Raw genomic sequence first — 57,671 nt, 5'->3', positions numbered from 1 at the left:
CTGGTGGAATGTAACGGCAAACCGGTGGCGAAGTTATCTGACAGCCCGGGTAAAACCATCTGCCACGATAAAGCATTTGTTCGTGCACTGCGCAAAGCCTTCGATCTCCCGCATATCAAAAAAGCCAGTTAAGCCTTCCAGGGAGCCATTTTGGCTCCCTTTTTCGCGTTTATTTCCGAAATCTTTCACTCCAGCTACGAATTCTGCTTGTCTGATTGCAGATGCCAGGTAACATAGGTATCCCCCCATTACGGGTGGACATGTGTTTATATATCCGACTATTAACAGAGAGAATATTATGAGCGTTGTGCCTGTAGCCGACGTACTCCAGGGCCGCGTAGCCGTTGACAGCGAAGTCACCGTGCGCGGATGGGTGCGTACCCGCCGAGATTCAAAAGCTGGCATCTCCTTCCTCGCCGTTTATGACGGTTCCTGCTTTGATCCTGTACAGGCCGTCATCAATAATTCTCTGCCCAATTACAATCAGGACGTACTGCGCCTGACGACGGGTTGTTCAGTTATCGTAACGGGTAAAGTCGTTGCATCTCCTGGACAAGGACAGAGCTTTGAAATTCAGGCCACTGAGGTTGAAGTAACGGGCTGGGTTGAAGATCCTGACACTTACCCAATGGCAGCTAAGCGTCACAGCATTGAGTATCTGCGTGAAGTGGCGCATATGCGTCCGCGTACCAACATGATTGGTGCGGTAGCGCGTGTACGTCATACGCTGGCACAAGCTCTGCATCGTTTCTTCCACGAGCAGGGTTTCTTTTGGGTATCTACTCCGTTGATCACCGCTTCCGATACGGAAGGTGCCGGTGAAATGTTCCGTGTTTCTACGCTGGATCTGGAAAACCTGCCGCGTAACGATCAGGGTAAAGTCGATTTCGATAAAGACTTCTTTGGTAAAGAAGCCTTCCTGACCGTTTCCGGTCAGCTGAACGGTGAAACCTACGCCTGCGCCCTGTCTAAAATTTATACTTTTGGCCCGACATTCCGTGCAGAAAACTCTAACACCAGTCGTCACCTGGCAGAGTTCTGGATGCTGGAACCAGAAGTGGCTTTTGCTGACCTGAATGATGTTGCAGGCCTGGCTGAAGCGATGCTGAAGTACGCGTTTAAAGCCGTACTGGCAGAGCGTGCGGATGATATGAAATTCTTCGCTGAACGTGTCGACAAGGACGCGATTTCACGCCTGGAACGTTTCATTGACGCTGACTTCGCGCAGGTGGATTACACCGACGCGGTAAGCATTCTGGAAAAATGCGGTAAACAGTTCGAAAACCCTGTTTACTGGGGTGTGGATCTGTCTTCTGAGCATGAACGTTACCTTGCTGAAGAGCACTTTAAAGCGCCGGTGGTAGTGAAAAACTACCCGAAAGATATCAAAGCGTTTTATATGCGCCTTAACGAAGACGGTAAAACCGTTGCTGCAATGGACGTACTGGCCCCGGGAATCGGTGAAATCATCGGTGGTTCTCAGCGTGAAGAGCGCCTGGACGTGCTGGATGCCCGTATGCTGGAAATGGGTCTGAACAAAGAGGATTACTGGTGGTATCGCGACCTGCGTCGCTACGGTACCGTTCCGCATTCCGGCTTCGGATTGGGCTTCGAGCGTCTGATCGCTTACGTCACCGGCGTACAGAACGTCCGTGATGTTATTCCGTTCCCGCGTACTCCACGTAACGCCACCTTCTAACGTGCGTTATTGTTTCAAAGGCCAGCATTGCTGGCCTTTTTTATACCCTTTTCGTGTTATCTGGATACCCATCTCACGTTAAACACAACCTTTCAATCCCCTCCACCTGTTACGTAATATTTCATCGCAATACATTTGCACAAAAAATAATCAGCAATTTTATTGTGGATTAGCATTTTCTGATTAAATAGTACATTTTTTAGCCTCTCGCACGGCACTCCAGACGTCCAAAAATCGTTACCTGTAAAATCCGAACTTTCCGGCATAACGGATAAAAAACGACCTTAGCAAAATTAAACATAAGAAAATCATATAAATAGAAATAAAAACGAGAATTTTAAGCGCAGGGGCATCCGAAGTTTGACGCTGTTCACAAAGTTGCACAAAAATAACATCTTGTTACATATTTTTTCTTTTTGAAACCAAATCTTTATATTTGTAGCACTTTGACGGTAGCGAAACGGTAGTTTGAATGGAAAGATGCCTGTCAGACACATAAAGACACCAAACTCTCATCAATAGTTCCGTAAATTTTGATTGACGGAATTTATTGGCGGCAGTGGCAGGTGTCATATAAAAACCGATGAGGGTAATAAATAATGATGAAGCGCAATATTCTGGCAGTGGTTATCCCTGCTCTGCTGGTAGCCGGGGCAGCTAACGCTGCAGAAGTTTATAACAAAGATGGCAACAAGCTGGATGTATACGGTAAAACCGTAGGTCTGCACTATTTTTCTGATAACGCTGGCAACGATGGCGATCAGACTTATGCCCGTCTTGGTTTCAAAGGGGAAACTCAGATTAATTCCGATCTGTCCGGTTACGGTCAGTGGGAATACAACTTTGCCGGTAATAACTCTGAAGGCGGCAGCGACGCTCAGAACGGCAACAAAACCCGTCTGGCATTTGCTGGTCTGAAATATGCCGATCTGGGCTCTTTCGACTACGGTCGTAACTACGGTATCGTTTACGATGCACTGGGTTACACCGATATGCTGCCAGAATTTGGTGGTGATACCGCATACAGCGACAACTTCTTCGTTGGCCGTGTGGGTGGTGTTGCAACCTACCGTAACTCTAACTTCTTCGGTCTGGTTGACGGCCTGAACTTCGGTATCCAGTATCTGGGTAAAAACGAGCGTGATGGCAATACCGGTCGTTCTAACGGTGACGGCGTTGGCGGTTCTGTAAGCTACGAAATGGATGGCTTCGGTATCGTCGGTGCATACGGTGCAGCTGACCGTACCAACGCGCAGGAAAACTCTTTCTACGCTAACGGCGGCAAAAAAGCTGAGCAGTGGGCAACTGGCGTTAAATACGATGCTAACAACATCTACCTGGCAGCGAACTACGGTGAAACCCGTAACGCAACTCGCATCTCAGGTGCCGGAAACAGTGGCTTCGCCAACAAAACTGAAGATTTCTTTGTTGTCGCTCAGTACCAGTTCGATTTCGGTCTGCGTCCATCCCTCTCCTACAACAAATCTAAAGCGAAAGACGTAGAAGGCGTGGGTAACGAAGATCTGGTTGACTACATTGAAGTAGGCGCTACCTACTACTTCAACAAAAACATGTCCACCTATGTTGACTACCAGATCAACCAGATCGACTCTGATAACAAACTGGGCGTGAACTCTGACGACACCGTAGCAGTCGGTATCGTTTACCAGTTCTAATAGCAGACCTCTTTGTTAAATGCCTATAAAACAGGACTTCGGTCCTGTTTTTTTATATCTGCTAGCGAATTCTTGCGTCTTAAAAAAACACCTCAGCTTTTCGTCAGTAACGGTTGGCATTTTGTAAATCTACCGTTAACCTGATAGCGGACTTCCCTTCTGTAATCACTATGGAACCTCGTCATGTTTGAGAACATTACCGCCGCTCCTGCCGACCCCATTTTGGGTCTGGCTGATTTGTTTCGTGCCGATGACCGCCCTGGAAAAATAAACCTCGGGATCGGTGTATATAAAGATGAGACAGGCAAAACGCCGGTGCTGACCAGCGTTAAAAAAGCCGAGCAATATATACTGGAAAATGAAACCACCAAAAATTACCTTGGCATTGACGGTATTCCAGAGTTTGGTCGCTGCACTCAGGAATTACTGTTTGGTAAAGAAAGTTCGCTGATCAACGATAAGCGTGCACGTACCGCACAGACCCCTGGCGGCACTGGTGCACTGCGTGTGGCAGCTGATTTTCTGGCAAAAAATACGTCGGCTAAACGCGTATGGGTGAGCAATCCAAGCTGGCCGAACCATAAGAGCGTCTTTAACTCTGCAGGCCTGGAAGTTTGTGAATACAACTATTACGATGCAGCAAACCACTCGTTAGATTTTGATGCGCTGCTGGCAAGCCTCAGCGAAGCGCAGGCTGGCGACGTGGTGCTATTCCACGGCTGCTGCCATAACCCTACCGGCATCGATCCTACGCTGGAACAGTGGCAAACGCTGGCTCAGATGTCTGTCGAAAAAGGTTGGTTACCGCTGTTCGACTTCGCATACCAGGGTTTTGCCCGTGGCCTGGAAGAAGATGCAGAAGGTCTGCGCGCATTTGCGGCTCTGCACAAAGAGCTGATCGTTGCCAGCTCCTACTCCAAGAACTTTGGACTGTACAATGAGCGTGTAGGCGCCTGTACGCTGGTTGCTGCCGATACTGAAACCGTTGACCGTGCGTTCAGCCAGATGAAATCAGCCATTCGCGCTAACTATTCCAACCCACCAGCACACGGTGCATCCGTAGTGGCCACGATTCTGAGCAACGACGCGCTGCGTGCTATCTGGGAACAGGAACTGACTGATATGCGCCAGCGCATTCAGCGCATGCGTTTACTGTTTGTGAATACGTTGCAAGAGAAAGGTGCAAACCGCGACTTCAGCTTTATCATCAAACAGAACGGCATGTTCTCGTTTAGCGGCCTGACCAAAGAGCAGGTTCTGCGTCTGCGTGAAGAGTTTGGCGTCTATGCCGTCGCTTCCGGACGCGTAAACGTGGCAGGAATGACGCCAGATAATATGGCGCCGCTGTGCGAAGCGATTGTCGCAGTACTGTAATCTATCGCGCACAAAAAAGGCCGCAATAGCGGCCTTTTGTTTATCTGAGATATTACCAGACAGGCATTTCATCCTGCAGGAACGGGTTATGTAGCCGTTCGTTACCCAGCGTAGAAAGTGGTCCATGACCCGGAATAAACGTCACATCATCGCCCAACGGCAAAAGTTTACGTTTAATCGAATCGATCAGTTGGCTATGATCTCCGCGCGGGAAATCGCTGCGCCCTACGCCGCCTTTGAAAATCACATCACCAGAAATCAGTAATTTTGATTGCTCATCAAAGAAGACCACATGTCCCGGTGTATGACCCGGACAATGCAGAACCTGTAACGTCACGTTGCCAACGCTTATCCGGTCACCTTCATTCAACCAGCGATCGGGCGTCAGCGGCTCACAATCTCCCAAGCCAAACATGCGGCTCTGAGCAGGGAGTCCCTGTAACCAGAACTCATCTTCTTTTTCCGGGCCAATAACCGGTACACCATAATGCTGTGCCAGTTCAGCCGCCGCTCCAACATGGTCAAGATGACCGTGAGTAAGCAGGATCTGCATTAGCGTCAGACCGCTGGCATCCACTTCCTGTTTGATTTTCTCGGCATCGCCGCCGGGATCGACCAGCGCGGCCAGACGAGTCTGCTCACACCAGATTAGCGAGCAGTTCTGGGCGAAGGCAGTGACCGGAATAATACGATAGTTCATACAGCTCCTGTTTCATTAAGCTTATGGATCACCAGTGCCGTGCAGGGCCGGTGTCAATATGCACAAAGTTACTGCTGGGGTAGTATCCTACACCACCTGCGCGCATAGATAACGCAGCTTTGCGAATATTACTTAATGCAATGCCTTCAATATGGAAATCCATGGCCTGACCTTTAGTGTGGTAGCTTTTCTTGGCCACACCACGGCTACGTGCACGGAGTTCATTATTGGTATCGATAGAGCGATAGCCTGAGATCAGCTGTACGGGTTTACGCGTGCCCAGCAGGCCCTGCAGACGGAAGAGTTGATCAAACAGTCCCGGGTCAATGGATTTCACTTTATTGGCCCGAAAATCACGGAAAAAGTGGTTAAGTTTTGCTAATTCGTCCTGAATATAGCCCCTGCCATCAAAAAACTCTGCTTTTATTGACTCACCGGTATGCAGGTTATTCAGAGTCAATATACGCGGACGTGGGGTAGAGAGTGTTGCAAATGCAGGCGTAGGCAAGATGGCAGCGCCGAGGGCAATACCACCAAGCGCCAGCAGTTTGCGGCGATTAGCGTCAAATTTGTCCATGGTATTAAGGTCTACAAGGTCAATGTTATCGTATGTATGCTCTAGCGCACGCGGGAAACCTTATCTGGCTAAGTAGTCCACGTCAAGGCTCCCAACCCCAGGAAATACGGGGCTCACAGCCATTTTGCCCCGTTTCCAGCATAACTTACGACAATCATTTTCCTCGAACTGCTTCATTTATCTGATTAATTGCTCGGCTTTTGACACAATTTGTGCGCTGGATCGCGCTGTCAGATCGTAATTGTAAATATCTGTACGATACTGCGTGCGCCCATCAGGGCCGACAAATGCGGTCAGATAGTAGAGGTTGACCGGAATATTCTGGCGAATATTCACATACCGCGTATCCCCTTGCTTCAGGGCATCCGAGATGCGTGAATCATTCCAACCCGCGTCCTGTAGCAGCATATTCGCCAGCTCAGATGCCTTGTTCACACGCACGCATCCGGAGCTTAACGCCCGCGTATCTTTCTGGAACAGATTGTGGTTCGGCGTATCGTGCAGATAAATAGCGTCCGAACTCGGCATATTGAATTTATAGCGTCCGAGCGAGTTACGTGCACCCGGAGCCTGCTGAAAGCGGAACGGCAGATTGGACGCAGTGATGGTCGCCCAGTCAACCTGCCACGGATCTATCGTCTCTTTACTGTTCCAGCCGCGCATTACGGTATAGCCGTGACGTTCAAGATATCCCGGATCATTCCATAACTTAGGCAGAATATCTTTACGTGCCAGCGTCGGCGGAACGTTCCACGGTGGGTTAACGACCACGTTATTTAGCGCACTGCTCATCATCGGCGTTTTACGATCGGGACGCCCGACAATAACGCGCGAGGCCAGCACCTGATTGCCATTCTGATAATAAACCAGCGAATAGGCAGGAATGTTCACCATGATACCGGTAGACAGCTCACTCGGCAGCAGGCGCAAGCGCTGAATATTTAACGCCAGCACGCCCGCACGCTGAGCAGGCGTCACGTTCAGCCAGTCACGCGTCGCAGGGCCAATCGCGCCATCTGCGCCAAGTCCCTGCCACGTCTGAAAACGCTTTACCGCATCAACCAATTCACGATCGTAGGTACCACGCCCTTCTTTGCCAGACGTACTGACGGCAGGCTCCAGCATCCCGGTTCGACGCAAAATTTCACGTAGCGCGGGGATGTCATTACTCCACTCCCCCGGACGCAGCGTTGCTGTACTGGTGAGCTGTGGCCAGGGACGTGTATCGCCCACCAGCTTGAGCAGTGATTCATGCATGGCTGCATACTGCGGATGTTGAGGCGCAAGGCTGGCCACAAATGAAGTCAGTTGACCGTTATCCAGTGCGACCTGCCACTGGTTGATGACGGAAATCGGCGGCGTCGTTAGCGCATAGGGCTTATCGCTGTAAAGCCAGCGATTACCTTTGACAGGGATGTTAGCGATAAAGTGCAGATACCCCATCATCGCATCAGAGAGCACGATGTCTCTCGCCTGACCGGTTACTGCCGGGTCAGTCAGAAGTGCAACCCAGGTAGTGAACTGCGGCTGAAAGCCGGCAATTGCGACCTCGGCTAACTGTTGCTGAAATGCCTTTACCGCATCACGATTTTCCCACATCGGCTTCATTTCGCGTGCGGCATACAGCAGTTCCAGCTGGCTCATGTAAACCGGCGTATAACCTGCTGGCAGCTGAGAGTGTATTTCGGCGCGGGCTTTATCGACAGACACGCCTTCTGGCAGCGGTTGAATACCCGCCATGATGGCCGTCGCAGAAGATTGAACCTGCGGCTGCGATAACGCTGTTGGCTGTTCACTGACGGTCGCAGAGCTATCGCCAGGGATCATTTCAGGCTCATCGGCCTGAGCATTGAACAGTGGAGCGAATGTTACGGCCAGGCACAAACTGATTGCCGATAGCCGACGACCACACATTTTATTAAGCAACATCCCTTGCCCCCTGTTTTCTTTATCATACTCTGAATAGCCAGGCCGTCTGTATTCCTCTTTATTCTGACGAGGGTCGGACCTGTAAAACGCCAATACAAACTGAAGTATGACGAGCAAGCCTGTGATGCGTTAGGCTCACCTTTAGTATATAAACATCAAAAACTTTTTGCCTAACCTAATGTAAAGAAGTCTAAAGAAATTACACCAGGCATGAAGTCTTTTCGGAAAAAAATAAGGCGGCCATGTAGCCGTAATGCCAGTCAGTTAGCGCCTCAGTTTCAGTAAACTGGCGGAGGTAAAGAACATGCTATCTCGGAAATAGAGTTCCGTTCACCTCATGCTCATTGTTTCTCTGAAACACGGATTCCCGTGAACGTGTAAAGGGCGTTCTCCGCCACGCCCTTTACAATCCCGGCTCCCGGCGGGAAAATTGTTGCTACGCAATACCCTCCGCTTATTCCTCCTGGCTACCGGGCCGGGCGCGAGGAAGCGTCCCTGCAAAGCGCGCCCTGAGCCAGCATCCATGCTGGCTCTCCCGGCCTTACGGAAACACGTCGGCAATTTTCAGCCGGACCAGCCCACACCTGACCATCTGCGTTTTTGTTTAAACAGCAAAACAGCTTTTACTGAAAGTCAGGGCATTGAAGCGATGACCCCTGTCCGGCTGAAAATCGATGAGGCGTTGACGTCTGCCCGGGACTGCCCGCAGGGATGCGGGCAGAGGGGATGGCCTGCATGGATGCAGGCTCGGCCCCGACCCGACAGGCAGACGGCATAAGACGAATAACTCGCGCAGCGACGATTTTCCCGCCGGGAGCCTGGGTTGCAAGGGAGGTGGCGGTGAGCCTCCCTTGCACGTTCACAGGTATCTGCGCTTCAGAGAAATGACACCACTGAGGTGAACGGAACCCTGAGCAAGAATCACATGTTCATCATACATGCTTAACTGATGAGCATTAGCCATGTAGCCGCCTTTTTGCTTAGCTTGCCTGCGAGGAGGCATCTTCAGTCCCCGGCAGTGGTTCCGGTAACTGAGGCGCAAATCCGCGCAGCCCCACCACGTGAACGTGTTCGGTGTTCTGGAAGACTTTACGCACCAGTTTGTAGGTGGTGCCTTTCTCTGGGCTGATGTTTTCCGGCGCAGCGATAATCAGCTGCATCTGCAAACGCTCACACAGCTCAAACAAGGTCGCAATAGAACGCGCATCGAGTCGTGCAGCTTCATCAAGGAACAGCAGGCGGCAAGGAGATATATCTTTCCCGCGCAATCTGCGGCCTTCATCTTCCCAGCTTTGCACCACCATCACCAGAATAGACATCCCGGTCCCGATCGCTTCACCCGTTGACAACGCACCAGACTCAGCACGCAGCCAGCCGTCAGAGCCACGGTTAACCTCAACTTCCATTTCCAGATAGTTACGGTAATCCAGCAGCTCTTCACCAATGGTTTGTGGCGTGCGTTGCCCCATGTCTATCTGCGGATTCAGACGCTGATACAGCTTCGCCAGCGCTTCTGAGAAGGTCAGGCGATTGCTGTTAAACAGATCCTGATGCTGTTCATGCTGCTCTGAAAGTACGTCCAGCAAGGTAGCATGTGTTTCACGCACATTGACGTTCAGGCGAACGCTGTTGACCTGGCCAAACGACACGCTTTGCAGCCCCTGGTTCAGCATGCGAATACGGTTCTGTTCACGCTGAATGGTCTTACGAATAATGTTCGCCACGCTGCGTGAGCTGATCGCCAGCTTCTGTTCGCGTGAGGTTAACTCTTCCGTCAGACGGCTCAGCTCAATCTCCATCTGTTCAATGGCTTCAACCGGATCATCGGTACGAATAATATCCTGGCGAATACGTTCACGCAGATGCTGGTAAACCGCGACGAAGAACTGAATTTTGCGCTCTGGACGTTTTGGATCTTCAGACAGACGCAACACATCGCGCAGGTGCTCGTTATCTGCAACCGCCAGACGTAGCGCACCGAGCGCCTTATCCGACATCGAACGCAGTTCGTCACCGGAAAGATAGGCCAACTCGCGACGGTGCAGACGCCGTTCCACACCGTTATCTTTCACCATCCGCATGACTGCACACCAGCCGGCTTTGGCGGTGACTACCTGCTCGCGCATTTCATGATAATCACGTTCCAGCTTGCGCAGTCTGCGGGTCAGGTTTTCCATCTCCGCTTCGCAGAAGGTCAGTGCTTTCTCAAGTTGGTTGCGGCGTGCACGGTTGTTGCTGAGTTGTGCATGCAGTTCGTCACGACGGATACGCGCGCGCTCTTCGGCACCGCTGTCCGCACGAACGCCAATATCCTGCAGTTCACGTTGTAAATCGTTCAGCAGCTCTTTTTTGGTGTCATAAGAGCTTTTCAGCGATGCCATGACCTGGTTGTACTGGCTTAACTGTGCGGCGTGGCTGCGCAGCGCTTCGCGAGCGCGGGTACGTTCGGCTTCCGCCTGTTCCAGGCGTTCACGCAATTTTTCGTTCAGATCGCTATTGCCGCTCAGCATTTCGGCTGAGTCGGAATAACTAAAGTGCGCCCGACGCTGTACAACTTCGGTCAGCGCAAAAGCCTGCTGACGCGCATCGCGCTGCATCTGCTGGGAATACGCATAGTCTTCCTTCAGCTGTTCAAACTGCTCAGGGTCATTTTGCAGAACCGAAACGATAGGTTCCAGTTTCGCCAACTGATTGCCATGTTGCTGTACAAAACGCGCGGCTTCCTGAGCTTCATCCAGACGCTCGCGAATTTCGTCTACGCGATCGGCTAGCGTATCATCTGCCAGCAGATTCAAGCGCGGCAGCAGGCGGTTCAGCGCAGAGACGCCCTCTTTCGCCTGTTCAAACTGCATACGGCTTTGCTGGTTATCATTTTCATGATTGGTCAGCGCACGTTCCAGTTCAACGCGACGGCTATTCAGTTGGCGAATTTCCGCTTCTGGATCGGCTTCAAACGCCACCGACAGATGGCTGCCGATAAAGCGACTGAACGCCTGATGCAGACGTTGGGTTTTCTGGACGTCAAAGGAGAGCGTGGCGAAACGTTCAGACAGCCCTTCACGCTCGGCATGCAGGGTTTCGATACGGCTTTCACGTGCTGCACGCCCAAAAATAGGCACCGTCGGGAAGCGAGAATAACGCCACTGACGCTCGGCAGTTTTCACCACCACCGCATTTTCCAGTTCATCAACGCTGAAGACGCTGTCATCAAACGACTGCGGATCCCCTTCGATGAAATAGAGATCTTCCGGGCAATCCGTCAGCCCTTCAAGCTGTTCGGTAATCAGCGACAGATCCGGTACCACAATGGCATGACGCGAAGGACCGTATAGCGCAGAGAAGTACGGTGCATCTTCAAGGCTAACGTCATCATAAATTTCTGACAGCAGTACGCCGCCAAAGCGTTCAGCCAGCGCGTTCAGACGCTGATCTTCCGCCCCGCCCGGCTGACTTAAACGTTCAATCTCTTCATCAACTGCATTTTTACGTGCGCCGACTTCATCACGCTCAACAATGGCCTCACGCTCGCGCTCCAGCAATTGTTGCAGATACTCGGTCACGTCCTGGCTGGAGGTAAACTCTTCACCACACTGCTCGCTAAGCTGATTCAGGCTATTTTGCGCAGCCAGCCAGACAGGTGCCCGCTTCATCAAATGCTGAATACGGGATTGCAGCTGTTCCTGCTCCTGACGCAGCGTCATACGCTGTTCGCTGGCAGACGAGACGCTGTCCGACAAGGCGGCGATGCGTGCTTCCAGCTCCTGGTGCAGCGCTTCCAGCTCATCGATATCGAACTGTTTACCCTGACGCTTGCAGAATTCGGCCAGCAGACGCTCGGCATCCTGCTGTTCGCGCAGACGCTGCTCCAGTTCGCTCAGTCGCATACGCAACGGCTGAACCTGTTCTGCCAGGTGGCGCTGTTCCACGCCTTCGCGCAGCAGTTCACGCGCCACGCTCCAGGCTTCACCGCGCGCCAGCGGGCCGTTGATAGCCGCCACCAGCTGATAAGCCTGTTCAAACTGGCTATGCGCGGTTTGCGCCACGCTCATTTTTTGTTCTAACGTCAGCAGCTTTTCAGTGGCTTCCTGCTCTTTGGCCTGGAAAGTCTCCAGCCATTCGGCGGCGCTGTCGGCTGTCAGGTCCGGTAAGTGGCAGAGCTCTTTCGCCCGGTTTAGGGCCTGGATCGCCTGGGTATACTGGATGGCTCGCGTTTGCTGGACGTCCAGCGCTTGCTGGTAATCGGCAAGCTGGCTTTTCAGCTCATCCACTTCCAGCTCAGCGGCTTCTGCGCGGGCTTCGTTTTCATCCTGGCGGTCAACGGCTTCCGCGACCACCTCGTTTTGTTCTTCAAGACGGACCTGCAATTCTTCGAGATCCGCCTCGTAGCGTTCAATTTTTTCCTGCTGACGCAGCGCGGTTTGCACCAGATTCAGGTGATCGCTCGCGGCCTGGTAATCAGCTTCCAGATCGCCTTCCGCACCGTTGTGCTCACCCAGTTCACGCGCCATATCCACGTGTTTGTACTGCTCTGCCGCCAGCTGCTTGCGAGAGGTATACAGTTCACGACGATATTCCAGTGCTTTATCCAGATGGATACGACGTTCATTGGCGTGGCGCATATAATCTGCGGCCACATAGTTGGTCGCTTCACTGATTAAATGCTTAAACAGGTCGCGGTCAGACTGCGTTACGCGAATCGCTTCCAGCGTCATACGGTTTTCACGCAGCGCGGCTTCCATATCCTGGAACGCTTTACGTACGCCGCTGTTTTCCGGCAGCAGGTAGTCACGCAGTGAACGGGTAATGGCGCTGGAGATCCCGCCGTACAGCGAGGCTTCAATCAGACGGTAGAATTTACTACGATCGGACGCAGAGCGCAGACGACGGGCAATGATGCCCAGATCGAACATCAATGAGTGATAATCGGTTATTGAGTTGAACTGCTTAAACTGCACGCCTTCCATCTCATCAAGCTTCTCTTTCAGCTCAGGTAGAGACAGTACGCGCGCCTGGCGTTCGTTCAGCGTTTCCGTCACCAGTTGGGTTGGCTGTACCGACATCGGCAGCCCCTGAATGGCAAACGGTTTGATATCCACTTTGCGATCGCGACCAGCAACCTGTTGCAGACGCACCCCCACGACCACGCGCTGATGACGCGAGTTGAGGACGTCGAGCATTGAATAACAAACCCCTGCTTTCAGCTTACCGTGCAGGCCTTTATCACGTGAACCGCTGGTTGCACCGGCTTCGGTGGTGTTACGGAAATGCAGCAGGGTTAAGTCCGGAATGAGCGCCGTAACAAATGCCGCCATGGTGGTGGATTTACCCGCACCGTTACCACCGGACAGCGTGGTGACCAGCTCATCGAGATCAAACGTACGGGCAAAAAAACCATTCCAGTTAATCAGCGTAAGTGAGCGAAATTTACCGCGTTCAATCATTATTCTTCTTCTCCACTGTCCGGCTGATTCTCTTCGGGCTCATCGTTGAGCTGCAGACGGTTCTCGACCGCCATCGCTTCACCATCACGAATTAAGCGACGCTGTGCTTCACGCGGATCGTCACCGCTACGCACATCCGCACCAAAGCGGAAGACAGATTCCGTAATACGGAATTTGCTGCTGTCGTGGCCCAGAAACCACACCATGCCTAAGCGGCGCAAGCGGTTGAGCGAAGAACGCACTTTTTCCTGTAGCTTCTGGCGGTCAACGTCAGAACCGGTTGAACGGTTGTTCACCAGCTTCAGTAACTTCGCTTCATCTGCCAGCGTTAGCAGCTCGTCGTACAGCTCTTGCTGGGTAAAAATCCCTTCGTTCGCCAGGCGTTCCGGGCTGAGATAGAGATAGCAAAGAATTTTACCCACCATCATGTCCAGTTCAGACAGGACCGAACGCGGAATGAGCGTCGTTGAACGCGGACGAAGGTAGAAGAACCCTTCCGGCGCACGGATCAATTCCACGTTATAGCGGCTGTAAAACTCTTCAAAATATTCCTGAAAATCCATCAGGAAGGCATGATTATCCAGTTCATCCAGACCGATATGGCGGCCCGAACGTAAGGCACTATCCAGTGCCGGAAATAACGGATTCGCCAGCGCCTGCGCCAGCTTTACCGGCATCACTTGTTCAATATTTGTCAATGACATGCGCCTGTACCTTGGCTCCGTAATCATTAATCGGCTGCCATTTGGCTGGCAGTCCGGTGAAGTCTGCTTGCGCTACGCCAAGGCGTACCGCCTGATCGATAACAATACGCGCGACGTCGAAATGACGCGCACGTGGGTATTGCGCCAGATACTCGCGCACTACCAAGCCGAGATCCAGTGGTGTTTGTCTGGATTTGTAGATAGCCAGCTGTTCTTCGATGATCGCCGCCAGCTGCTCACGGATCTCGTTAAATTCTTCATATTCCAGGTCTTCCGGAAGTTCACCGGTGACCTCTTCGTCACGCAGCACCATCTCCTCGTCACGCATATCCAGCAGACGATCGGCGTTGGCATAGGTCAGCGCCCATGGGTCGTCAAAGTAGGTCTGCACGGACTGACGCAGACGCTGGGCGAAGACGCGGTTTTTATCCATGTCGATCGCGGTACGGATAAATTTATGCACGTGACGATCGTAGCCGATCCACAAGTCAATGGACTGCTGGCCCCAGCTAATAATGCGGTCGAGCTTGCTTTGTAAATCAAACACCAGCCGATCGACAAAATGCAAATCGTCATGCGTCATCGTGGCGTCCTGGATGCGTAACAGGTTAGCCTGCAGCTTATCCCCTGCCGCTTCCAGCGTATCTTGCAGCTCACGCAGCGTACCAGATGTTTCAGACAGCAGCATTTCACAGCTGGAAATCGCCGCCCGCCAGTCTTTGTTTAGCAACTGTGCGATGTCGTCTTTTACCTGCTGCTGCTGTTCATCCATGATGCGCTGGGTCAGATCGATACTGTCGAAAATCTCCGCCACCGAGTATTTCAATGGCGCATAGACGTTGCGATGCCAGTGGAACTCATCACCACCTTCCGCTGCCGCATCCGCCGCGCGCTTCAGTTCGCCTGCCACAATTGACAGCTGCATAGAAAGACGCAGCGTAGAGAATTCGCGCTGACGAATATAGTAATCTGTGATGCCAATCCCGAGCGGCGTTAAACGGTAAATGGCGTTGCCTTCAGCCTGCTCGCTGGTAAAGCGGTTCAGCAGACGTTGACGCACCATATCGTTGATCGCGTTGTTGGCGCGGACGCCGATGGTTTCGCTGGTTTGCTCAAACGCATCACTCACATGGCGGAACGCATCCACCAGTTCACCTTCACTCATCTCACCGTCAAGTCGCTCACCGTTTAGTGTGGCAACAGCCAGCAGGAACGAAAGTCTGTCTACCGGCAGAGAGATGGAGAAGTCATTTTTTCTGGCCCAGGCAACCAGTTCGGGGACTGTCTGGGAAAATTCACTCATAGGTTATCCTTGCATCTGCGGCTCGGGCCGGACGTTTAATCGCGGTGACATGAATATAGCGCCCAAGGCTGATATACGGTTCCTGGCGGCAATAACGTGTTTCTATTTCTGTTAAAGCATCAAAACAGTCATGCTGTTTTTGTTTATCACGCAGATAATCATGAAACACCCTCACGCCCGTTTTACCGGTTATCTCCCAGCCAATCTCCTCCAGCCAGCCATAGACCTGCTGAGGGTCGCGCGGAAAATCGGGAGACAACGTGCGCCGTTTCTTTTTATACATTCCCTGCTGTACATAGCCGAAATTACCGACCAACACATTACGCATCAACAGACCGTTTGCATTGTAGAACATCAGCGATAAAGCACCGCCCGGGCGTAACATCGACCACAATGTTTTTAAGACGGCTTGCGGATCGGCCACCCATTCCAGCACAGCATGAAACAATATCAGATCAACCTGAGAATCCAAATGCTGTGGGATGTCCTGAGCGGCACAATGTATAAAATGCATGTTGTCGCTCACACCTTGCTCTTCTGCCGCCCGTTGCGCTCGCGCCACCATCTCAGCAGAAAGATCGCACAAGGTGACGTGATGGCCCCGCTGCGCCATCAGAATGGCTGTCTGCCCTTCTCCGCCACCCGCATCAAGCACACGCAACGTTTGGCCCGCGTAGTCGGCAAGAAGTTTGTCCAGATCCTGCCAGAGGATCGTCTGACGAAGCTGACCTTTGGTGGTGCCGTAAATGTTACGGGAAAACTTCTCTGCAATGTCATCAAAATTGCGATCCCGCATCGGGCTCTCCACATGCTGGCTTTAGGGTGACTAAGTAAAACCGCTATTTTGTCACACCCACGCCGAGAATGAACCTTCCTGGTGTAATATCCCTGCTGATCCCCTGCTGTATGGTTAAAAAAGGAACCAAAAAGGATGTTTTTTACGCTGAAGAAAGTGATTGGCGGTATGATGCTGCCACTTCCGCTAATGCTCATTATCATGGGCATAGGCCTGGCGCTGCTCTGGTTTAGCCGCTTTCAAAAAACAGGGAAAGTGTGCATTAGCCTGAGTTGGCTGGCACTGTTACTTCTAAGCTTGCAGCCCGTCGCCGACAGTCTGCTGAAACCGATTGAGGATAGCTATCCAACCTGGCAGGATACACAAAAAGTGGAATACATTGTGGTGCTGGGCGGAGGGTATACCTGGAATCCACAGTGGGCGCCGAGTTCAAACCTGATCAGCAACAGTCTTCCGCGTCTGAATGAAGGTATTCGCCTCTGGCGTGCTAACCCGGGATCGAAGCTTATCTTTACCGGCGCTGCGGCAAAGAGCAATAACGTCAGTACTGCAGAAGCGGGCGCCCGCGTAGCGCAGTCACTGGGTGTGCCGCCCGGTGATATCATCACGCTGGATAAACCTAAAGACACCGAAGAAGAAGCAACAGCGGTTAAGCAGGCCATCGGCAGCGCGCCGTTCTTGCTGGTGACCTCCGCATCGCACTTACCGCGAGCAATGATTTTCTTCCAACAGGCCGGACTACATCCGTTGCCCGCGCCAGCCAACCAGTTAGCGATTGATTCACCGCTTAATCCGTGGGAGCGCGCGATCCCCTCTCCCGTCTGGTTGATGCATAGCGATCGTGTTGGTTACGAAACGTTGGGGCGAATCTGGCAGTGGCTAAAGGGATCGGAACATTGACAGGAATGTTGCCTGATGGCGACACTAACGCGTCTTATCAGGCCTACGTGTTCAGCGCAGAATTGTAGGCCGGATAAGGCGTTCACATGTTCATCAGGCGAGCCACGGCAGCAGTGATTTCGTGGCCAGGTCAAAGTTGGAGCGGTTAAAACGTCCGGTGTTGACCAGTTGCGCCACCTCATCCCATAACACATACAGCCAGCGCCGCCAGATGAAGGACTCCGCCACGGGCGCGCGTTGCAGGTATTGCCAAAGCAGACTTTCCGCCAGCGCATTATCCATTAAACGGAACAATTCATACTCTCTGGGCGCCCACAGCATCAATCCCGGTCCGACCATCGCCAGAAGCTGATCGCTACGGGCGTCTTTGAGCATGCTACGTAAACTAAAATTACCGTGGATCAGCACGCAGTTATCATTGAATCCTTCAAATAAAGCGGGCAAACACTCACGGGTACGAAACAGGATCCGCTTATCCTGCATCGTCAGCCCGGTATTGTTGAACTGATTTAACGTGGTCCACAACACTTCAACACGCTGACGATACCAGGATGGCCAGATATTCTCTTGCGTGTTATCCACCATTCCCACGCAGCCACGGCTATCCTGCCGATGCCATGACAGCAGACCTTCTACGATCTGATCTTTTAAATGTTCCCAGCGTTCGGGCGTTCGGGCTGGCGCTTCCACCGGCACACCGCGTAAACGCTCAAGCAGTAGCACATCGGGACCGGGATGCTCTTCGTGGGTTAAGACCCCGTAAATGACGGGCATTCGCACCGTACCACTGCGCGCCAACATGGAGGTTTTCCATGCCAGCTGCTGCGCCATACCTGGCGTGGTGAAACTTCTCGCCATCAGCGGCATCGGATTTCCCTGGCTGTCGTACAGTGACCACAGGGCCGTATCCACTTTTTCATTCACGCATTCTATGCGACTGAGTTTTTCGCCCAGCAGGTGGCTGAGTTCGGCACGCAACTGTTCCATTTCAGATTGCCCTCATAAATGCTACTGCTTTCATAATGAGCGTCGTGCAGACAGATGTCACCCGGATGAGATCAATTGATGAAAAGAAAAGTGGAGGGAAAGCGCAACGATACGACACTCCTCCCAAAAATACGCCTCAATATGGGGGGAGTGCCGTGAGAAAAACTAATGCATTTCGGCGCGAACGCGCTCAAGATCTTCGGCAGTGTCTACGCCGGTACCCGGGACTTCTTTTGCGACGGCAACGTGAATTTTTTCGCCGTACCACAGCACTCGCAGCTGCTCCAGCATTTCGATATGCTCAAGCGGGCTAGGCTGCCAGTTAACATAGCGGCGAATAAAACCGGCGCGATAGCCGTAAATGCCCAGATGGCGCAGGAAGGTGTCCCCCACCGTTTCCAGACTTTTGGCGAAACGATCGCGATCCCATGGGATGGTCGCGCGTGAAAAATAGAGAGCATATCCTTCAGCGTCCAACACGACTTTTACCGCATTCGGATTAAATGCCTCTTCCGCACTGTGAATCGGAGCCGCAAGAGTCGCCATACCGACCTGACGTTGCGCCAGATTCTCAGCCACCTGGCGAATAATGACCGCAGGAATCATCGGCTCATCACCCTGTACGTTCACAATAACGGTATCATCGCTAAAACCACATTTCTCGACGACTTCCGCCAGGCGCTCCGTACCAGACTGGTGATCGGCGCGAGTCATGCACACTTCGCCACCCACCGCTTCTACCGCGCGAGCGACATCCTCGTGATCGGTGGCAACGATGATACGTTCAGCGCCAGATTCACGCGCACGCTCCAGTACATGCACGATCATCGGTTTACCGTTGATATCCAGCAACGGCTTACCCGGCAGACGTGTGGACGCATAACGCGCAGGAATAATGACCACAAAACTCATGATTTACTCTCATCAGCAGTCAGAACGCGGGCCTCGGTTTCCAGTAACACGGGAATGCCATCACGCAGTGGGAAAGCAAGGTTATCCAGTTTACAAATCAGTTCCTGTTTTTCCTGGTTAAACCAGAGTTTGCCATTACATACCGGGCAGGCAATGATTTCAAGCAGACGATGATCCATAGTTCCTCCAGATGGACCGGATTGTGAATCCGTAAATATTAACATAATCGCTTAAAGGGCTGGGTCTATTTCCCAACCATGGTGTGCATCAGCAAATAAACCTTCAGGATAACGTCCCAGCGTCACGCGTGTTGCCTGTTGCCAGCGGGCAAAATCGTCAATCGCCTGAAACAATCCTTTTTGCAACGTCACTCCAGGCTTAACCCCATCCTGTAACCACAGCGAAATAACGTCCAGCACACCTGTTTTGCGGTGCATTTTGGCATCCATCCGCCCAACCAACTGTCCACGATGCAGCAACGGCAAGACAAAATAACCATACTGACGTTTCGGTGCTGGCGTGTAACACTCCAGCCGATAGCTAAAATCGAATAGCTGCTCTGCCCGTTTACGATCCCAGACCACCGGATCAAAAGGTGATAATACTGCACTGTGAGTCGCCGTTAATTTGCCCGCCAGCGCCTGTTCAAGCAGCGGCTGAAGGTGGCTATGCAGCCACAAAGTTCCCAGCCCTTCAACGTCGACAGGAATAATCTGCTGCTGTTCCGCCCGTTCGTTGCACCAGTTTTTTAGCGCCGGGCGCTTCAGGCGGTAGTAGTCTGCCAGCCATTGTTCGCGGAAAATCCCCAGACTGCGGGCGCTGTTATCCAGCATGACACTTTCCGCATCTTCCTGCGAAAGTGGGTCGCGTTCATCGTCCCAGTGCGGCATGACGCGATGGGTTAAATCATACACTCGCTGGAAATTACGCCGTTCCACGACCATCACTTTCCCGGCGGTGAACAACCCTTCAAGATGACGCTTCTGCGGTTTCCATTCCCACCAGCCGCTGGTCCCTTTGCGTGGATGCTCAAAATCAGCTGAGCGTACCGGCCCGTTATGCTGGATGTGCTGGAGCAGTTGCTCAATCTCATGCGCATGTTCTTTCATCCACGCCGCTTTATATTTCCAGCCCATATTCTCCGGGGCCAGCATGCGGTGACGTATCAGCATAAAATCGCTGCGCGGCAAAAAACAGGCCTCGTGCGCCCAGTATTCCATCAGTTCGCCCTGCTGTAACGAGTCGTCCAGCCATTGGGGGGAATAATCGCCTAAACGACTAAACAGCACCAGGTAAGGACTGCGCGCCACAATATTGATGGTGTCGATTTGCAGTAAAGACATGCGCGAAATGGTCGCGAGAATATCTGCCGGGGTTGCCCGGCGGCGTGTTTTTTTCAGCAGACCTTGAGCAGCAAGGTGAAGATGACGGGCATCCGTCAGAGAAAGGCGCGGCAACGACATTTATGGCCTCATAAATGATTCGCTGCCGCAGCGTGAATCAGTTAGCGAGTCAGCGAGATTAAGCTATTCAGCAATACATCAGGCCGATCGCCTGACAAATGTGCATCAACAGGTAAATACCACCAGTTTTCATCGGCAAATGCCCGGCACTTAACCGCATCTTTTTCCGTCATGACCAGCGTTTGCCCGGCCCCTACAAACGCACTGACGTCACTGTAGGTCAGAGACTGATGGTCTGCCAGCGCAATGCTTTTTTGCACGCTGGCACCACATGCTTTCAGCGTGGCAAAAAAACGCGGTGGATGACCAATGCCCGCCATGGCGACAATATTGGACAATTGCGCCACATCACGACGTTCACCTGTACGTAAATTAACGGCCAGCCCCGGTTCAAGTCGCATAGGGATTTCCCCTGGTTGCGCAACGCCACCGTTAACAATAGTCGCATCCACCGATTTAAGGCGACCAGCGCGTTCCCGCATTGGACCAGCGGGAAGCCACCAGCCGTTGCCAAACCGACGTTCGCCGTCAATGACTACGATTTCAACATCTCGCGCCAGACGATAGTGCTGTAGTCCATCGTCCGTCACAATAATCTGCACGTCGTGTTGGGCCAAAATGGCTTTTACCGCATCCGATCTTACCGGGGATACCGCTACCGGCACGCCGGTACGTTGGGCGATCAGCACAGGTTCATCGCCCGCTTCTGCGGTAGTAGTATCAGCGGTTAGCAACAGCGGGTAAGCAGTCGCTTTCCCGCCATAACCACGCGACACCACACCCACGCGAATCCCGCGTTGTCGCAGTTGTTCAACCAACCAAATCACCACCGGCGTTTTACCGTTTCCGCCCGCAGTAAGGTTTCCGACCACCACTACCGGGACTGGCGCGCGCCATGCGCGTTTAAGCCCCAACTTGTAGCATAAGCGGATCGCGCCACTCACCAGGCCATACAGCCAGGAGAGTGGAAGTAACAATCGCCACAGCGGCGATTCACCAGACCAGATACGTGCGATCATTGACCAAATTGCATTTTGTGTAATTGCGCATACACCCCGCGCTGCTCAATCAGCTCGCTATGGGTTCCGCGTTCGACAATCAGACCATCCTCCACCACGATGATTTCGTCGGCTTGTTCAATGGTTGAAAGACGGTGAGCAATGACCAGAGAAGTACGGTTTTTCTGTAGCTCATCCAGCGCAGACTGAATCGCGCGTTCAGATTCAGTATCAAGAGCCGATGTTGCTTCATCAAGGATCAGAATTGGGCTGTCACGCAACAAGGCACGGGCGATAGCGATACGCTGACGTTGTCCGCCGGAAAGCAGGACGCCGTTTTCACCAATCACCGTATCCAGGCCATTATCCATCTTGTTGATGAAATCCATGGCGTAGGCCATCTGTGCCGCTTTTTCGATCTGCTCACGGCTGTACATATCGGTACGAGCGTAGGCGATGTTGTTGGCAACCGTATCGTTAAACAAGTGCACATTCTGCGAAACCAACGCAACCTGATCGCGCAGTGATGCCAGGGTATATTCGCGCAGATCGTGTCCGTCCATCAGAATCTGCCCTTCATCAACATCGTAGAAGCGCGTAATCAGGCTGGCGAGAGTGGATTTCCCTGAGCCCGAACGGCCAACCAGAGCAACGGTTTTACCCGCTGGAATATTCAGGTTGATGTTACGCAGAGCCGGTACTTCACGTCCCGGATAAGTGAAAGTCACGTTGCGGAACTCGAGATCGCCGGTAGCACGCTCGATCACACGTTTACCTTCATCTTTCTCCTGTTCGCTATCCAGAATCGTAAATAAGGTCTGGCATGCCGCCATACCGCGCTGGAACTGCGCGTTGACGTTGGTCAGCGATTTCAACGGACGCATTAATGCGATCATTGAGGAGAAGACAACCGTAATTGTCCCTGCTGTCAGGTTTTCCATTACGCTTGGGAAGCTAGCCGCATATAACACGAAGGCCAGTGCCAAAGACGCAATCAGCTGGATGATAGGGTCGGAGATAGAAGAAGCGGAAACCATCTTCATACCCTGCAAACGCATCTTGTTGCTGACCTTATCAAAGCGCTTGGTTTCGACTTCCTGACCACCAAAAATCAGAACTTCTTTGTGGCCTTTCAGCATCTGCTCCGCACTGGTCGTAACCTGACCCATGGTGTTTTGCATGTTTTTACTGATGCTACGAAAGCGCTTGGAAACCACACGGATTGCCACTGACACAATTGGCGCCAGTACAATCAGGATCAGTGACAGCTGCCAGCTGTAATAGAACATCATGATAAACAGGCCAATAATTGAGGCCCCTTCACGTACCACGGTGATCAGCGCACCGGAGGACGATGACGCTACCTGCTCTGAATCATAGGTAATACGTGACAGCAACGTACCTGTTGACTGCTTATCAAAAAAGGATACTGGCATACCCATCATATGACCAAAAAGGCGGCGGCGCATGGTCATAACCACTTTGCCTGACACCCATGAAATACAGTAACTGGAGACATAGCTGGTTAAGCCACGAACTATCATCAGTCCAATGACCACCAGCGGCATCCACAGCAGCACCGAGCGATCCGTTTTACCAAAACCATCATCCAGTAATGGTTTAAGGAGCGATAACATGAAGGTATCGCTGGCCGCGTTAAGGACTAACGCTATACCCGCCACGATCAGACCCGATTTAAAAGGCGCTATGGTTGGCCATAGTCGGCGAAACGTCTGCCACGTAGAGAGATCTTTATCGTTATGCATTCAAAAAACCAGCATTTGTTAGAATAGCCGCATATTCTACCCGTTATCCTCCGACACGCCAAACCACTGATGATACCAACGAGGTAAAATCTGATCCCGCATGCTGCGTATGCGCCAGTTTTTTTGATAAAAATCCAGCGTAATCTGTCCCTGATGGGGGGTATCCAGCCATTGATAATTTTGTTGCCGATAACGTTGCTTCACTTTCCAGGACGGCAGACGCCAGGCGTTGTAACGGGATGCAGAGGCGAGTGCGACCTGCCCGTCAACCCGCTGAATGAGTGCCAGTGATGATGAAGTATTGCTGCCATGATGTGGAACCTGCATCACCGTCGACTGTAGGTGCTGCCAATAGTGACTTAGCATTTTTTGTTCAGCAGGAGATTCGATATCACCGGTCAGCAGAATACTCTGATATCCGTCATCGACCTTAACCACGCAGGAGTGGTTATTCCCCTGGTCTGTATTTCCACGCACAGGCCAGTGCGCACTGAAGGTTAACCCTTGCCATTGCCAATGCTCTCCGCGAAAACACGGGAGATGACCTTTCCAGCTCAGCGGACTTCTTACCCATAGCGACGGCCAGGCTTGTTGTAAGGAGTGCAACCCGCCGCGGTGATCCATGTGCTCATGGCTTAAAATAATTCCTTCTGGCTCCAGATTATGCCAACGCAACCAGGGAATAATCAGCTGTTGTGCGCTATCGCCTTCGGGCCATGCCAGACCGGTATCGTAAAGCAGCGCTTTCCCATTTCGCGCGATCACCATCGCCAGCCCCTGCCCGACATCCAGCATATGCACTTGCCACACATCAGTACGCGGTGCACGCCAAAGCGGCCCACTCAGCAAAAGGAGCACAGAGAAACAGAGCACCGGTAGCGTACGCAAGATATTTAGTCGCCATGCGATAATCATCATTCCGGGTAAAAATGCCAACCATTGCCAGCGAGCATCAATATTGATCCACCCTTGAGGCAGACTTCTGAGCCCCCAAAATAGCAGCGCCAGAGAACGATCCGCTAGATACCACAGGCTTGATTCAACCATCACCGTCCCGGCTAAATGCATGATCATGCCTGCTAATATCAAGGGTACGGAAACAAACGTGACCAAAGGGACGGCAAACAAATTAGCCAGAAACGAGGTCAGACTAAAACCGTGAAACATTGCGATTTGCACGGGAAAAAGCAGAAGCGTAATACCCAATTGCAGATGAGCCAGCGCCAGAAATTGACGTCCAGCACGCGACAGCGGCCAGTCCGGGAGCGGTACCCATTGGTACCAGAACAGCAGTGCCGCAACGGCGGATGCAGACAACCATAGGCTTTGCGAAAGAACAGCAACAGGATCCACCACCACGATGGCTGCCAGACAGCAGATCCAGACCGACCATCCACTCCACTGCCTGCCGCTAAGTCTCAGCGCCCCCCAGACTAGCAGCGCAACAACCGTTCGTAATGCCGGGGGTTGCAGCCCCGTCAGCCAGGCATAAAATGTGGCGCAGACAATCCCACCCACTAATGGCATCTGCCAGCAAATCCACCTTGTTGGCATAAAAAACTGTCCAGCACGAATCAATCCTGCGGCCAGTAATGCTGCAAACGCAATATGCAGCCCGGAGATAGCCATCAAATGAGCCGTGCCGGTATCACGCATAATCGTTTTCACCTCTTGTGACACAGACAAGCGCTCTCCCATTCCCAGACCCAGTATGACCTGCTGCCAGGGAAAGTCGGTGAGTGCCGTTTTCAGCGAGGCGAGATACCGCGAACGCAAACTACATTGTGGTGTGATTACCGAAGCCTGCAAGAATCGTCCCGTCAGCGGTTGATGCTGCGCCAATGCGTAACGCTGGCTATCAAATCCGCCTTCGTTTAATTGACCGTGTACAGCGCGGACTTTCAACGTCATCGCCCATGTCTGACCCGCACAAACATCACCGGGTAAATACTGCCCGTACAAGACGATTCCTTGCGCAGGAAAGATTCGTTTCCCCTGAAGGTGAGTGATCTGGCCGTAGTGCGTTGTCATATTGTCAGTTCCGGTTATCCGCACAATGGCTTGCTGGGTTTTCGCAGGCAGCGTATTACCGGCCCACATAGCCTCTTTCGCGGCCAGGATTCCCCAAAGAAAAAACAGCAGGGTTAGTCCGGCGGAACGCATATATTTGTAGGGGAGAAAACAGAGCAGACATGCCAGACAAAATACAATGCCGATACACAACATGCCTGGCAGCATAGGTAATAGCATGAGTGGGAGAATGCCGAGTAATGCGCAGGTACTCACCGTTGTTATTTTCATCAATCACCTCCCTGTTACAGGGAGTGTGCAGTACTCTTCGACGGTTGTCTGGCATCAATTTATCGTTATACGACCTGAGTTCCGCAGACATTTAGTGATGGTTGTAACGTACAAATTAACTGGGATGAGGATTCCAGGATAGGTGGACAGAAATGAAAAAAGCACCCATTTGGGTGCTTTTCTCGGCGTTAAGTCTCGCTAAAAACTTAACCGTAAATATTGGCGCGATCGCGCAGTTCTTTACCTGGTTTAAAGTGCGGAACGTATTTCCCTTCCAGATCCACTTTATCGCCGGTCTTCGGATTACGTCCGGTGCGTGGTGCGCGGTAATGCAAAGAGAAGCTGCCGAAACCGCGGATTTCAATACGCTCGCCCTGCGCAAGAGTCGAGGCCATATGTTCCAGCATCTCTTTAACTGCATCTTCAACCGCTTTCGCGGGAATATGAGGTTGCTGGGTTGCAAGTCTTTCAATCAATTCTGACTTGGTCATGATTCCTCCGGTTCCTTAAAGGCATAATTAGCTGCTGCATTGATTAAGGGCGGCCGTAGCCGCCCTTTGTCATTGATTACAGGACGAATCCTGTAATCTGTCAAGCTACTCGTCACCCTTTGTGCAGTTAACAGCACAAAGGATTTAGAGCACTCGATATTACTCGCCTTTAGCTGCTTTGAAAGCTTCAGCCATTGCGTTGTTAGAGAAGTTAGCATCTTCCTGTTTGTTAACAGTTGCGATTGCATCTTTCTCATCAGCTTCGTCTTTAGCACGAACAGACAGGCTGATTGCACGGTTCTTACGATCAACGCCGGTGAATTTAGCTTCAACGTCGTCGCCTACGCTCAGAACCAGAGTTGCATCTTCAACGCGGTCACGTGAAGCTTCAGAAGCGCGCAGGTAACCTTCAACGCCGTCAGCCAGTTCTACGGTTGCGCCTTTAGCGTCAACTGCAGTGACTTTACCGTTTACGATTGCGCCTTTCTTGTTCAGTGCAACCCAGTTGTTGAACGGATCTTCTGCGAGCTGTTTAACGCCCAGAGAGATACGCTCACGCTCTGCGTCAACCTGCAGAACAACTGCTGCGATTTCGTCGCCTTTTTTGTATTCACGAACTGCTTCTTCGCCTGCAACGTTCCAGGAGATGTCAGACAGGTGAACCAGGCCGTCGATGCCGCCGTCCAGGCCGATGAAGATACCGAAGTCAGTGATAGACTTGATTTTACCTTCAACACGGTCACCCTTGTTGTGGGTTTCCGCGAACTGCTGCCATGGGTTGTTTTTGCACTGCTTCAGACCCAGGGAGATACGACGACGTTCTTCGTCGATATCCAGAACCATAACTTCCACTACATCGCCAACGTTAACAACTTTGGACGGGTGGATGTTTTTGTTGGTCCAATCCATTTCGGAAACGTGAACCAGGCCTTCAACGCCTTCTTCGATTTCAACGAAGCAGCCGTAGTCGGTCAGGTTGGTCACGCGACCAGTCAGTTTGGTACCTTCCGGATAACGCTTAGCGATAGCTACCCATGGATCTTCGCCCAGCTGTTTCAGGCCCAGAGATACACGAGTACGCTCGCGGTCGAACTTCAGCACTTTAACAGTGATTTCGTCGCCAACGTTTACGATTTCGCTCGGATGCTTAACGCGTTTCCATGCCATGTCGGTGATGTGCAGCAGGCCGTCAACGCCACCCAGATCAACGAATGCACCGTAGTCAGTGAGGTTCTTAACGATACCTTTAACTTCCATGCCTTCCTGCAGGTTTTCCAGCAGCTGATCGCGTTCTGCGCTGTTTTCGGATTCGATAACGGCACGACGGGAAACAACAACGTTGTTACGCTTCTGATCCAGCTTGATTACTTTGAATTCAAGCTCTTTGCCTTCCAGGTGCAGCGTGTCGCGGACCGGACGAACGTCTACCAGGGAACCCGGCAGGAACGCGCGAATACCATTCAGCTCAACAGTGAAGCCACCCTTGACTTTGCCATTGATAACACCAGTAACGGTTGCAGCTTCTTCGTAAGCTTTTTCCAGCGTGATCCAAGCTTCGTGACGTTTAGCTTTTTCACGGGACAGCAGGGTTTCACCGAAGCCGTCTTCTACTGCATCCAGAGCAACGTCAACTTCGTCACCAACCTGGATTTCCAGCTCGCCCTGGGCGTTTTTGAACTGCTCTGCCGGAATGGCGGACTCAGATTTCAGACCAGCGTCAACCAGTACTACGTCTTTGTCGATAGCAACAACAACACCACGAACGATGGAACCCGGACGGGTTTCGATTTCTTTTAAGGATTCTTCAAACAGTTGAGCAAAAGATTCAGTCATGTTTAATCTTCAGGTTTCATATTTAACGTCCACCTGGCTCCATGCCGGATGGGGTTGTTTAACATACCCGCTGTCAATCCATTGCAACGGGGGTACTGCAAATTCGGTCGCACTTAAGCGAGAGCCAGTTTTTGGCGCGCGTATTGTAACGCTTTTTCAATCACTTGCTCAATGCTTAATCGGGTTGAATCCAAAACTAAAGCATCAGCAGCGGGAACCAGCGGCGCTACAGCACGATTACGATCGCGATAATCGCGTTCTTCGATCTCGGCCAAAAGGCGTTCAAAGTTAACACTAAAGCCCTTCTCCTGCAACTGTAGCATACGTCTATGCGCACGTTCTTGCGAGGAGGCGTCCAGAAAAATTTTCACCGGCGCATCCGGGAACACCACGGTGCCCATATCACGTCCATCAGCAATCAGACCTGGGGATTCGCGAAATGCGCGTTGACGACGTAATAACGCTTCACGCACGCGGGGAAACGCCGCAACCTGAGAGGCGGCATTCGCTACTTCCTGAGTACGTATTTCACCGCTGACATCTTCACCTTCAAGAATGACTTCCAGGTTGCCGTCTGTTGAGATAAAACGCACATCAAGGTGTGAGGCAAGCGGTACCAGAGCATCTTCAGATGTGACATCAACATGGTGATGTAACGCTGCGAGCGCCAGTACGCGGTAGATCGCGCCTGAATCTAACAGATGCCACTGCAATGCTTCCGCCATTGCCTTGCACAAGGTGCCTTTACCTGCACCACTTGGGCCATCAATGGTAATAACCGGGGCAATTGCCGTCATCTTTTTCTCCTTAAACGGGCGTACATTAACGTGAACGCCGCGCATTATACGCGCCAACGCCAACGATCGTTATCTTTGTGTGAAAAATGCAGAATCATTGAAGCTGAGTGTAGAATAAATAGGCAATCGGAGATGTCAGAATGTGCCGCACCCGAAAGTGCGGCAATAAAATCAGGCAGATGTACTAATACGAGCCAACTGTTCGAAATAATCCGGGAAGGTTTTGGCGGTACATTTTGGGTCAAGAATGGTCACCGGCGTGTCAGACAGCGCCACCAGCGAGAAACACATCGCCATGCGGTGATCGTTGTAGGTCGCGATGTCCGCAAATTGCAATGTTGCAGGCGGGGTGATGCGGATAAAGTCATGCCCCTCTTCCACTTCCGCGCCCACTTTGCGTAACTCCGTCGCCATCGCGAACAGACGATCGGTCTCCTTGACGCGCCAGTTGTAGATATTACGTAATGTCGTGGTGCCTTTAGCGAACAGCGCCGCCGTTGCAATGGTCATCGCCGCATCAGGAATATGGTTCATATCCATATCCACTGCGTTCAACTCGCCGTGAGTACAGGCAATAAAATCGTCGCCCCATGTAATGGTTGCGCCCATTTTCTCCAGTACATCGGCAAAACGAATATCACCCTGCATGCTGTTGCGGCCAATCCCGGTAACTTTTACCGTACCGCCTTTAATAGCACCTGCCGCGAGGAAATAGGAAGCGGAAGAAGCATCACCTTCAACCAGGTATGCACCCGGTGACTGATACTGCTGCTGCCCCTTCACGACAAAGCGCTGGTAGTTTTGATTTTCAATTTCAACACCAAACGTTTTCATCAGGTTCAGTGTGATATCAATGTAAGGTTTGGATACCAGGTCACCTTTAATTGCGATCGTCGTATCCTGCGGCGCCAGCGGCGCAGTCATCAGCAACGCAGTGAGGAACTGGCTGGAAACGCTACCGTCTACCTCAACCTGGCCTCCGGTAAAGCCACCACGCAGACGTAAAGGGGGATAGTTTTCCTGCTCCAGATAGTCAATTTTGGCTCCGCCCTGGCGCAGCGCATCAACCAGATGGCCAATCGGGCGCTCTTTCATGCGCGGTTCGCCCGTCAGCACGATGTCATTGCTGCCCAGACATAACGCTGCGGCCAGCGGGCGCATTGCGGTTCCGGCGTTGCCAAGGAACAGCTCAACTGCACCTTCTGCGTGCAACGCACCGCCATTGCCAACTATCTCGCAGCGGGTACGATCGGCAGAAAGGGTATAGCTAATCCCTAACGCATTCAGAGCATTGAGCATATGGCGAACATCATCGCTGTCCAGCAGATTGGTCAGGACAGTGGTGCCATTGGCTAATGCAGCCAGCAGCAAAGCGCGGTTAGAAACACTTTTGGATCCAGGCAGATTGATGGTGCCATCCACCCGCGCAATGGGTTGTAACGTCAGGGATTCCATGAAACTCGACTCTCAAAAAACAGACATAAAAACCCCACAGACGGGCTGTGGGGATGAAAAGTACAGCAGATTAGCCTCGGCGGCGTTCGAAATCGACCATGAAATCGGTCAGTGCTTTAACACCTTCAAGCGGCATGGCATTGTAGATGGACGCACGCATACCGCCGACCACACGATGCCCTTTCAGCGCGTGCAGGCCCGCAGCAAAAGACTCTTCCAGGAACAGTTTATCCAATGCGCTATCAGCCAGCTGGAACGGTACGTTCATGCGTGAACGGTTAGATTTCGCCACATCGTTACGGTAGAAATCGCTGTTATCGATTACGCCGTAGAGCAATTCCGCTTTTTGCTGGTTAATTTTATCCATCGCATTAACACCGCCCTGCTTTTTCAGCCATTTAAAGACCAGGCCAGACAGATACCAGGCAAAGGTTGGCGGCGTATTGAACATGGAATCGTTGTCATTCAGCACGGTATAGTCGAGGATTGACGGGCATGAGACATGAGCTTTACCCAGCAAATCTTCACGGACGATGACAATCGTCAGACCGGCCGGGCCGATATTTTTCTGTGCCCCGGCATAAATTACGCCATAACGACTAACGTCAAGCGGTGCGGAAAGAATGGTAGAGGACAGATCCGCCGTGACCACAACGTTGCTGGCAAAATTCGGCGTTTCATCGATCGCAATGCCATCGATGGTTTCGTTCGGGCAATAGTGCAGGTATGCCGCGTTATCAGAAAGTTGCCATTCACTCATCGGCTTAACAGCACGCAGGCCGTCCACGGTGACTTTGGCATCAATAACGTTTGGCGTGCAGTATTTTTTCGCTTCTTTAATTGCGCTGGCGGCCCAATAACCGGCATCGACGTAATCCGCGGTGGTTTTATCACCCAGAATATTTAAAGGGATACCCGCGAACTGCCCGCGACCACCGCCATGGCAGAACAACACTTTATAGTTGGAGGGGATGCTGAGAAGATCGCGAAAATCCTGCTCCGCTTCCTCTGCGACCTGGATGAATTCTTTGCCACGGTGGCTAATTTCCATCACTGACGTGCCAAGACCGTTCCAGTCACAAAGATCCTGTTGAGCCAGTTTAAGTACTTCTGCCGGTAACATTGCCGGACCTGAACTAAAATTGAAGACCTGAGCCATTTCCCCTCACCACGTTGTGTTGTTGTCCAATCAACATCCTGTCATTGACGATAATCCGGTGACAGACATTGGTATAAGTTATTCCTGTGGATATCGGTTTTATCATTCAGTGACACGCGCCGCAATGGGTAAAACTGGCAAGGGTAAAAATGTGTCATCGGTCACACAACAGAATCTATCGGATTGACGGGTAAAAACCGAGATTTTTGCTGTCAGGTAACCCGTTTTGCCCGACTGGCCTTCGACCATTCTGGATTTGCACAGCGCGGACATAATTGATGATCTCCGGCCTTCATTTGCACCACTTCGCTACAACGTATGCAGGCATAGTCCCCTGCTTCAGGTATTACTTTAAATCGTTGCGTACAACGTTTAGGCAGAATACTGAGCCCCGGCTTTACGTCTTCATCGGCAAAGAAGTAGACGCTGATTTGCCCATTCGTCTCCAGAATAGCCAGTTTCACTTGTCCCAATTGCTCCACGCCGTTCAAACGCAGTTCCATAAAGAATTCAAATTCCGTCATATTGGCGCTATTGAGCTTTGACCATGCCAGCTCGCCGTCTTCAATGATCACGACGGGTTTGCCCTCCAGCAGGTCCTCCATTTTTTCACTATGCGCCATTAGCCACATTACCAGCCGATACAGCACAGCAAGAGTAATAAAGACCACCAGCACCGGCAGCATCGGAACATCGTCATAAAACGCCACGTCTCCCGCGGCGGAACCCAGCGTAAGGATGATAAGGACTTCAAAAAGCGACATCTGCCTTACACCACGCCGCCCTGTAAGCTTTAAAAACAGAAAAACCAATATAAAGGTATAGAGACTGCGCAGCGCAACCTCACCAAGAAACTCCATTGGCACCTTATCCAGTGCCATACGCTGTAAATCGAATGCTTTCATTTTGTGCTCTTAACATTGTTGACTGTGTGAAAGCATAGCCAATAGTTTTATTTACGCTTGGGCTCCGGCAGCGATAGCGCCGTTCATTGAAAACCCGTATCATTGCGCGCTTTCCGTACGACAAAAGTGATTTTCATGACGCAAACATTTATTCCCGGCAAAGATGCCGCTCTGGAAGACTCCATCGCTCGCTTCCAGCAAAAATTACTCGACCTTGGTTTTCAAATTGAAGAAGCTTCGTGGTTGAATCCCGTCCCTAACGTCTGGTCTGTACATATTCGCGACAAAGAATGCGCGCTGTGCTTCACCAACGGTAAAGGTGCGACAAAAAAAGCGGCGCTGGCTTCTGCGCTGGGTGAATACTTTGAGCGTCTGTCGACTAACTACTTCTTTGCAGATTTCTGGCTGGGCGAAACTATCGCCAATGGCCCGTTCGTGCATTATCCGAACGAAAAATGGTTCCCGCTGACTGAAGACGACGATGTTCCAGAAGGTTTACTGGATGCACGTCTGCGTGCGTTTTACGATCCAGATAACGAACTGGCCGGCAGCATGCTTATCGATCTACAGTCTGGTAATGAAGAGCGTGGCGTCTGTGGCCTGCCGTTTACCCGCCAGTCTGATAACCAGACCGTCTACATTCCGATGAATATTATCGGCAACCTGTATGTTTCTAACGGCATGTCTGCGGGTAACACACCTAACGAAGCTCGCGTTCAGGGCCTGTCTGAAGTCTTTGAGCGCCATGTGAAGAACCGTATTATCGCCGAAAGCATCAGCCTGCCGGAAATCCCGGCCGAGGTGATGGCGCGCTATCCGGCAGTGGTGGAGTCCATCGCCACACTGGAAGCGGAAGGTTTCCCAATTTTTGCCTACGATGGCTCGCTGGGCGGCAAGTATCCGGTGATTTGCGTTGTCCTGTTCAACCCGGCCAACGGTACCTGCTTTGCCTCCTTCGGCGCACACCCGGATTTCGGCGTTGCGCTGGAGCGTACCGTGACTGAACTGCTGCAGGGCCGTGGTCTGAAGGATCTTGATGTCTTCACCCCACCGACCTTCGACGATGAGGAAGTGGCAGAACATACCAACCTTGAAACTCACTTCATCGATTCCAGCGGTCTGATCTCCTGGGATCTGTTCAAGCAGGATGCCGACTATCCGTTCGTTGACTGGAATTTCTCCGGCACCACGGAAGAAGAGTTCGCCACCCTGATGGCCATCTTCAATGCTGAAGATAAAGAAGTGTATATCGCTGACTATGAGCACCTGGGCGTTTACGCGTGCCGCATTATTGTTCCGGGAATGTCTGACATCTATCCGGCAGAAGATCTGTGGTTAGCCAACAACGCTATGGGCACCCATCTGCGTGACACCATTCTCTCTCTGCCAGGCAGTGAGTGGGATAAAGAAGACTACCTCAATCTGATTGAACAGTTGGATGAAGAAGGTTTTGACGACTTCACCCGCGTGCGCGAGCTGCTCGGTCTGGCGACCGGTGCGGATAACGGTTGGTACACCCTGCGTATTGGCGAGCTTAAAGTGATGCTGGCGCTGGCCGGTGGCGATCTGGAGCAGGCCCTGGTGTGGACCGAATGGACGATGGAATTTAACGCCTCCGTCTTTAGCGCGGAACGTGCAAACTACTATCGCTGCCTGCAAACATTGTTGCTGCTGTCTCAGGAAGAAGACCGTCAGCCGCTGCAGTATCTGAACGCATTCGTCCGCATGTACGGCGCTGAGGCGGTTGAAGCGGCAAGTGCGGCACTGAGTGGTGAAGCGCCGTTTTATGGACTTCAGCCAGTAGACAGCGATCTGCACGCATTCCCGGCACATCAGTCTCTGCTGAAAGCCTATGAGAAATTGCAACGCGCGAAAGCGGCACACTGGTCAAAATAGTGACAAACAACTTGCCTCGAGTAGGCTAAATGTATTGTCTGAGCTATATTACGGGGCGCTTAAAGCGCCCCGTTTTTTATTTTGGTCAAACCAAAAAATAAATGTAAAAGCAAGGTTAAATATTAGTAGTTGATATTAAAAAATTTAGCTTATTAATGTGGTTTTTTATCTCAATTACTCCATTTTAATTAACCGTCCCATAGGAGGCTGAAAGAAAAAATTCAACTCACTTTATAATTTTTAAAATTTATTTTTATATGGATAATCAACATGTTACACCGTAATCGCATAAAAACCATGCGTCTTACGGGCCTATAAGCCAGGCGAGATATGATCTATATCAAATTCTCATCTATAATGCTTTGTTAGTATCTCGTCGCCGACTTAATAAAGAGAGAGTTAGTGTGAAAGCTGACAACCCTTTTGATCTTATTCTACCTGCTGCAATGGCCAAAGTTGCCGAAGAAGCAGGCGTCTATAAAGCAACGAAACATCCGCTTAAGACGTTCTATCTGGCAATTACTGCCGGTGTATTCATTTCAATTGCCTTTGTTTTCTATATCACCGCCACAACCGGCACTGGTACTATGCCTTTCGGCATGGCGAAATTAGTAGGTGGTATCTGCTTTTCCCTGGGGCTGATCCTTTGTGTTGTCTGCGGTGCAGACCTCTTCACTTCAACCGTACTGATCGTCGTTGCTAAAGCCAGTGGTCGTATTACCTGGGGTCAGTTAGCGAAAAACTGGCTTAACGTTTATGTCGGCAACCTGATTGGCGCCCTGATCTTTGTGTTACTCATGTGGCTTTCTGGCGAGTATATGACCGCCAACGGCGCATGGGGGCTCAACGTTCTGCAAACAGCCGACCACAAAGTGCACCATACTTTTGTTGAGGCAGTGAGCCTTGGTATCCTGGCTAACCTGATGGTGTGTCTGGCCGTATGGATGAGCTACTCAGGCCGCAGCCTGATGGACAAAGCGTTTATCATGGTATTACCGGTCGCAATGTTTGTTGCCAGCGGTTTTGAGCACAGTATCGCAAACATGTTTATGATCCCTATGGGTATTGTAATACGCGATTTCGCCACCCCGGAATTCTGGACCGCAGTTGGGTCTTCTCCGGAGAATTTTTCTCACCTGACCGTGATGAATTTCATCACCGATAACCTGATTCCGGTTACGATCGGTAACATTATCGGCGGCGGTTTGTTGGTCGGGTTGACATACTGGGTCATTTATCTGCGTGGTAACGATCATCATTAATCTGTTGATGCCCATTACACGCAGTAAATAAAAAATCCACTTAAGAAGGTAGGTGTTACATGTCCGAGCTTAATGAAAAGTTAGCCACAGCCTGGGAAGGTTTTACCAAAGGTGATTGGCAGAATGAAGTAAACGTACGTGACTTCATTCAGAAAAACTACACTCCGTATGAGGGTGACGAGTCCTTCCTGGCTGGCGCAACTGATGCGACCACTGCACTGTGGGACAGCGTTATGGAAGGCGTTAAACAGGAAAACCGCACTCACGCGCCTGTTGACTTTGACACCTCCGTTGCTTCTACCATCACTTCTCACGACGCTGGCTACATCAACAAAGCGCTCGAGAAGATTGTTGGTCTGCAGACTGAAGCTCCGCTGAAACGTGCGATCATTCCGTTTGGCGGCATCAAAATGGTTGAAGGTTCCTGCAAAGCGTACAATCGCGAACTGGACCCGATGCTGAAAAAAATCTTCACCGAATACCGCAAAACCCACAACCAGGGCGTATTCGATGTTTACACCAAAGACATTCTGAACTGCCGTAAATCCGGTGTTCTGACTGGTCTGCCAGATGCGTATGGCCGTGGCCGTATCATCGGTGACTACCGTCGCGTTGCGCTGTACGGTATCGACTACCTGATGAAGGACAAATACGCTCAGTTCGTCTCTCTGCAGTCCGATCTGGAAAACGGCGTAAACCTGGAAGCAACTATCCGTCTGCGTGAAGAAATCGCTGAACAGCACCGCGCTCTGGGTCAGATCAAAGAAATGGCTGCTAAATATGGCTGCGATATCTCTGGTCCGGCTACCAACGCTCAGGAAGCTATCCAGTGGACTTACTTCGGCTACCTGGCCGCAGTTAAATCTCAGAACGGTGCAGCAATGTCCTTCGGTCGCGTATCCACCTTCCTGGATGCTTACATCGAACGTGACCTGAAAGCAGGCAAAATCACCGAGCAAGACGCACAGGAAATGATCGACCACCTGGTCATGAAACTGCGTATGGTTCGTTTCCTGCGTACTCCTGAATATGATGAACTGTTCTCCGGTGACCCGATTTGGGCAACTGAATCAATCGGTGGTATGGGCGTTGATGGCCGTACTCTGGTTACCAAAAACAGCTTCCGCTTCCTGAACACCCTGTACACCATGGGTCCTTCTCCGGAGCCGAACATCACTGTTCTGTGGTCTGAAAAACTGCCTCTGAACTTCAAGAAATTCGCCGCTAAAGTGTCCATCGACACCTCTTCTCTGCAGTACGAGAACGATGACCTGATGCGTCCGGACTTCAACAACGATGACTACGCTATCGCTTGCTGCGTAAGCCCGATGGTTGTTGGTAAACAAATGCAGTTCTTCGGTGCGCGTGCAAATCTGGCGAAAACCATGCTGTACGCAATCAACGGTGGCGTTGATGAAAAACTGAAAATGCAGGTTGGTCCTAAATCTGAACCGATCAAAGGCGACGTTCTGAACTTCGACGAAGTTATGGACCGCATGGATCACTTCATGGATTGGCTGGCTAAACAGTACGTCACCGCGCTGAACGTTATCCACTACATGCACGACAAGTACAGCTACGAAGCCTCTCTGATGGCGCTGCACGACCGTGACGTTATCCGCACCATGGCGTGTGGTATCGCTGGTCTGTCCGTTGCTGCTGACTCCCTGTCTGCAATCAAATATGCGAAAGTTAAACCGATTCGTGACGAAGACGGTCTGGCTATCGACTTCGAAATCGAAGGCGAATACCCGCAGTTTGGTAACAACGACTCTCGCGTTGATGACATGGCGGTTGACCTGGTAGAACGTTTCATGAAGAAAATTCAGAAACTGACTACTTATCGTAACGCTATCCCGACTCAGTCTGTTCTGACCATCACCTCTAACGTGGTTTATGGTAAGAAAACTGGTAACACCCCAGATGGTCGTCGTGCTGGCGCGCCGTTCGGACCGGGTGCTAACCCAATGCACGGTCGTGACCAGAAAGGTGCTGTTGCCTCTCTGACCTCCGTTGCTAAACTGCCGTTTGCTTACGCTAAAGATGGTATTTCTTACACCTTCTCTATCGTTCCGAACGCACTGGGTAAAGACGACGAAGTTCGTAAGACCAACCTGGCTGGTCTGATGGATGGTTACTTCCACCACGAAGCGTCCATCGAAGGTGGTCAGCACCTGAACGTGAACGTCATGAACCGCGAAATGCTGCTGGATGCGATGGAACATCCGGAAAAATATCCGCAGCTGACCATCCGCGTTTCTGGCTACGCAGTACGTTTTAACTCCCTGACTAAAGAACAGCAGCAGGACGTTATTACTCGTACCTTCACTCAGACCATGTAATTGGTTTTGACTGAAATCGTACTTTAAAAAGCGTACAATAAAGGCTCCACGTAAGTGGGGCCTTTTTAATAGCCTGCTTTGTCAGCTATCTATACTTATATACTCGATGGATTTCGAGTTGCATTGAGGCGGCAACGGAGTGAATCCCCTGGAGCATACAGAAGTACGTGACTGGGGTGAGCGAAGGAAGCTAACAAAGATGCAGCTTGAAAGACGAAAAGTATGGATAGCAGCCAAAACAGACTCGACACAGTTAATAACTGTGCACTAACACTGGCCCCGGATGGGCCACACCTGGAGAAACACCGCAATGTCAGTTATTGGTCGCATTCACTCCTTTGAATCCTGTGGCACTGTTGATGGCCCGGGCATCCGCTTTATTACCTTCTTTCAGGGCTGCCTGATGCGCTGCCTGTATTGCCATAACCGTGACACGTGGGATACACACGGCGGTAAAGAAGTCACCGTCGACGAATTAATGAAAGAGGTGGTGACCTATCGCCACTTTATGAACGCATCCGGCGGCGGCGTGACGGCGTCTGGCGGCGAAGCTATCCTGCAAGCTGAATTCGTACGTGACTGGTTCCGCGCTTGTAAAAAAGAAGGTATTCATACCTGTCTGGATACCAACGGTTTTGTTCGCCGCTACGATCCGGTGATCGATGAGCTGCTGGAAGTCACCGACCTGGTCATGCTCGATCTCAAACAGATGAACGATGAAATCCATCAGAATCTGGTCGGCGTATCTAACCATCGTACGCTGGAGTTCGCGCGTTACCTGTCAAACAAAGACATCAAAGTGTGGATCCGCTATGTTGTCGTACCTGGCTGGTCTGATGACGATGACTCCGCACACCGCCTCGGAGAATTTACTCGCGATATGGGTAACGTTGAAAAAATCGAGCTGCTGCCTTACCACGAGCTTGGCAAACACAAATGGGTAGCAATGGGCGAAGAGTACAAACTGGATGGCGTCAAACCACCGAAGAAAGAGACCATGGAGCGCGTGAAGGGCATTCTCGAGCAATATGGACATAAAGTGATGTATTGAGTTTTAGCCACCACGAAACGGCTGCCCTGAACGGCAGCCGTTTTGCTATCTAAGCGACAACCACTCGAATTAAAGGAAAGGACGCCATGCGGTTATTCATTTCTGGCATGTTGCTGTTATCTGTCCAATACGTAAATGCCGCCAGCAACTGTGATATCAACGCCATTGTGCAACATGCGTGGCCGGATGCAAAACCGACAGCGGAAGGCAAGCTACTCACACAACATAATCAGGTTATCGATATCACAGGTAACTCACCGCAAAGCGCAATTTGCCGTGTCTGGCCAGCACACCCGGAACTGACCCTAGCGGCGATTCCGCTGATGGCACAACAATATAGCGATTACGATCGCATTGGCGATCTGGAGCTTCTGGTACTGGATTCCACAAGCCTCGACGTAAAACAGCGGCTACACCTGCCCGAACGTATGAATGACGATGCCATTCAAATTACCGGTCTGGCGCTGGATACTGCGCGCTGGAAAGTTACCCCAGATCAGACCGCATTTGGCTTACGAGTCGCCCGCACCGGCAGTTCCCGTGTAAATCCTTTTAGTGAAGATGCGCTATCGCTGTTTGTTATTGAAAATAATCAACTACGGGCGGTATTAAACGCAATCGTACTTGAGAATAGCACCGGTGAATGGGACGGGAACTGTGTGGGAACATTCCACGATATTAAACGCACCCTTGCCCTTGCGCCTGATTCACATAATGGGTACATCGATATTCGGGTAAACGAGAAAAACGTGGAATCAACGGCCTATACAGACGCCAACGAGCAGTGCGCATCAAAGGATAAACCGGGGAAAGCCAGTTGGGTACTGCGTTATGATGGCAAACAGTATGCCATCCCAAAAGAACTGTCCCCGTTGTTTTGAGAAGCAAAGCAGGAGAGGAGATAGCATCACTATCACCTGCTCTTCTGCCACACTTGTCTTTAGCGTCCTCTTCTCGCCAGTAGCGGGAAAATCAATCCCAGTCCAACCAGCACAAATGGCGTCACGATATTCAGCGTGAGCTGGAATGTCCACTCAGGGGTAAAGGCTTCCATTTTCGGGAAAATCCCGGTCAGACAGGCAAATGCGGTAAAGGCAAAGCACCAGATCCCCACGGTCATCGCAAGCGAGCGGTTGCGAATAAAGACATATTCCGATTTATATTTTTGCGCCAGGCGAATAACGGCAATGAACGCCACAAACACCCATAAATAACGCAATGGCATCACGACAGAGTTAAGATTCAATAGCCATTTATACAGGTTGTTCATGTCGCCAATTCCCAGCGTTGGCAACATAATCAAAATCGCCACCAGCACCAGCGTCAGAATATAACCATTTACCGGCGTACCGGAAGCGTTGGTTTTACACAGGCTCTCGGGAATATATTTACGATCAGCATCACCCAGCAGAACTTTAAGCGGTGCATCAATAGAAAATACCAATGCCGCAATCTGTCCCAGCGTATTGGCAATCGCGTAAATAACCATCAGCGAATTACCCATACCATAATACTCACCCAATTTCTGGAAGGCGTAATATTGACCATTCGTCATCAGGTCATCTGGAATATGCCGGGAGTCAAACATCATTCCCATAGCCAGCGACCCGAGAATCGCGCATACCGCTACCATAACAGCCAGAACGAGCATCCCTTTTGGAAATTCTTTGCCCGGATTACGTGTCTGATTAACGTATGGCGAAATTTTCTCCGCACCGCCCACGGCAAAGACCAGCATGGAGATCGTGGTAATGTAGGTAAAATCAATGTGCGGGATAAACGATTCCCAGGTGATATTGGTTGTCGCTATTTGCACATCCGTAATTGCAGGCGCGGTTACCGCCATCACGACATACAAAATGGACATCACAAACATCGCGATGCCTGCAACTGACCCAACAATTTTCAGTGACTTCATGCCACGGGACGCAACCCACATGAAAAAGACAAACAGCGCCAGCGTCAGCCCCTGCAACGCCACGACGGTGTACTCTTTAATCAACGAACCATCGCCCTTCAGCGCCCATCCCAGCGCAATCAGAATAGCCTGCGGTTTTTGCGCCAGATAAGGTATATGAACAACCCAATAGGTCCAGGCAGCAAGATAGGCCAACCCTGGCCCCATGGTATGTTTAATCCAGGTACTGACGCCGCCTTTACCCTCTTTAAAGGTTGAGCCAAGCTGCCCGACGATCAACGCATAAGGAATAAAATAGAGCGCGAAAATAAATATCCAGGAGGAGACAACAACCAATCCCTGATTAGCATAGTTGTTGACGACGTTACCAAAACCCCAGACGGTAATAAATGACATTAATGCAATGTTGTACCATCGCAATTGTTTTTCCTGCACACCAGCCATACGCAATCCTTTGTGGAAGCTTTTTGATTATCAATATATGAGGCGTGGGATTATGCGCGGTAAAATGAGCGAGCGGAAACGGCAGGATGTAAAACTATAACCTTCTGCACACTTTATTTTCAGGACAGACGTGTGCGATTAAATAATGCAGGTTCCCATAAAGCATACATAAACAGTATGTATGGGAACCTGTTCATATTCTGTTAAATCAGGTCAAATGTGCGCAATAGAATTGGGCGTATGGCCCGTCTTACGCAGCAGCATTAGTAAATAAATAAACGATACGCTGGCGATCATGATAAACAGCAAGCTATCTGAATAATTCTGCATCAGCATCGCAGTAAACGAAGGTCCCAGCAGACTGCCCACGGTATAGCTCAATAGCAATGCCTGATTCATGGCGACCAGCTGATGATGTTCCACCTTTTCACAGGCCCAGGCCATCGCGACCGGGTAGAGGGTAAAGCCTGCCGCACCCAACATAAACAACGCGGGCGCCATCGCCGCCTGGTTCAGCATGGCGATACTCCCGACGATCACCACGAAGACCTGGACGCGTAAAACCAGCAGACGTCCCAGCTTATCCGCCAGACGGCCAATCGGCCATTGCCCCAGAATACCGGCACTTACCAGAACCGCCATCCAGAAACCAATGCTGGCGTTGCTCACCCCCTGATGGTTGAGATACAGCGGCATCAGGCCATACAAAGACCCCAGCACGATCCCGGAAATAATGCAGCCATTAACGCCCAGGCGCGCCTGACGCAACCTCAGCATGGAGACAATAGGCGTAGACTGCTGTTCATCGCCCTGCTGATTAGCAATGCGCGTAAAGAGCAGTGGCAAAACACCCGCCAGGATAGTACCCGTCACCCACGGCAGGACGTTCATCAATTCTGTTGATACTTTACTAACCAGCAGTTGGCCTAAAAACGTTCCCACGTAATAGATCATCATATAGGCGGCAAGTAACCGTCCGCGATTACGTGACGTCCCGCTGCACATCAGCGCGCTTTCCACGACCACCCAGATCATGGCGCAGCCAACACCGGCGATAAAACGCCATGTCATCCAGCTCCAGAATCCCACCATAATCCCCAGCCCGACACAGCCCGCGGCAAAAATAAGCGAGGCGATGTAATAGCTGCGGTTAAAACCAAGGTGTTTTATTAAATACCCTGTCAGCAACGTCCCTACCAGATTACCGGTAAAGTAAGACGAGCTCACCACGCCTACCTGCCAGGTAGGCAGATTTTCATGGGCGAGCCAAAGCGGGACGAGCGTGTTTAACACGGCGATCGCCAGGGTCAACAGAAGTAGCCCGCACAGCAATAGCATGACGGGACGGGTATAGGTGGACATGAATAAAAACCGTGAGGAAGTTCAAATTTCATGCGCATCATGCCACTGCTAAAAACATTGTCAATCGGCGGAATCAGAGGGCTGAGGCGCTTTCTGGTCGATCGATTTGCATTACTGATTCTTAATGTGAATAGATAAAAAACACAAAAACACATCTGCTTGTTTTTATTGATCTAAAACAAAAATCTCGCGTTACGTTCAGTCGAAAAATTTCATGGACTCCCCTTACTTTTATTTCTTACTAAACTGTATTCGGGATGCTGAGCTGCATTGTCTTCAAAATAGAACAGTGAGTTCTTATTTATCTATCTAATCCAAATATCGTTCTTTTCGTAGACTTAAACTCATCAAATTTCCCCCACTGATACTGAACAGGAGAAATACCATGACTAAACCTTACGTAAGACTTGATAAAGACAATGCGGCAGTACTGCTGGTCGACCATCAGGCTGGCCTGCTCTCTCTGGTTCGGGATATCGATCCCGATAAATTTAAAAACAACGTGCTTGCGCTCGGTGACTTAGCAAAATACTTCAACCTCCCAACCATTCTGACAACCAGTTTTGAGACAGGACCAAACGGACCGCTGGTACCGGAACTGAAAGCTCAATTTCCCGATGCGCCCTACATTGCTCGCCCAGGAAACATTAACGCATGGGATAACGAAGATTTCGTGAAAGCAGTAAAAGCGACCGGCAAAAAGCAGCTGATTATCGCTGGTGTCGTGACGGAGGTTTGCGTCGCTTTCCCAGCGCTCTCGGCTATTGAAGAAGGTTTTGACGTCTTTGTTGTCACCGATGCTTCAGGCACGTTTAATGAAATTACCCGCCATTCAGCATGGGATCGGATGTCTCAAGCAGGCGCTCAATTGATGACATGGTTCGGAGTAGCATGCGAACTGCACCGCGACTGGCGCAACGATATCGAAGGTCTGGCGACGTTGTTCTCTAATCACATTCCGGATTATCGCAATCTGATGACCAGCTATGACACGTTAACTAAGCAGAAGTAAAGACTGGGGCAAAACCCTGGCCTGACATGTAGCCGGATAGCGCGCAGCTTTAAGGCCTACGGATATTGTAGGTTTGATAAAGCACGAGCCGCCATCCGGCATATTATGAATTAACTCGCCACCGCCATACCGACGGTCATATGCAGCCCGTAGAACACGCCACGACCAATCAGCTCGCCGACTAACAGCAGAATAAACGCGACGGAAAGCAACGGAACGGCAGGCTGGTAACCCTTCACTTGCGGTACTATCCAGCAGCACAGCGCTAACGCCAGTGCCACAATCCGCCACGCCATCAGCGAACCGTAATCCGGAACCAGCGCAGAGGCCTGTTGAATCGAACTGTGGATCGTCGCCAGTTCAGTCCCCTGCATTACCGACATGATGGCGCTCACGACCAGAGCAAGCACTGATATAGCCGGCAGCAGGCGCATCGCCCAACCATCCACGCCAGCAATTCTCAGTAACAGATATCCCAGCAGCGGACCGCCCATAAACATCGTCAGGAAGAATCCCAGCGGTGTCCAGATGCTGTACCAGGTCGGTACGGTATCGATGGTGTTATACACGCGCACCATCATCCAGACAAAAACCACACCCAGCACCATGGTGACAACTAACCACAGATTGCGTAATGCGGGCGACATTTTCTTCAACATAGCCAGCAGCCAGCCGATACCGCCAACGGCAAAGAAGAGTGAGCCGCTGGCAATTTCGTTACTCAACGCAGATGACCCAACGCGATTGAGTGAGTTAAAGGCGCGCATCGGTGAGCCCAGGTGGAGCATAGAGGCAATAAAACCAATGCCCATTAATACCCACAGCCCAAACATGCAGGTAATTACGCGTTGCTGCGATTCTGGGCGTAAGCCCCCTTTTATCAACGCCAGCGCCAGAACAATAAAACCGCCAACCACACACTGTCCGAAGACCGTGAAGATCATCAGCGGCCATTCATGCCATCCACTTCCCATCTTACACCTCCTTCGGATTAGCCAGATAACCTGTGGTATCCCCGGTCGGGCGGCTATTGGCGTTAGGTTTGATGACAATGCTCGGTTTGGTAAAGTGCGCGCCCGGCAGTGGCGCAACCGCAGCCAAAGTACCGTGTTTTTTGCGCAGTTCATCAATTGGGCCAAAATCCAGCGCACGCAGTGGACAGGACTCGACGCAAATAGGTTTCTTACCTTCAGCGACGCGCTCATGGCAGCCATCGCATTTGGTCATGTGCCCTTTGTCAGCATTGTACTGTGGTGCGCCGTAAGGACAGGCCATGTGGCAATAGCGGCAGCCGATGCACACATCTTCATCGACAACGACAAAGCCATCTTCACGTTTGTGCATCGCACCGCTCGGACACACTTTGGTACAGGCCGGGTCTTCACAGTGGTTACACGCAATGGAGAGGTAATAGGCAAAGACGTTCTGATGCCAGACGCCGTTGTCTTCCTGCCAGTCACCGCCCGCGTACTCATAAATGCGGCGGAAGCTGACTTCAGGGGTTAAATTTTTGAAATCTTTGCACGCCAGTTCGCAGGTTTTGCAACCGGTGCAACGGCTGGAATCAATAAAAAATCCATACTGGGTTGTCATCGGTTACTCCTTACACCTTTTCAACCTGAACAAGGTTCGTGTGTGATGGGTTCCCCTTCGCGAGAGGAGACGGACGCTGGGTCGTCAGGACGTTAATACAACCGCCCTGGTCCACGCGTTTTGCGTCCGGGTCATACCACGCCCCTTCGCCCAATGCCACCACGCCAGGCATCATACGCGGCGTTACTTTCGCCTCAATGTGCACTTCACCACGATCGTTAAAGATGCGCACCTTGTCGCCGTTGTTAATGCCGCGTCGCTGTGCATCCATCGGGTTGATCCACATTTCCTGACGGCAGGATGCTTTCAGAACATCCACGTTGCCATAGGTCGAGTGGACGCGAGACTTATAGTGGAAGCCGGTCAACTGCAGAGGGAATTTCTCCACCAGCGGGTCGTTTAAGCTCTCAAAACCTGGGGTATAAATCGGCAGTGGATCAATCACATCACCTTCCGGCAGTTCCCAGGTTGACGCGATCTCGGCAAGCTGCTGCGAATAAATTTCGATCTTACCTGACGGCGTGGTCAGCGGATTGGCGTTAGGATCCTCACGGAACGCCTTGTAGGCCACGTGATGTCCCTGTGGGTCGCGCTGTTTAAAGATCCCCTGCTTGCGGAATTCTTCAAACGTTGGCAGTTCAGGAATGGCTTTGCGCGACTGCTCGTACAGATGACGCATCCACTCTTCCTGAGTACGACCTTCTGTAAACTGCTGCTCAACACCAAGGCGTTTCGCTAGCTCACTGGTCATCTGGTAGATAGTCTTGCATTCGAAGCGTGGTTTGATCGCCTGATCGGTGAAAATCACATACGACATATTTCCGCAGGAGGCATCCAGTGCGAAGTCCATCTGCTCCGAAGCGGTGCAGTCCGGCAGCAAAATATCCGCGTATTTCGCCGAGGAGGTCATATGACAGTCGATGACAACGATCATCTCGCACTTCTTATCATCCTGTAGGATTTCATGTGTGCGGTTGATATCAGAGTGCTGGTTAATCAGACAGTTACCGGCATAGTTCCAGATCATCTTAATCGGAACATCGAGCTTATCTTTGCCACGAACACCGTCACGCAGCGCCGTCAACTCCGGACCTCGCTCAATGGCGTCCGTCCACATAAACATAGAGATGCTGGTTTCGACTGGGTTTTCCAGCGTAGGCATACGTTCAAACGGCAAACTGTATGAGCCCTCACGCGCCCCGCTGTTGCCGCCGTTAATCCCAACGTTACCGGTAAGGATTGCCAGCATAGAAATGGCACGAGTCGCTATTTCACCGTTAGCATGGCGCTGCGGTCCCCACCCCTGACTGATATATGCCGGTTTAGCGCTACCGATTTCACGTGCCAGTTTGACGATTCGATCAGCAGGAATACCGGTAATTTGCGCTGCCCATTCCGGGGTCTTGGCGATACCGTCTTTGCCCTGCCCAAGAATATACGCCTTATAGTGACCGTTTTTCGGTGCGTCGGCCGGTAAGGTTTTCTCGTCGTAACCCACGCAGTATTTATCAAGGAACGGTTGATCAACCATGTTTTCGGTGATCAGCACATACGCCAGACCATTCACCAATGCCGCATCGGTACCTGGGCGGATCGGGATCCATTCATCCTCACGACCCGCGCCGGTATCCGTGTAGCGGGGATCGATAATAATCATGCGGGCATTGGATTTCTGTCGCGCCTGTTCAAGGTAATAGGTTACCCCACCCCCGCTCATACGGGTTTCACCTGGGTTATTCCCGAACAGAACCACCAGCTTGCTGTTTTCAATGTCGGACGGGCTGTTACCGTCTGCCCAGCCGCCGTAGGTGTAGTTCAACCCGGCAGCGATTTGCGCTGAAGAGTAGTCACCGTAGTGGTTCAGGTAGCCGCCACAGCAGTTCATCAGACGTGCTACCAGCGTTTTGCCTGGCGGCCAGGAACGTGTCAGGGTGCCGCCCAGCGTACCTGTGCCGTAGTTCAGGTAGATAGACTCGTTGCCGTAGTCTTTGATAAGACGTTGCATATTGCTGGCAATGATGTCGTAGGCTTCATCCCAGCTGATACGCTCAAATTTCCCTTCGCCACGTTTACCGACGCGTTTCATCGGGTATTTCAGACGGTCGGGATTATAAACGCGACGACGCATGGAGCGACCACGCAGACAGGCGCGTACCTGGTGCAAGCCGTCATAGTTGTCATCACCGGTGTTGTCGGTTTCAACATACTTTATTTCACCGTCTACCACGTGCATACGCAGAGGACAGCGGCTACCACAGTTCACCGTACACGCGCTCCATATGACTTTCTCATTGGCCTGTGTCGGATTAAGGGCTTCTGCAGCATTTGCAATACGGGTAAATGGCAGGGTAAACGCGCTACTGGCCACCGCCAGTCCGCCTATCGCCGTCGTTTTCACCAAACCTCGGCGACTAACCTCAGCTGCCAGCATGGCATCGGGGATCTTAGTTTTCATAGTGGCTCACTCTGCTGCTCACAATAAACAAAAGAGAAATACTCGTTATATAGATTTTTATATAGCGTTAATATCAATATACAGACTGGTAGATACTGAATTTGCGAAAAGACAGAGATAAATACTGACTTTCATTCGAAGGCAGTATTACTCCTATGGAGGTAGGCGTTATTGTCCGACGTCAAACGGGCATAAAAAAAGCGCCCTGAGGCGCTTTTTTAGCAAAGAAAGGTAGCTTAGCCGATAAATTCCAGGCCATTCATGTACGGACGTAACACTTCCGGAACCTGAATACGGCCATCAGCCTGCTGATAGTTTTCCATCACCGCAACCAGCGTACGTCCAACCGCCAGACCGGAACCGTTCAGCGTATGTACTAAACGGGTCTTTTTGTCGGATTTGCTGCGGCAACGCGCCTGCATACGACGAGCCTGGAAATCCCACACGTTGGAGCAAGAGGAGATTTCGCGATAGGTGTTCTGCGCCGGGATCCACACTTCCAGATCGTACGTTTTGCATGCGCCGAAGCCCATGTCGCCTGTGCACAGGATGATCTTACGGTACGGCAGGCCCAGCAGCTGAAGAACCTTCTCAGCATGGCCGGTCATCTCTTCCAGCGCGTCCATAGAGTCTTCCGGGCGAACGATCTGCACCATTTCAACTTTATCGAACTGGTGCATACGGATCAGACCACGGGTATCACGACCGTAAGAACCTGCTTCAGAACGGAAGCACGGCGTATGCGCGGTCATTTTGATCGGCAGCGCATCTTCGTCAATGATTTCGTCGCGAACCAGGTTGGTCAGCGGAACTTCTGCCGTTGGGATCAGCGCATAGTTGCTGCTGTCAGCTTCTTCATCCAGCGGACGGGTGTGGAACAGATCGCCAGCAAATTTCGGCAGTTGCCCTGTTCCGTACAGCGTGTCATGGTTAACCAGATACGGAACGTAGTTTTCGCTGTAACCATGCTGTTCGGTATGCAGATCCAGCATGAACTGAGACAGCGCACGGTGCATGCGCGCGATCTGCCCTTTCATCACGACGAAACGAGAGCCGGTAAGCTTAACCGCAGCGGCAAAATCAAGACCCGTGTGCATTTCACCCAGGGTAACGTGATCGCGCACTTCGAAATCAAACTCACGCGGAGTACCCCAACGGCTGACTTCAACGTTGTCATTTTCATCTTTACCCACCGGAACGTCGTCCGCTGGCAGGTTAGGAATGGTCAGCGCAATGTCGCGGATCTCGGCCTGTAAGGTATCAAGTTCAGCTTTCGCGGCATCCAGCTCTTCGCCCAGTTTGTTCACTTCCAGACGTAAAGACTCGATATCTTCCCCGCGCGCTTTTGCCTGGCCGATGGATTTCGATCGAGAGTTACGCTCTGCCTGCAGGTTTTCAGTTTGTACCTGCAGAACTTTACGACGCTCTTCAAGAGCGCGCAGCTTATCTACATCCAGCTTAAAGCCCCGGCTTGCCAGTTTTTCTGCGACTGCGTCTGGCTCATTACGCAGCAGATTGGGATCGAGCATGCTTATCCTGTGCTTATCGAATTAAAATAGGAGAAAGTGACCACAGCCTGCGGTCACAGGGATACAGAGACAACATTACCGCAACGATAACACTAACGGTAGCGTTTTATAGGGCTATTTTGATCCTGTCCGGCGAGCCAGGCGAGCTTTTCGCCAATCTTGCCTTCAAGACCTCTGTTTGTGGGGTGATAATAGCGCGTTTGTGCCATTTCCTGCGGGAAGTACTCTTCTCCGGCGGCATAGGCATTTGGTTCATCATGGGCGTAACGATACTCCTGACCATAGCCCATTTCTTTCATCAGCTTAGTTGGCGCATTACGCAGGTGGACCGGCACGTCGTAATCCGGACGTTCGCGGGCATCAGCCAGCGCGGCTTTGAAGGCGGTGTAAACCGCATTACTTTTCGGCGCGCAGGCCAGATAAACAATCGCCTGAGCAATCGCTCGTTCACCTTCCGCGGGTCCCACGCGGGTAAAGCAGTCCCATGCGGAAATTGCCACCTGCATGGCGCGAGGGTCGGCATTGCCGACATCTTCAGAGGCAATGGCCAGACAGCGACGGGCAACATACAGCGGGTCACCGCCTGCACTAATGATGCGCGCATACCAATAAAGTGCCGCATCCGGGGCGCTGCCGCGAACCGATTTGTGTAATGCGGAGATGAGATCGTAAAAACGATCGCCTTTATTATCGAAGCGTGCGCTGCGTTCACCGGCAATTTCAGTGAGCAATTCTGGTTTCAATACGCGCTTGCCAGAATCATCAACTTCGGCCATATCGGCCATCATTTCCAGCGTATTCAGCGCTCGCCGCGCGTCGCCATTCACCAGTTCGGCAATCGCCCGACGCGTCTCTGGTGGCAGTACGATATCCTGACCACCGTAACCACGGGCTTTATCTGACATCGCCTGGTCCAGCACCTGTTCAATATCGTCGGTGGTTAACGATTTCAGTAAATAAACACGCGCCCGCGACAACAGTGCCGAGTTCAGTTCAAACGAGGGATTTTCAGTGGTGGCGCCAATAAACGTGATGGTACCGTCTTCAATATGCGGTAAAAACGCATCCTGTTGGCTTTTATTAAAACGGTGAACTTCGTCCACGAACAGGATCGTACGTCGACCCGCGTTACGATTCTGACGCGCCCGCTCAATCGCTTCACGAATTTCTTTTACACCAGACGTGACCGCCGAAATTCGTTCAACATCGGCGTTAGCGTAACGGGCAATAACTTCGGCTAGCGTGGTTTTCCCCGTCCCCGGCGGACCCCATAAAATCATAGAGTGCAGGTGCCCGGCCTCGATGGCACGCGGCAAGGGTTTACCCGCAGCCAGCAGATGCTGCTGGCCGATGTACTGCGCTAAATTTTCTGGCCGCATACGTGCGGCCAGTGGCTGAAAGGTATTATCAGAAAAGTCGAGCGACAGATTGCTCACTCACACGCCTCTACTTACGTTGATCGTCAACCGTTACACCTTGCGGCGGGGTAAAGGTGAATTTCGAAGGTTCAATCGCACCATTTTGCTGGGATTTCAGCTGATAGCTGCTGCGCTGATCGTCTTGCTCAACGGCACTGAACTGATGGATCGTCCCGTCCCGCCCAACATTGATAGTAAACTGCTTCAGGTTACCGCTGCTGGTTTTTGGCGTCAGCACGAAATCATCGCCGTTTTGCTTAATATTGTACTGTTGCCAGTCGCTGGCCTGGTTACGCGCAATCAGCATAAACGGCGTGTTGCCCGTGGCGTCTTTCAACCAGGTCGCAGTCGCCTGCTCAACAAACGGGTTAAAGAACCACAGCGTTTTACCATCGGAAACCAGGATGCTCTCGTCAGGCTGCGTCATATGCCAGTTAAACAGATTAGGGCGTTTAACCCATAAGTCGCCCTGACCTTCCTGCACCGCCGCGCCGCTACCGTCCGTGACCTTCTGAGTAAAGCTGGCATGGAAGCTACTGACTTTATCCAGACGGCTTTTCAGGTCGCTGGCAGCATCAGCCCAGACGCTGCTCACCACAAAGCTAGACAGTAATGCACAGGTGATTGCGATTCTTTTCATCGTTATTCCTCAAAATACGTCACTCCCAACGGGGAGATCCCTCTGCTATCCATTTCAGGCCAAAAATCAGCATGAGGAAAGTAGAAAATACTGAATTACTTAACTTTGCAATCATTCGAAGGGCGGCGGAGCCAGCACTTCACGATTACCATTATGCCCTTGTTCGCTGACTATTCCCTGCGCTTCCATCTGTTCGATGATGCGCGCCGCTCGGTTGTAACCGATACGGAACTGACGCTGGACGCCGGAGATTGAGGCTTTGCGTTTCTGAGTAACAAAGTTCACCGCCTGATCGAACAGCGGATCCAGTTCTTCGCCACCATCAAAGCCGCCACCGCCGCCTTCGCTTTCGCTGTCAGAGGTAATGCCATCAACGTATTGTGGACGGCCGCGCGCTTTCCAGTCCTGCACCACCGCGTGAACTTCTTCATCGCGTACAAAGGCGCCGTGTACACGCACAGGGATCGTCGAGTTTGGTGCAGAATAAAGCATGTCACCCATACCCAACAGCGATTCCGCGCCGCCCTGGTCAAGGATGGTACGCGAGTCAATTTTACTGGACACTGTAAATGCGATACGCGTCGGGATGTTCGCTTTAATCAGACCGGTGATAACGTCAACTGACGGTCGCTGGGTTGCCAGCACCAGGTGGATACCCGCCGCACGCGCTTTTTGCGCCAGACGAGCGATCAGTTCTTCCACCTTTTTGCCAACGGTCATCATCAGGTCAGCGAATTCATCCACCAACACCACGATATACGGCAGTTTTTCCAGCACCGGATGCTGAACATCCATGCTGTCGCCCGGCTTCCAGTATGGGTCTGGAATCGGACGTCCCATACGGGCGGCTTCAGCAATCTTATCGTTATAACCGGCAAGGTTACGCACGCCAAGCGCCGACATCAGTTTGTAGCGACGTTCCATTTCATTGACGCTCCAACGCAAGGCATTGGCGGCATCTTTCATGTCGGTCACAACTTCAGTCAGCAGATGTGGAATACCTTCATAAACAGAAAGTTCCAGCATTTTCGGGTCAATCATGATAAAGCGAACGTCTTCCGGCTGCGCTTTGTACAGCATGCTGAGGATCATGGCGTTCACCCCAACAGACTTACCGGAACCGGTTGTCCCTGCCACCAGCAGGTGCGGCATTTTAGCCAGATCGGCCACCACCGGTTCGCCCGCAATATCTTTGCCCAGCACCACAGTCAGCGGAGATGAGTTATCACGGAATTTAGCGTTATCCAGCACTTCTCGCAGATAGACGGTTTGACGTTTTTTGTTCGGTAACTCCAGTCCGACATACGGTTTGCCTGGAATAACCTCGACCACACGTACCGCCGCGGTCGACAATGAACGCGCCAGATCTCGTGACAGGTTAGAAATACGCGCTGCTTTAACCCCTGGAGCCAGATTAAGCTCAAAGCGGGTAATCACCGGGCCAGGAGAGTAGTTCACCACATCGGCTTTAATGCGGAAATCCGCCAGACGCGCTTCCACCAGACGTGCCATTTGTTCCAGTGCGAACGTATCTATCGGCTCAACTTCGCTCGGCGGCGGCGTGAGCAGATCTAACGAGGGCAGCGGCGTGCTTGGACGGTGCGCCGGACGACTATCCCCATTACGCATCAGCAGCGGATGGATCAGACTATCCTGCGGCGGCGGTGTAACAGGCTGCGCTGGCTGCTGATAATGCTGCTGCGGCGCAACTGGCTGCGCTGGCTGTTGATAATGCTGCTGCGATGCAACTGGCTGCACCGGTTGCTGGTAGTGCTGCTGCGATGCAACTGGCTGCGCTGGTTGCTGATAATGCTGCTGTGGTGCAACAGGCTGTGCCGGTTGCTGATAGTGCTGCTGCGGTGCAACTGGCTGCGCCGGTTGCTGATAGTGCTGCTGCGGTGCAACTGGTTCCTGGTACTGCGGCGCGGGCTCCGGCATTACGCCAGGCGTAAACAGCGGCTCATGCGGACCCTCATCCACCAGTGTTTTCATTGGCGAAAATTCAAAGTCATCGAGGGAGAACGGATTCGCTCCGACAGGCTGTTCACCGGAATAACGCTGCTGCTGAGAAGAAGCAAACTGGCGAGCCAGTTCCGCTTCTGCGGCTGAATCTTCGTCATCAGTCTGGTGGGTATCGTCCTGATACTCTTCGCCATAACGATGCTGCTGCGACTGAGCGAACTGACGTGCCAGCTCGTCCTGCTGCATTGCATCCATTTCATCGTCACTGTACGCATCTGTATCAAGCTGCTCTTCGCGCGCTTTCTCTTCAGCCATACGCTGTGACGGCAGTTTTATGCCATATGAAGCCAGTTCACGACGAGTAGGCACGCGCACACGATTCGGACGCGGCAACTGCGGGCCAATGCCCTCTTTCACCTGCGGACGCGGCGTACCGCTGCCTGCAAGGCTAAAGACAGGTGCTGCGGCAGCGGCACCTGCCCCTAACGCGGCGCTTTTTACGCCAGCGGCCAGCGGTGCAACGGCAGCAACAGACTCAACGGGTGGTATGGATGCAGTCGCCGGCATAGATGGCGTAGACGGCTTAACACGCTCAGGTTCCTGAGCAGGTTCTGGAATCGGCTGATACCATGCGGCCAGTTGCTCACGCTCACGCGCACGTTTCTCTTCGACTTCTTCAAAGTAATAGAGCGGCGGACGAGTCGGTTTAACTTCTTCAACCACCGGCTCAGGTTCCACCACTGTTGGTTGTTCAACCACAGGCTGCTGGAACGTAGTGCTCTGTTGAAAAGTTGGATCCTGCTGATAAACAGGTTGCTGCACAGGCTCCGGCTGATAACCAGGCTGCTGGAATGCGGCGTTCTGTTGAGAGGTCGGATCCTGTTGATAGACAGGTTGCAGCACGGGCTCCGGCTGATAAACAGCTTCCGGCTGCGGCGCGACAGGCTGCGTATAAACAGGTTCAACGGGCTGCTGTGCGTAATATTGCGGCTGCGGACTCTGCTCCACAACCGGTTGTTGCCATGGCTCATAAGGCTGCTGCACCGGAGGTTGCGCGTACTGGGCTGGCTGCGGATAACCTTCAGGCGCTGGTGCAATCGCGGCATCACCGGTTTGCGGGCCAGGCACGGGTTGCCAGGCCACGGTTGGGACCGGTTGCTCCATAACAGTGTTGGTCACGGGTGACGTTTGCAGTAACGGATCGACCGGTGCGCTCCAGGCCTGAGCGGCTGTTGTAGCTGCAGCTGCTGCAGCCACAGGCTCGGTCACCGAGTGGCCGTTAAGCAGTGGATCAAGTTCGTCATATTCAGGCAGCGTCGCGCGATTACCGGAAAACAGCACATCATTAGGATCGGCAACCACGCCACGGGCGCTGTATTCAATTTCGTCTTCATCATCCATGCGTTTGCCGGAGAACAGCGCCGCATCGGTATGACGACCAAGCGGGTTGGTAAATTTCTCCGCCAGACGTTTACGGCGCGCTAACGCACCGCGCAGGATACGAGCTCGGCGCGATTCATGGGGTTTGCCATCAGCGGCGTCGACAGACTCTTCTTCGTCTTCATACTCTTCGTCATCGACCCAGGTATCGTCGCGGCGGGTACGGTTGCTGGCAAACGTCAGGATATTGAGTAACCAGCCGCCCAGTTTTTCCGCAATGCTCACCCATGACCAACCGGTGAACAGCGTTAATCCCGCTGCCCAAATGCACAACAACGTCAGCGTGCCGCCGCTGCTGTGCAGCAATGGTTGTAGCGTGGTGCTGAGCAGACTGCCGATCACGCCGCCAGAGGCGAAATACCAGATGTCATCGGCGTTAATTGCGGCCAGCCCGCAGGAAGTGAGAATCAGCGCCAGAACGCCAATAATGCGCAGCGAGACGGCAAAATAATCGACGTATTCGTCGCTGGCCTGATGTCGCCAGGCAAACCAGCAGCCACCGACAATGATGACGGGGATGGTGTAGGCCATGACGCCAAAAATAAAGAACAGCGTGTCCGCCAGCCATGCTCCAGGTATTCCACCCAGATTATGGATAGGCTCATGCCACGCGGTTTGCGACCAACTGGGATCCGAAGGGTTAAAGCTGAGTAAGGCAGCCATCAACCAGACGGCAAAAAGGGCAATAAGGATCAGTAGCGCTTCCAGAAGTCGGCGCCCGCTGCTTAACTTCGTCAATGTGACGTCTTTGTCTTCAGTGTATTCCTGGCTCAAAAACGGCTCTCCAGGTTTCGGGCTTTTCCTGCCCGATGCTAAAACGGACAACAGCACCGGGTTGCCCCGGCACTGTTGCTGTATGGATTAACAGGAGTGTAATCAAACTGCGTCGATTTTGCACCTGTTCCGTGTTAGCGCGTCTTAATTACCAGACGATTGCTCTGTTTGACTTCTTCCATTACTACATAAGTACGTGTGTCATTCACGCCAGGCAGACGCAGCAGGGTTTCCCCCAACAGCTTACGGTATGCCGACATATCCGGTACGCGTGTTTTCAGCAAATAGTCGAAATCACCGGAAACCAAATGACACTCTTGAATTTCTTCAAGTTTTTGTACTGCAGAGTTAAATTGCTCAAACACATCCGGGGCGCCACGATTCAGAGTAATCTCAACAAAAACCAGAAGTGATGCATCCAGATAATGCGGGTTTAACAGCGCTGTATAGCCCTGAATAAAACCCTGTCTTTCCAACCGACGCACACGCTCAAGGCAGGGCGTTGGTGAAAGTCCCACACGTTTAGAAAGCTCGACGTTAGAAATACGCCCATCCTTTTGCAGCTCATTAAGAATGTTACGATCGATACGGTCGAGATCTTTGCCAGGGCGCTTCTTACTATCTACCATTATTATTGTCTCTCTGTATTCCTTCCCTACTCCTGCCTGACTCTACCAACATCACTGTTCAGAGTCGCTACCCATCAAAATAAACCGCAACCCAGAGGGATTTTCGGTTCGCAATGTCTGGGTTTATGGTGAGAAGACCGTTGCCTGTCGGCGGCTATCGACATCACGAATGGCATCTGTCCACACCATGCGTAGATTTCGCTAACACGGTAAACATGGTATCTACATGCATGATTATGCAGCACATACATGACACAGTTTTTTCTTCCTTGAATGTTTTCGCAAAACAGCAGGGGATTGTCAAAGCAAAACATCGATTTTTAGTACAACATGCCAGTTATTCATTCGCAGTGATGGAAAATCGTCATTTTATCACCTTATAACTGACCGATTTTAAGTAGAAATCGTTATAGTATTACGACTAATTCTGCCGTTCATCGGTTCTCGCTATTACACATATTGTTAACAAAATCGCCATACTCTTTTTTTACGCCTGTAAATTCCCTACAATCCTGCTCATTGCCTGCTAACAACTATGGGGATCTCATGGGCGCAACCAAACACAGTAAACTTCTTATTCTGGGCTCTGGCCCTGCGGGGTATACCGCTGCGGTCTACGCTGCACGCGCGAACCTGCAACCGGTACTGATTACCGGTATGGAAAAAGGTGGTCAGTTGACCACAACAACAGAAGTGGAGAACTGGCCTGGCGATCCGCACGATCTTACAGGCCCATTGCTGATGGAACGCATGCACGAACATGCGACCAAATTTGAAACTGAAATTATTTTTGATCATATCAGCAAAGTTGATCTGCAAAACCGCCCTTTCCGTCTGACCGGCGACAGCGGTGAATACACCTGTGACGCGCTGATCATCGCCACCGGTGCGTCAGCACGCTACCTGGGTCTGCCTTCAGAAGAAGCCTTCAAAGGCCGTGGCGTTTCCGCCTGCGCGACCTGCGACGGTTTCTTCTACCGTAACCAAAAAGTTGCGGTGATCGGCGGCGGCAACACTGCTGTTGAAGAAGCGCTGTACCTGGCGAATATCGCATCTGAAGTGCATTTGATTCACCGTCGCGACAGCTTCCGCGCCGAAAAAATCCTGATCAAGCGTTTGATGGATAAAGTCGAAAACGGCAACATCGTGCTGCATACCCACCGCACACTGGAAGAAGTGACCGGCGATCAAATGGGCGTAACCGGACTGCGCCTGCGCGATACGCAAAACACTGACAACGTCGAGTCACTTGACGTTGCAGGGTTGTTTGTTGCTATCGGTCACAGCCCAAATACCGCCATTTTCGACGGTCAGCTTGAACTGGAAAATGGCTACATCAAAGTTCAGTCCGGTATTCATGGTAACGCCACCCAAACCAGCATTCCGGGTGTATTCGCCGCCGGTGACGTGATGGACCATATTTATCGCCAGGCGATCACTTCAGCAGGCACCGGTTGTATGGCTGCGCTTGACGCAGAGCGTTATCTCGACGGTCTGGCAGACGCTTGCAAATAAGTTTTACAAATCAGTAACAAAAGTAAAAAAGGCGACTATAAGTCGCCTTTATTTTTGCCTCGTTGTAACATTGTCCTGCCCAAAAATTCCAATAACTCACCTGCTAAGCGTGCAATGAATAAAACCCGTCAAAAAGAGCTGACCCGCTGGTTAAAACAGCAAAGTGTAATTTCCCAACGATGGCTGAACATTTCACGCCTGTTGGGGTTCGTGAGCGGCCTGTTAATTGTCGCTCAGGCCTGGCTCATGGCCCGAATTCTCGA

The 57,671-nt window shown here is 51.7% G+C and carries 43 protein-coding genes (2 of these 43 only partly in view); 13 read left to right on the top strand and 30 right to left on the bottom strand.

Annotation, left to right across the window (positions count from 1 at the left end):
• The 4 genes from pncB to aspC form a co-directional block, all read left to right on the top strand.
• Positions 1 to 132 carry the 3' portion of a nicotinate phosphoribosyltransferase gene (pncB, locus tag OGY67_RS20010; RefSeq protein ID WP_020996513.1) on the top strand. Its footprint begins 1,071 nt before the window's first position, so 132 of the gene's 1,203 nt are visible here — the last part of the coding sequence; its start codon lies off the left edge, out of view; its stop codon occupies positions 130 to 132.
• A gap of 166 nt (positions 133 to 298) precedes the next feature.
• Complete coding sequence (asnS, locus tag OGY67_RS20005; protein WP_020996514.1) at positions 299 to 1,699, top strand: asparagine--tRNA ligase; 1,401 nt, start codon at positions 299 to 301, stop codon at positions 1,697 to 1,699.
• A gap of 599 nt (positions 1,700 to 2,298) precedes the next feature.
• The gene (gene ompF / locus OGY67_RS20000; RefSeq protein WP_048235705.1) at positions 2,299 to 3,375 is read left to right on the top strand and encodes a porin OmpF; all 1,077 of its coding nucleotides are present in this window, start codon (positions 2,299 to 2,301) and stop codon (positions 3,373 to 3,375) included.
• Between the two features lie 183 nt (positions 3,376 to 3,558).
• Positions 3,559 to 4,749: an aspartate transaminase gene (aspC, locus tag OGY67_RS19995; RefSeq protein WP_048235707.1), complete on the top strand. Its 1,191-nt coding sequence runs from the start codon at positions 3,559 to 3,561 to the stop codon at positions 4,747 to 4,749.
• Between the two features lie 52 nt (positions 4,750 to 4,801).
• On the opposite strand, the gene OGY67_RS19990 is transcribed toward aspC, so the two are convergent.
• The 7 genes from OGY67_RS19990 to cmoM form a co-directional block, all read right to left on the bottom strand.
• Entirely contained in the window at positions 4,802 to 5,449 is a 648-nt protein-coding gene (locus OGY67_RS19990; protein WP_003831949.1) for an MBL fold metallo-hydrolase, read from the bottom strand.
• A 28-nt stretch (positions 5,450 to 5,477) separates the two neighbouring features.
• On the bottom strand, positions 5,478 to 6,026 hold the full coding sequence (gene mepK, locus OGY67_RS19985) for a peptidoglycan L,D-endopeptidase MepK (protein WP_003831948.1): 549 nt from the start codon (positions 6,024 to 6,026) through the stop codon (positions 5,478 to 5,480).
• A gap of 177 nt (positions 6,027 to 6,203) precedes the next feature.
• On the bottom strand, positions 6,204 to 7,955 hold the full coding sequence (gene ldtD / locus OGY67_RS19980; protein WP_191238687.1) for a L,D-transpeptidase: 1,752 nt from the start codon (positions 7,953 to 7,955) through the stop codon (positions 6,204 to 6,206).
• Positions 7,956 to 8,935: 980 nt separating this feature from the next.
• The gene (gene mukB / locus OGY67_RS19975) at positions 8,936 to 13,396 is read right to left on the bottom strand and encodes a chromosome partition protein MukB (RefSeq protein WP_079936780.1); all 4,461 of its coding nucleotides are present in this window, start codon (positions 13,394 to 13,396) and stop codon (positions 8,936 to 8,938) included.
• A complete protein-coding gene (gene mukE, locus OGY67_RS19970; protein ID WP_003035809.1) occupies positions 13,396 to 14,100 on the bottom strand; it encodes a chromosome partition protein MukE in 705 nt (234 codons plus the stop codon). The genes mukB and mukE overlap by 1 nt, the downstream gene beginning before the upstream one ends.
• On the bottom strand, positions 14,081 to 15,403 hold the full coding sequence (mukF, locus tag OGY67_RS19965) for a chromosome partition protein MukF (protein WP_003831939.1): 1,323 nt from the start codon (positions 15,401 to 15,403) through the stop codon (positions 14,081 to 14,083). The genes mukE and mukF overlap by 20 nt, the downstream gene beginning before the upstream one ends.
• Positions 15,396 to 16,199 carry a tRNA uridine 5-oxyacetic acid(34) methyltransferase CmoM gene (gene cmoM / locus OGY67_RS19960; RefSeq protein ID WP_003035803.1) on the bottom strand — a complete coding sequence of 268 codons (804 nt, stop codon included), beginning with the start codon at positions 16,197 to 16,199 and terminating at the stop codon, positions 15,396 to 15,398. Before cmoM ends, mukF begins: the two co-directional genes overlap by 8 nt.
• A 135-nt stretch (positions 16,200 to 16,334) precedes the next feature.
• On the opposite strand from cmoM, the gene elyC reads away from it, so the two are divergent.
• Positions 16,335 to 17,099 carry an envelope biogenesis factor ElyC gene (gene elyC, locus OGY67_RS19955; RefSeq protein WP_286574432.1) on the top strand — a complete coding sequence of 255 codons (765 nt, stop codon included), beginning with the start codon at positions 16,335 to 16,337 and terminating at the stop codon, positions 17,097 to 17,099.
• 93 nt (positions 17,100 to 17,192) lie between these two features.
• Here the strand turns inward: elyC and OGY67_RS19950 are convergent, their stop codons facing one another.
• The 13 genes from OGY67_RS19950 to OGY67_RS19890 all read right to left on the bottom strand — a co-directional run bounded on the left by OGY67_RS19950 (position 17,193) and on the right by OGY67_RS19890 (position 32,166).
• Complete coding sequence (locus OGY67_RS19950) at positions 17,193 to 18,086, bottom strand: YcbJ family phosphotransferase (RefSeq protein ID WP_003831934.1); 894 nt, start codon at positions 18,084 to 18,086, stop codon at positions 17,193 to 17,195.
• Between the two features lie 165 nt (positions 18,087 to 18,251).
• Positions 18,252 to 18,998: a 3-deoxy-manno-octulosonate cytidylyltransferase gene (kdsB, locus tag OGY67_RS19945; RefSeq protein WP_003831932.1), complete on the bottom strand. Its 747-nt coding sequence runs from the start codon at positions 18,996 to 18,998 to the stop codon at positions 18,252 to 18,254.
• Complete coding sequence (gene ycaR / locus OGY67_RS19940; protein WP_003035793.1) at positions 18,995 to 19,177, bottom strand: protein YcaR; 183 nt, start codon at positions 19,175 to 19,177, stop codon at positions 18,995 to 18,997. The genes kdsB and ycaR overlap by 4 nt, the downstream gene beginning before the upstream one ends.
• A 51-nt stretch (positions 19,178 to 19,228) precedes the next feature.
• Complete coding sequence (locus OGY67_RS19935) at positions 19,229 to 20,461, bottom strand: winged helix-turn-helix domain-containing protein (protein WP_213752057.1); 1,233 nt, start codon at positions 20,459 to 20,461, stop codon at positions 19,229 to 19,231.
• Positions 20,462 to 20,502: 41 nt separating this feature from the next.
• Positions 20,503 to 21,480, bottom strand: a complete 978-nt coding sequence (gene lpxK, locus OGY67_RS19930; RefSeq protein WP_125363235.1) for a tetraacyldisaccharide 4'-kinase — start codon at positions 21,478 to 21,480, stop codon at positions 20,503 to 20,505.
• Positions 21,477 to 23,225 (bottom strand): lipid A ABC transporter ATP-binding protein/permease MsbA, encoded by a 1,749-nt coding sequence (msbA, locus tag OGY67_RS19925; protein ID WP_286574431.1) that lies wholly within the window; start codon positions 23,223 to 23,225, stop codon positions 21,477 to 21,479. Before msbA ends, lpxK begins: the two co-directional genes overlap by 4 nt.
• A gap of 36 nt (positions 23,226 to 23,261) precedes the next feature.
• Positions 23,262 to 25,526, bottom strand: coding sequence for a ComEC family protein (locus tag OGY67_RS19920; RefSeq protein ID WP_234692296.1), 2,265 nt, complete (start codon positions 25,524 to 25,526; stop codon positions 23,262 to 23,264).
• A gap of 206 nt (positions 25,527 to 25,732) precedes the next feature.
• A complete protein-coding gene (gene ihfB, locus OGY67_RS19915) occupies positions 25,733 to 26,017 on the bottom strand; it encodes an integration host factor subunit beta (protein WP_003035780.1) in 285 nt (94 codons plus the stop codon).
• 159 nt (positions 26,018 to 26,176) lie between these two features.
• Positions 26,177 to 27,850, bottom strand: coding sequence for a 30S ribosomal protein S1 (gene rpsA / locus OGY67_RS19910; protein ID WP_003035776.1), 1,674 nt, complete (start codon positions 27,848 to 27,850; stop codon positions 26,177 to 26,179).
• 113 nt (positions 27,851 to 27,963) lie between these two features.
• Positions 27,964 to 28,647 carry a (d)CMP kinase gene (gene cmk, locus OGY67_RS19905; protein ID WP_003831921.1) on the bottom strand — a complete coding sequence of 228 codons (684 nt, stop codon included), beginning with the start codon at positions 28,645 to 28,647 and terminating at the stop codon, positions 27,964 to 27,966.
• A 171-nt stretch (positions 28,648 to 28,818) separates the two neighbouring features.
• Positions 28,819 to 30,102 carry a 3-phosphoshikimate 1-carboxyvinyltransferase gene (gene aroA / locus OGY67_RS19900; protein WP_103015115.1) on the bottom strand — a complete coding sequence of 428 codons (1,284 nt, stop codon included), beginning with the start codon at positions 30,100 to 30,102 and terminating at the stop codon, positions 28,819 to 28,821.
• Positions 30,103 to 30,172: 70 nt separating this feature from the next.
• Entirely contained in the window at positions 30,173 to 31,261 is a 1,089-nt protein-coding gene (gene serC, locus OGY67_RS19895; RefSeq protein ID WP_032942886.1) for a 3-phosphoserine/phosphohydroxythreonine transaminase, read from the bottom strand.
• A gap of 212 nt (positions 31,262 to 31,473) precedes the next feature.
• A complete protein-coding gene (locus tag OGY67_RS19890) occupies positions 31,474 to 32,166 on the bottom strand; it encodes a DUF421 domain-containing protein (protein ID WP_286574430.1) in 693 nt (230 codons plus the stop codon).
• 135 nt (positions 32,167 to 32,301) lie between these two features.
• Here OGY67_RS19890 and ycaO point away from each other — a divergent pair, with 135 nt between their 5' ends.
• The 5 genes from ycaO to OGY67_RS19865 all read left to right on the top strand — a co-directional run bounded on the left by ycaO (position 32,302) and on the right by OGY67_RS19865 (position 39,598).
• On the top strand, positions 32,302 to 34,062 hold the full coding sequence (gene ycaO / locus OGY67_RS19885; protein WP_111465822.1) for a 30S ribosomal protein S12 methylthiotransferase accessory factor YcaO: 1,761 nt from the start codon (positions 32,302 to 32,304) through the stop codon (positions 34,060 to 34,062).
• 404 nt (positions 34,063 to 34,466) lie between these two features.
• Complete coding sequence (gene focA / locus OGY67_RS19880; RefSeq protein ID WP_003831909.1) at positions 34,467 to 35,324, top strand: formate transporter FocA; 858 nt, start codon at positions 34,467 to 34,469, stop codon at positions 35,322 to 35,324.
• A 59-nt stretch (positions 35,325 to 35,383) separates the two neighbouring features.
• Positions 35,384 to 37,666 (top strand): formate C-acetyltransferase, encoded by a 2,283-nt coding sequence (pflB, locus tag OGY67_RS19875; RefSeq protein ID WP_003035753.1) that lies wholly within the window; start codon positions 35,384 to 35,386, stop codon positions 37,664 to 37,666.
• A gap of 310 nt (positions 37,667 to 37,976) precedes the next feature.
• Positions 37,977 to 38,717: a pyruvate formate lyase 1-activating protein gene (gene pflA / locus OGY67_RS19870; protein WP_003035751.1), complete on the top strand. Its 741-nt coding sequence runs from the start codon at positions 37,977 to 37,979 to the stop codon at positions 38,715 to 38,717.
• 86 nt (positions 38,718 to 38,803) lie between these two features.
• Positions 38,804 to 39,598, top strand: a complete 795-nt coding sequence (locus tag OGY67_RS19865) for a PA3715 family protein (protein WP_286574429.1) — start codon at positions 38,804 to 38,806, stop codon at positions 39,596 to 39,598.
• A 59-nt stretch (positions 39,599 to 39,657) separates the two neighbouring features.
• Here OGY67_RS19865 and OGY67_RS19860 read toward each other — a convergent pair whose 3' ends face one another.
• Together OGY67_RS19860 and OGY67_RS19855 are read right to left on the bottom strand one after the other, a co-directional pair.
• Complete coding sequence (locus OGY67_RS19860) at positions 39,658 to 41,079, bottom strand: amino acid permease (RefSeq protein WP_003035749.1); 1,422 nt, start codon at positions 41,077 to 41,079, stop codon at positions 39,658 to 39,660.
• Positions 41,080 to 41,292: 213 nt separating this feature from the next.
• Positions 41,293 to 42,441, bottom strand: coding sequence for an MFS transporter (locus OGY67_RS19855; protein ID WP_003831907.1), 1,149 nt, complete (start codon positions 42,439 to 42,441; stop codon positions 41,293 to 41,295).
• 385 nt (positions 42,442 to 42,826) lie between these two features.
• On the opposite strand from OGY67_RS19855, the gene ycaC reads away from it, so the two are divergent.
• Positions 42,827 to 43,453, top strand: coding sequence for an isochorismate family cysteine hydrolase YcaC (gene ycaC, locus OGY67_RS19850; protein WP_003035746.1), 627 nt, complete (start codon positions 42,827 to 42,829; stop codon positions 43,451 to 43,453).
• 110 nt (positions 43,454 to 43,563) lie between these two features.
• On the opposite strand, the gene OGY67_RS19845 is transcribed toward ycaC, so the two are convergent.
• From OGY67_RS19845 to lrp, 8 genes are all read right to left on the bottom strand, one after another.
• Positions 43,564 to 44,427, bottom strand: a complete 864-nt coding sequence (locus OGY67_RS19845) for a dimethyl sulfoxide reductase anchor subunit family protein (protein WP_286574428.1) — start codon at positions 44,425 to 44,427, stop codon at positions 43,564 to 43,566.
• 1 nt (position 44,428) lies between these two features.
• A complete protein-coding gene (gene dmsB, locus OGY67_RS19840; protein ID WP_003831905.1) occupies positions 44,429 to 45,046 on the bottom strand; it encodes a dimethylsulfoxide reductase iron-sulfur subunit DmsB in 618 nt (205 codons plus the stop codon).
• 10 nt (positions 45,047 to 45,056) lie between these two features.
• The gene (gene dmsA, locus OGY67_RS19835; RefSeq protein ID WP_286574427.1) at positions 45,057 to 47,501 is read right to left on the bottom strand and encodes a dimethylsulfoxide reductase subunit A; all 2,445 of its coding nucleotides are present in this window, start codon (positions 47,499 to 47,501) and stop codon (positions 45,057 to 45,059) included.
• Between the two features lie 236 nt (positions 47,502 to 47,737).
• Positions 47,738 to 49,030 carry a serine--tRNA ligase gene (serS, locus tag OGY67_RS19830; RefSeq protein ID WP_003831902.1) on the bottom strand — a complete coding sequence of 431 codons (1,293 nt, stop codon included), beginning with the start codon at positions 49,028 to 49,030 and terminating at the stop codon, positions 47,738 to 47,740.
• 92 nt (positions 49,031 to 49,122) lie between these two features.
• Positions 49,123 to 50,466 carry a replication-associated recombination protein RarA gene (gene rarA / locus OGY67_RS19825; protein WP_003836910.1) on the bottom strand — a complete coding sequence of 448 codons (1,344 nt, stop codon included), beginning with the start codon at positions 50,464 to 50,466 and terminating at the stop codon, positions 49,123 to 49,125.
• A 10-nt stretch (positions 50,467 to 50,476) separates the two neighbouring features.
• On the bottom strand, positions 50,477 to 51,088 hold the full coding sequence (gene lolA / locus OGY67_RS19820) for an outer membrane lipoprotein periplasmic chaperone LolA (protein ID WP_003831898.1): 612 nt from the start codon (positions 51,086 to 51,088) through the stop codon (positions 50,477 to 50,479).
• Positions 51,089 to 51,199: 111 nt separating this feature from the next.
• The gene (gene ftsK / locus OGY67_RS19815; RefSeq protein ID WP_286574426.1) at positions 51,200 to 55,264 is read right to left on the bottom strand and encodes a DNA translocase FtsK; all 4,065 of its coding nucleotides are present in this window, start codon (positions 55,262 to 55,264) and stop codon (positions 51,200 to 51,202) included.
• 134 nt (positions 55,265 to 55,398) lie between these two features.
• Positions 55,399 to 55,893, bottom strand: a complete 495-nt coding sequence (gene lrp, locus OGY67_RS19810) for a leucine-responsive transcriptional regulator Lrp (protein WP_002439523.1) — start codon at positions 55,891 to 55,893, stop codon at positions 55,399 to 55,401.
• Positions 55,894 to 56,439: 546 nt separating this feature from the next.
• Here lrp and trxB point away from each other — a divergent pair.
• Both trxB and cydD read left to right on the top strand, forming a co-directional pair.
• Complete coding sequence (trxB, locus tag OGY67_RS19805) at positions 56,440 to 57,408, top strand: thioredoxin-disulfide reductase (RefSeq protein WP_003831889.1); 969 nt, start codon at positions 56,440 to 56,442, stop codon at positions 57,406 to 57,408.
• A 114-nt stretch (positions 57,409 to 57,522) separates the two neighbouring features.
• Positions 57,523 to 57,671: the 5' portion of a heme ABC transporter permease/ATP-binding protein CydD gene (cydD, locus tag OGY67_RS19800; RefSeq protein ID WP_003831887.1), read on the top strand. The gene runs 1,618 nt beyond the window's last position; the window shows 149 of its 1,767 coding nt (coding positions 1-149); it begins with the start codon at positions 57,523 to 57,525; the stop codon falls past the right edge of the window.

It is taken from the genome of Citrobacter sp. Cpo015 (assembly GCF_030333035.1).
In the GTDB taxonomy this organism is placed as follows: domain Bacteria; phylum Pseudomonadota; class Gammaproteobacteria; order Enterobacterales; family Enterobacteriaceae; genus Citrobacter; species Citrobacter portucalensis.
Note: the sequence above shows the minus strand (reverse complement) of the source record. Positions and strands in the feature narration are given on the sequence as shown.

Excerpts from the sequence above, each read along its gene's own strand:
- asnS (WP_020996514.1), top strand. The coding sequence starts at position 299 with ATGAGCGTTGTGCCTGTAGCCGACGTACTCCAGGGCCGCGTAGCCGTT.
- ompF (WP_048235705.1), top strand. The coding sequence starts at position 2,299 with ATGATGAAGCGCAATATTCTGGCAGTGGTTATCCCTGCTCTGCTGGTA.
- aspC (WP_048235707.1), top strand. The coding sequence starts at position 3,559 with ATGTTTGAGAACATTACCGCCGCTCCTGCCGACCCCATTTTGGGTCTG.
- OGY67_RS19990 (WP_003831949.1), bottom strand. The coding sequence starts at position 5,449 with ATGAACTATCGTATTATTCCGGTCACTGCCTTCGCCCAGAACTGCTCG.
- mepK (WP_003831948.1), bottom strand. The coding sequence starts at position 6,026 with ATGGACAAATTTGACGCTAATCGCCGCAAACTGCTGGCGCTTGGTGGT.
- ldtD (WP_191238687.1), bottom strand. The coding sequence starts at position 7,955 with ATGTTGCTTAATAAAATGTGTGGTCGTCGGCTATCGGCAATCAGTTTG.
- mukB (WP_079936780.1), bottom strand. The coding sequence starts at position 13,396 with ATGATTGAACGCGGTAAATTTCGCTCACTTACGCTGATTAACTGGAAT.
- mukE (WP_003035809.1), bottom strand. The coding sequence starts at position 14,100 with ATGTCATTGACAAATATTGAACAAGTGATGCCGGTAAAGCTGGCGCAG.
- mukF (WP_003831939.1), bottom strand. The coding sequence starts at position 15,403 with ATGAGTGAATTTTCCCAGACAGTCCCCGAACTGGTTGCCTGGGCCAGA.
- cmoM (WP_003035803.1), bottom strand. The coding sequence starts at position 16,199 with ATGCGGGATCGCAATTTTGATGACATTGCAGAGAAGTTTTCCCGTAAC.
- elyC (WP_286574432.1), top strand. The coding sequence starts at position 16,335 with ATGTTTTTTACGCTGAAGAAAGTGATTGGCGGTATGATGCTGCCACTT.
- OGY67_RS19950 (WP_003831934.1), bottom strand. The coding sequence starts at position 18,086 with ATGGAACAGTTGCGTGCCGAACTCAGCCACCTGCTGGGCGAAAAACTC.
- kdsB (WP_003831932.1), bottom strand. The coding sequence starts at position 18,998 with ATGAGTTTTGTGGTCATTATTCCTGCGCGTTATGCGTCCACACGTCTG.
- ycaR (WP_003035793.1), bottom strand. The coding sequence starts at position 19,177 with ATGGATCATCGTCTGCTTGAAATCATTGCCTGCCCGGTATGTAATGGC.
- OGY67_RS19935 (WP_213752057.1), bottom strand. The coding sequence starts at position 20,461 with ATGTCGTTGCCGCGCCTTTCTCTGACGGATGCCCGTCATCTTCACCTT.
- lpxK (WP_125363235.1), bottom strand. The coding sequence starts at position 21,480 with ATGATCGCACGTATCTGGTCTGGTGAATCGCCGCTGTGGCGATTGTTA.
- msbA (WP_286574431.1), bottom strand. The coding sequence starts at position 23,225 with ATGCATAACGATAAAGATCTCTCTACGTGGCAGACGTTTCGCCGACTA.
- OGY67_RS19920 (WP_234692296.1), bottom strand. The coding sequence starts at position 25,526 with ATGAAAATAACAACGGTGAGTACCTGCGCATTACTCGGCATTCTCCCA.
- ihfB (WP_003035780.1), bottom strand. The coding sequence starts at position 26,017 with ATGACCAAGTCAGAATTGATTGAAAGACTTGCAACCCAGCAACCTCAT.
- rpsA (WP_003035776.1), bottom strand. The coding sequence starts at position 27,850 with ATGACTGAATCTTTTGCTCAACTGTTTGAAGAATCCTTAAAAGAAATC.
- cmk (WP_003831921.1), bottom strand. The coding sequence starts at position 28,647 with ATGACGGCAATTGCCCCGGTTATTACCATTGATGGCCCAAGTGGTGCA.
- aroA (WP_103015115.1), bottom strand. The coding sequence starts at position 30,102 with ATGGAATCCCTGACGTTACAACCCATTGCGCGGGTGGATGGCACCATC.
- serC (WP_032942886.1), bottom strand. The coding sequence starts at position 31,261 with ATGGCTCAGGTCTTCAATTTTAGTTCAGGTCCGGCAATGTTACCGGCA.
- OGY67_RS19890 (WP_286574430.1), bottom strand. The coding sequence starts at position 32,166 with ATGAAAGCATTCGATTTACAGCGTATGGCACTGGATAAGGTGCCAATG.
- ycaO (WP_111465822.1), top strand. The coding sequence starts at position 32,302 with ATGACGCAAACATTTATTCCCGGCAAAGATGCCGCTCTGGAAGACTCC.
- pflB (WP_003035753.1), top strand. The coding sequence starts at position 35,384 with ATGTCCGAGCTTAATGAAAAGTTAGCCACAGCCTGGGAAGGTTTTACC.
- pflA (WP_003035751.1), top strand. The coding sequence starts at position 37,977 with ATGTCAGTTATTGGTCGCATTCACTCCTTTGAATCCTGTGGCACTGTT.
- OGY67_RS19865 (WP_286574429.1), top strand. The coding sequence starts at position 38,804 with ATGCGGTTATTCATTTCTGGCATGTTGCTGTTATCTGTCCAATACGTA.
- OGY67_RS19860 (WP_003035749.1), bottom strand. The coding sequence starts at position 41,079 with ATGGCTGGTGTGCAGGAAAAACAATTGCGATGGTACAACATTGCATTA.
- OGY67_RS19855 (WP_003831907.1), bottom strand. The coding sequence starts at position 42,441 with ATGTCCACCTATACCCGTCCCGTCATGCTATTGCTGTGCGGGCTACTT.
- ycaC (WP_003035746.1), top strand. The coding sequence starts at position 42,827 with ATGACTAAACCTTACGTAAGACTTGATAAAGACAATGCGGCAGTACTG.
- OGY67_RS19845 (WP_286574428.1), bottom strand. The coding sequence starts at position 44,427 with ATGGGAAGTGGATGGCATGAATGGCCGCTGATGATCTTCACGGTCTTC.
- dmsB (WP_003831905.1), bottom strand. The coding sequence starts at position 45,046 with ATGACAACCCAGTATGGATTTTTTATTGATTCCAGCCGTTGCACCGGT.
- dmsA (WP_286574427.1), bottom strand. The coding sequence starts at position 47,501 with ATGAAAACTAAGATCCCCGATGCCATGCTGGCAGCTGAGGTTAGTCGC.
- serS (WP_003831902.1), bottom strand. The coding sequence starts at position 49,030 with ATGCTCGATCCCAATCTGCTGCGTAATGAGCCAGACGCAGTCGCAGAA.
- lolA (WP_003831898.1), bottom strand. The coding sequence starts at position 51,088 with ATGAAAAGAATCGCAATCACCTGTGCATTACTGTCTAGCTTTGTGGTG.
- lrp (WP_002439523.1), bottom strand. The coding sequence starts at position 55,893 with ATGGTAGATAGTAAGAAGCGCCCTGGCAAAGATCTCGACCGTATCGAT.
- trxB (WP_003831889.1), top strand. The coding sequence starts at position 56,440 with ATGGGCGCAACCAAACACAGTAAACTTCTTATTCTGGGCTCTGGCCCT.